Origin of the sequence: Pseudomonas sp. EA_65y_Pfl2_P74, from assembly GCF_963970575.1 — a bacterium.
In the GTDB taxonomy this organism is placed as follows: Bacteria; Pseudomonadota; Gammaproteobacteria; order Pseudomonadales; family Pseudomonadaceae; genus Aquipseudomonas; species Aquipseudomonas baetica_A.
Map to the genome: position 1 here is coordinate 1 of NZ_CAXAOQ010000038.1, position 57,671 is coordinate 57,671.

The 57,671-nt window shown below is 59.2% G+C and carries 53 protein-coding genes (1 of these 53 running past the window's edge); 34 read left to right on the forward strand and 19 right to left on the reverse strand.

What is annotated here, in order from left to right; genetic code table 11:
• Nucleotides 1–385 (reverse strand): Hcp family type VI secretion system effector (locus AACY18_RS24885; RefSeq protein WP_339466386.1); only part of this gene is annotated, 385 nt, incomplete at its 3' end.
• 470 nt (nt 386–855) lie between these two features.
• On the opposite strand from AACY18_RS24885, the gene AACY18_RS24890 reads away from it, so the two are divergent.
• A complete protein-coding gene (locus AACY18_RS24890; protein WP_339466389.1) occupies nt 856–1,923 on the forward strand; it encodes an ArsO family NAD(P)H-dependent flavin-containing monooxygenase in 1,068 nt (355 codons plus the stop codon).
• Nucleotides 1,924–1,951: 28 nt separating this feature from the next.
• Here the strand turns inward: AACY18_RS24890 and AACY18_RS24895 are convergent, their stop codons facing one another.
• Nucleotides 1,952–3,190, reverse strand: coding sequence for an MgtC/SapB family protein (locus AACY18_RS24895; protein ID WP_339466391.1), 1,239 nt, complete (start codon nt 3,188–3,190; stop codon nt 1,952–1,954).
• Nucleotides 3,191–3,580: 390 nt separating this feature from the next.
• On the opposite strand from AACY18_RS24895, the gene AACY18_RS24900 reads away from it, so the two are divergent.
• The 3 genes from AACY18_RS24900 (at nt 3,581) to AACY18_RS24910 (ending at nt 5,544) form a co-directional block, all read left to right on the forward strand.
• Nucleotides 3,581–3,790, forward strand: a complete 210-nt coding sequence (locus AACY18_RS24900) for a tautomerase family protein (RefSeq protein WP_339466394.1) — start codon at nt 3,581–3,583, stop codon at nt 3,788–3,790.
• A gap of 22 nt (nt 3,791–3,812) precedes the next feature.
• Complete coding sequence (locus AACY18_RS24905) at nt 3,813–4,523, forward strand: SDR family NAD(P)-dependent oxidoreductase (protein ID WP_339466396.1); 711 nt, start codon at nt 3,813–3,815, stop codon at nt 4,521–4,523.
• Between the two features lie 97 nt (nt 4,524–4,620).
• Nucleotides 4,621–5,544 carry a LysR family transcriptional regulator gene (locus AACY18_RS24910; RefSeq protein ID WP_339466398.1) on the forward strand — a complete coding sequence of 308 codons (924 nt, stop codon included), beginning with the start codon at nt 4,621–4,623 and terminating at the stop codon, nt 5,542–5,544.
• A 32-nt stretch (nt 5,545–5,576) separates the two neighbouring features.
• Here the strand turns inward: AACY18_RS24910 and AACY18_RS24915 are convergent, their stop codons facing one another.
• Both AACY18_RS24915 and AACY18_RS24920 read right to left on the reverse strand, forming a co-directional pair.
• Complete coding sequence (locus tag AACY18_RS24915) at nt 5,577–7,703, reverse strand: TonB-dependent siderophore receptor (RefSeq protein WP_339466399.1); 2,127 nt, start codon at nt 7,701–7,703, stop codon at nt 5,577–5,579.
• Between the two features lie 180 nt (nt 7,704–7,883).
• The gene (locus AACY18_RS24920; protein WP_339433763.1) at nt 7,884–8,468 is read right to left on the reverse strand and encodes a TetR/AcrR family transcriptional regulator; all 585 of its coding nucleotides are present in this window, start codon (nt 8,466–8,468) and stop codon (nt 7,884–7,886) included.
• Nucleotides 8,469–8,677: 209 nt separating this feature from the next.
• On the opposite strand from AACY18_RS24920, the gene AACY18_RS24925 reads away from it, so the two are divergent.
• The 9 genes from AACY18_RS24925 to AACY18_RS24965 all read left to right on the forward strand — a co-directional run bounded on the left by AACY18_RS24925 (nt 8,678) and on the right by AACY18_RS24965 (nt 17,337).
• Nucleotides 8,678–9,355 carry a type 1 glutamine amidotransferase domain-containing protein gene (locus tag AACY18_RS24925; protein WP_339433762.1) on the forward strand — a complete coding sequence of 226 codons (678 nt, stop codon included), beginning with the start codon at nt 8,678–8,680 and terminating at the stop codon, nt 9,353–9,355.
• A gap of 115 nt (nt 9,356–9,470) precedes the next feature.
• Complete coding sequence (locus AACY18_RS24930; RefSeq protein WP_339466400.1) at nt 9,471–10,595, forward strand: alkene reductase; 1,125 nt, start codon at nt 9,471–9,473, stop codon at nt 10,593–10,595.
• Nucleotides 10,596–10,781: 186 nt separating this feature from the next.
• Nucleotides 10,782–11,231, forward strand: a complete 450-nt coding sequence (locus tag AACY18_RS24935; RefSeq protein ID WP_339466401.1) for a thiol-disulfide oxidoreductase DCC family protein — start codon at nt 10,782–10,784, stop codon at nt 11,229–11,231.
• Complete coding sequence (gene folE / locus AACY18_RS24940; RefSeq protein WP_339466402.1) at nt 11,228–11,782, forward strand: GTP cyclohydrolase I FolE; 555 nt, start codon at nt 11,228–11,230, stop codon at nt 11,780–11,782. Before AACY18_RS24935 ends, folE begins: the two co-directional genes overlap by 4 nt.
• 125 nt (nt 11,783–11,907) lie before the next feature.
• A complete protein-coding gene (locus AACY18_RS24945; RefSeq protein ID WP_339433758.1) occupies nt 11,908–12,450 on the forward strand; it encodes a DUF3833 domain-containing protein in 543 nt (180 codons plus the stop codon).
• The gene (locus AACY18_RS24950; protein WP_339466404.1) at nt 12,447–13,157 is read left to right on the forward strand and encodes an SDR family NAD(P)-dependent oxidoreductase; all 711 of its coding nucleotides are present in this window, start codon (nt 12,447–12,449) and stop codon (nt 13,155–13,157) included. The genes AACY18_RS24945 and AACY18_RS24950 overlap by 4 nt, the downstream gene beginning before the upstream one ends.
• 14 nt (nt 13,158–13,171) lie before the next feature.
• Nucleotides 13,172–13,477 carry a DUF6482 family protein gene (locus AACY18_RS24955; RefSeq protein WP_339466406.1) on the forward strand — a complete coding sequence of 102 codons (306 nt, stop codon included), beginning with the start codon at nt 13,172–13,174 and terminating at the stop codon, nt 13,475–13,477.
• 25 nt (nt 13,478–13,502) lie between these two features.
• The gene (locus AACY18_RS24960; RefSeq protein ID WP_339466408.1) at nt 13,503–15,041 is read left to right on the forward strand and encodes a cryptochrome/photolyase family protein; all 1,539 of its coding nucleotides are present in this window, start codon (nt 13,503–13,505) and stop codon (nt 15,039–15,041) included.
• Between the two features lie 124 nt (nt 15,042–15,165).
• Nucleotides 15,166–17,337, forward strand: coding sequence for an ATP-binding protein (locus AACY18_RS24965; protein ID WP_339466410.1), 2,172 nt, complete (start codon nt 15,166–15,168; stop codon nt 17,335–17,337).
• A 95-nt stretch (nt 17,338–17,432) separates the two neighbouring features.
• On the opposite strand, the gene ycaC is transcribed toward AACY18_RS24965, so the two are convergent.
• On the reverse strand, nt 17,433–18,065 hold the full coding sequence (gene ycaC, locus AACY18_RS24970) for an isochorismate family cysteine hydrolase YcaC (RefSeq protein WP_339466411.1): 633 nt from the start codon (nt 18,063–18,065) through the stop codon (nt 17,433–17,435).
• A 390-nt stretch (nt 18,066–18,455) separates the two neighbouring features.
• On the opposite strand from ycaC, the gene AACY18_RS24975 reads away from it, so the two are divergent.
• From AACY18_RS24975 to katG, 6 genes are all read left to right on the forward strand, one after another.
• On the forward strand, nt 18,456–19,061 hold the full coding sequence (locus tag AACY18_RS24975; protein ID WP_339433753.1) for an SCO family protein: 606 nt from the start codon (nt 18,456–18,458) through the stop codon (nt 19,059–19,061).
• The gene (locus tag AACY18_RS24980) at nt 19,061–19,540 is read left to right on the forward strand and encodes a copper chaperone PCu(A)C (protein WP_339466413.1); all 480 of its coding nucleotides are present in this window, start codon (nt 19,061–19,063) and stop codon (nt 19,538–19,540) included. The genes AACY18_RS24975 and AACY18_RS24980 overlap by 1 nt, the downstream gene beginning before the upstream one ends.
• Nucleotides 19,541–19,689: 149 nt before the next feature.
• Nucleotides 19,690–20,064, forward strand: a complete 375-nt coding sequence (locus AACY18_RS24985) for a hypothetical protein (RefSeq protein ID WP_339466415.1) — start codon at nt 19,690–19,692, stop codon at nt 20,062–20,064.
• Nucleotides 20,061–20,255 (forward strand): helix-turn-helix transcriptional regulator, encoded by a 195-nt coding sequence (locus AACY18_RS24990; RefSeq protein WP_339466416.1) that lies wholly within the window; start codon nt 20,061–20,063, stop codon nt 20,253–20,255. The genes AACY18_RS24985 and AACY18_RS24990 overlap by 4 nt, the downstream gene beginning before the upstream one ends.
• A 337-nt stretch (nt 20,256–20,592) precedes the next feature.
• Complete coding sequence (locus AACY18_RS24995; protein WP_445261967.1) at nt 20,593–22,803, forward strand: LTA synthase family protein; 2,211 nt, start codon at nt 20,593–20,595, stop codon at nt 22,801–22,803.
• A 131-nt stretch (nt 22,804–22,934) separates the two neighbouring features.
• Nucleotides 22,935–25,205: a catalase/peroxidase HPI gene (gene katG, locus AACY18_RS25000; protein ID WP_339466419.1), complete on the forward strand. Its 2,271-nt coding sequence runs from the start codon at nt 22,935–22,937 to the stop codon at nt 25,203–25,205.
• A gap of 110 nt (nt 25,206–25,315) precedes the next feature.
• On the opposite strand, the gene pepN is transcribed toward katG, so the two are convergent.
• Genes pepN through AACY18_RS25030 form a run of 6 tightly spaced genes read right to left on the reverse strand, consistent with a single transcriptional unit; the run spans nt 25,316 to nt 31,832 of the window.
• Nucleotides 25,316–27,973 carry an aminopeptidase N gene (pepN, locus tag AACY18_RS25005; RefSeq protein ID WP_339466421.1) on the reverse strand — a complete coding sequence of 886 codons (2,658 nt, stop codon included), beginning with the start codon at nt 27,971–27,973 and terminating at the stop codon, nt 25,316–25,318.
• 10 nt (nt 27,974–27,983) lie between these two features.
• Complete coding sequence (locus AACY18_RS25010; protein ID WP_339433748.1) at nt 27,984–28,814, reverse strand: DUF2797 domain-containing protein; 831 nt, start codon at nt 28,812–28,814, stop codon at nt 27,984–27,986.
• Nucleotides 28,811–29,071, reverse strand: coding sequence for a YeaC family protein (locus AACY18_RS25015; RefSeq protein ID WP_339466422.1), 261 nt, complete (start codon nt 29,069–29,071; stop codon nt 28,811–28,813). The genes AACY18_RS25010 and AACY18_RS25015 overlap by 4 nt, the downstream gene beginning before the upstream one ends.
• Nucleotides 29,072–29,092: 21 nt before the next feature.
• Nucleotides 29,093–29,974: a rhomboid family intramembrane serine protease gene (locus AACY18_RS25020; RefSeq protein ID WP_339466424.1), complete on the reverse strand. Its 882-nt coding sequence runs from the start codon at nt 29,972–29,974 to the stop codon at nt 29,093–29,095.
• Entirely contained in the window at nt 29,971–30,945 is a 975-nt protein-coding gene (locus AACY18_RS25025; RefSeq protein WP_401159898.1) for a metallophosphoesterase, read from the reverse strand. The genes AACY18_RS25020 and AACY18_RS25025 overlap by 4 nt, the downstream gene beginning before the upstream one ends.
• On the reverse strand, nt 30,942–31,832 hold the full coding sequence (locus AACY18_RS25030; RefSeq protein ID WP_221733429.1) for an NAD(+) kinase: 891 nt from the start codon (nt 31,830–31,832) through the stop codon (nt 30,942–30,944). The genes AACY18_RS25025 and AACY18_RS25030 overlap by 4 nt, the downstream gene beginning before the upstream one ends.
• A 115-nt stretch (nt 31,833–31,947) precedes the next feature.
• Between AACY18_RS25030 and AACY18_RS25035 the strand changes: the two genes are divergently transcribed.
• A complete protein-coding gene (locus AACY18_RS25035; protein WP_339466425.1) occupies nt 31,948–32,898 on the forward strand; it encodes a DUF1853 family protein in 951 nt (316 codons plus the stop codon).
• A 61-nt stretch (nt 32,899–32,959) separates the two neighbouring features.
• On the opposite strand, the gene AACY18_RS25040 is transcribed toward AACY18_RS25035, so the two are convergent.
• Nucleotides 32,960–34,243 carry an arsenic transporter gene (locus AACY18_RS25040; RefSeq protein ID WP_339466426.1) on the reverse strand — a complete coding sequence of 428 codons (1,284 nt, stop codon included), beginning with the start codon at nt 34,241–34,243 and terminating at the stop codon, nt 32,960–32,962.
• Between the two features lie 161 nt (nt 34,244–34,404).
• On the reverse strand, nt 34,405–34,962 hold the full coding sequence (locus AACY18_RS25045) for an NADPH-dependent FMN reductase (RefSeq protein WP_339433743.1): 558 nt from the start codon (nt 34,960–34,962) through the stop codon (nt 34,405–34,407).
• Nucleotides 34,963–35,145: 183 nt separating this feature from the next.
• On the opposite strand from AACY18_RS25045, the gene AACY18_RS25050 reads away from it, so the two are divergent.
• Together AACY18_RS25050 and AACY18_RS25055 are read left to right on the forward strand one after the other, a co-directional pair.
• Nucleotides 35,146–35,382 carry a hypothetical protein gene (locus tag AACY18_RS25050; protein ID WP_221733433.1) on the forward strand — a complete coding sequence of 79 codons (237 nt, stop codon included), beginning with the start codon at nt 35,146–35,148 and terminating at the stop codon, nt 35,380–35,382.
• An 85-nt stretch (nt 35,383–35,467) separates the two neighbouring features.
• Nucleotides 35,468–36,361: a LysR family transcriptional regulator gene (locus AACY18_RS25055; RefSeq protein WP_339466427.1), complete on the forward strand. Its 894-nt coding sequence runs from the start codon at nt 35,468–35,470 to the stop codon at nt 36,359–36,361.
• On the opposite strand, the gene AACY18_RS25060 is transcribed toward AACY18_RS25055, so the two are convergent.
• The 5 genes from AACY18_RS25060 to AACY18_RS25080 all read right to left on the reverse strand — a co-directional run bounded on the left by AACY18_RS25060 (nt 36,327) and on the right by AACY18_RS25080 (nt 41,491).
• Nucleotides 36,327–36,941, reverse strand: coding sequence for a GNAT family N-acetyltransferase (locus tag AACY18_RS25060; protein ID WP_339433741.1), 615 nt, complete (start codon nt 36,939–36,941; stop codon nt 36,327–36,329). The genes AACY18_RS25055 and AACY18_RS25060 overlap by 35 nt on opposite strands.
• A 14-nt stretch (nt 36,942–36,955) precedes the next feature.
• Nucleotides 36,956–39,211: an Orn/Lys/Arg decarboxylase N-terminal domain-containing protein gene (locus AACY18_RS25065; RefSeq protein WP_339466429.1), complete on the reverse strand. Its 2,256-nt coding sequence runs from the start codon at nt 39,209–39,211 to the stop codon at nt 36,956–36,958.
• A gap of 116 nt (nt 39,212–39,327) precedes the next feature.
• The gene (gene dnaQ, locus AACY18_RS25070) at nt 39,328–40,086 is read right to left on the reverse strand and encodes a DNA polymerase III subunit epsilon (protein WP_339466430.1); all 759 of its coding nucleotides are present in this window, start codon (nt 40,084–40,086) and stop codon (nt 39,328–39,330) included.
• Between the two features lie 90 nt (nt 40,087–40,176).
• Nucleotides 40,177–40,638 (reverse strand): ribonuclease HI, encoded by a 462-nt coding sequence (rnhA, locus tag AACY18_RS25075; protein WP_339466431.1) that lies wholly within the window; start codon nt 40,636–40,638, stop codon nt 40,177–40,179.
• Between the two features lie 94 nt (nt 40,639–40,732).
• Nucleotides 40,733–41,491 carry a class I SAM-dependent methyltransferase gene (locus AACY18_RS25080; protein ID WP_339433737.1) on the reverse strand — a complete coding sequence of 253 codons (759 nt, stop codon included), beginning with the start codon at nt 41,489–41,491 and terminating at the stop codon, nt 40,733–40,735.
• Nucleotides 41,492–41,557: 66 nt separating this feature from the next.
• On the opposite strand from AACY18_RS25080, the gene gloB reads away from it, so the two are divergent.
• The 10 genes from gloB to AACY18_RS25130 all read left to right on the forward strand — a co-directional run bounded on the left by gloB (nt 41,558) and on the right by AACY18_RS25130 (nt 55,047).
• Complete coding sequence (gene gloB / locus AACY18_RS25085; RefSeq protein ID WP_339466433.1) at nt 41,558–42,325, forward strand: hydroxyacylglutathione hydrolase; 768 nt, start codon at nt 41,558–41,560, stop codon at nt 42,323–42,325.
• 99 nt (nt 42,326–42,424) lie between these two features.
• Nucleotides 42,425–43,888: a transglycosylase SLT domain-containing protein gene (locus AACY18_RS25090; protein WP_339466435.1), complete on the forward strand. Its 1,464-nt coding sequence runs from the start codon at nt 42,425–42,427 to the stop codon at nt 43,886–43,888.
• A 175-nt stretch (nt 43,889–44,063) separates the two neighbouring features.
• Nucleotides 44,064–45,896 (forward strand): extracellular solute-binding protein, encoded by a 1,833-nt coding sequence (locus AACY18_RS25095; RefSeq protein WP_339433734.1) that lies wholly within the window; start codon nt 44,064–44,066, stop codon nt 45,894–45,896.
• Nucleotides 45,893–47,734 carry an extracellular solute-binding protein gene (locus tag AACY18_RS25100; RefSeq protein ID WP_339433733.1) on the forward strand — a complete coding sequence of 614 codons (1,842 nt, stop codon included), beginning with the start codon at nt 45,893–45,895 and terminating at the stop codon, nt 47,732–47,734. Before AACY18_RS25095 ends, AACY18_RS25100 begins: the two co-directional genes overlap by 4 nt.
• A 4-nt stretch (nt 47,735–47,738) precedes the next feature.
• The gene (locus AACY18_RS25105) at nt 47,739–48,812 is read left to right on the forward strand and encodes a microcin C ABC transporter permease YejB (RefSeq protein WP_095190979.1); all 1,074 of its coding nucleotides are present in this window, start codon (nt 47,739–47,741) and stop codon (nt 48,810–48,812) included.
• A gap of 1 nt (nt 48,813) precedes the next feature.
• Nucleotides 48,814–49,833: an ABC transporter permease gene (locus AACY18_RS25110; RefSeq protein ID WP_339433732.1), complete on the forward strand. Its 1,020-nt coding sequence runs from the start codon at nt 48,814–48,816 to the stop codon at nt 49,831–49,833.
• 1 nt (nt 49,834) lies between these two features.
• Nucleotides 49,835–51,445 carry an ABC transporter ATP-binding protein gene (locus AACY18_RS25115; protein ID WP_339433731.1) on the forward strand — a complete coding sequence of 537 codons (1,611 nt, stop codon included), beginning with the start codon at nt 49,835–49,837 and terminating at the stop codon, nt 51,443–51,445.
• Nucleotides 51,446–51,464: 19 nt separating this feature from the next.
• Nucleotides 51,465–52,259: an enoyl-ACP reductase FabI gene (fabI, locus tag AACY18_RS25120; RefSeq protein ID WP_007910591.1), complete on the forward strand. Its 795-nt coding sequence runs from the start codon at nt 51,465–51,467 to the stop codon at nt 52,257–52,259.
• 242 nt (nt 52,260–52,501) lie between these two features.
• Nucleotides 52,502–53,878 (forward strand): cystathionine beta-synthase, encoded by a 1,377-nt coding sequence (locus tag AACY18_RS25125; protein ID WP_339433730.1) that lies wholly within the window; start codon nt 52,502–52,504, stop codon nt 53,876–53,878.
• Nucleotides 53,875–55,047, forward strand: coding sequence for a cystathionine gamma-synthase (locus AACY18_RS25130; protein ID WP_339433729.1), 1,173 nt, complete (start codon nt 53,875–53,877; stop codon nt 55,045–55,047). Before AACY18_RS25125 ends, AACY18_RS25130 begins: the two co-directional genes overlap by 4 nt.
• A gap of 403 nt (nt 55,048–55,450) precedes the next feature.
• Here the strand turns inward: AACY18_RS25130 and AACY18_RS25135 are convergent, their stop codons facing one another.
• Nucleotides 55,451–56,449, reverse strand: coding sequence for a bile acid:sodium symporter family protein (locus AACY18_RS25135; RefSeq protein WP_339466437.1), 999 nt, complete (start codon nt 56,447–56,449; stop codon nt 55,451–55,453).
• Between the two features lie 84 nt (nt 56,450–56,533).
• On the opposite strand from AACY18_RS25135, the gene AACY18_RS25140 reads away from it, so the two are divergent.
• Nucleotides 56,534–57,322, forward strand: coding sequence for an AraC family transcriptional regulator (locus tag AACY18_RS25140; protein ID WP_339466439.1), 789 nt, complete (start codon nt 56,534–56,536; stop codon nt 57,320–57,322).
• Between the two features lie 172 nt (nt 57,323–57,494).
• A protein-coding gene (locus AACY18_RS25145; protein WP_339466440.1) for a TerC family protein crosses the window boundary here: on the forward strand, nt 57,495–57,671 show its 5' portion. The gene runs 804 nt beyond the window's last position; only the first 177 of its 981 coding nucleotides appear in the window; its start codon is at nt 57,495–57,497; the stop codon falls past the right edge of the window.

The following is a 57,671-nucleotide window of genomic DNA, read 5'->3' on the forward strand; positions in this document are numbered from 1 at the left end:
TGTGCATTTTGTTGTTGATGGCGACGATGATCGCGTCTTCCAGTTTGGTGGTGTAGTAGTGCTCTTGAGTACCTTGAGCCGAAGTACGGAACCACTGGATAACGATTTCGCTCATGCGCTCGCCGGACGTCAGAGCGGCTTGCAGCAGAGGCGAAGCCTTGTCGTAGACCTTGGTGATTACAACTGGCTTGTGAACGCGCTGACCGGTTGGCTGACCGGATTGTGGGTCACGCGGGATGATCACGTCGTGGCTGAACGCCTGAACCATGACCTGGTCTTCGTGGCCTTCTTGATAGGTGTTGCCAACGGAGTCGGCAGTGAAGGCGCCGGCAGTGATCAGGCCTTGTTTTTCGCCGGTAACCGACATGTACGCTGGTGTTGCCATGGGATGCTCTCCTTGCGGATAAATTTAAGGTGCCCGGGAGGCGAAATCGCCCGGTGGGTGCCGAAGATATATCAAAGAGCGTGCCAGGTTTTGTTAAGTGCCCGTGAGCCGGGGGTTAAGCTGCACCTGATCGGGTTTTTGACTGTTTTTCGTGCGGATTTGAGGTCTGAAGTGCGCAACTTCTTGCGCAGTACTGCGCAAGAAGTTGCGCACTCGTCTGTACAGAACGGATTACGTGGGCTGTAGGGATGTGTCCACACGGTTATCCACATTTGAGTGCGCAAGAAGTTGCGCACTTCAATCATTCTGGATTTTCCGCTCAGTTGTCTCCCCCGCAGGAGTCACACCTCCTACTTACGACCATCGGCCTCGTTTTTGTCTCCGATGTGCGCATCCCTTGAGAAACGTCAACAACACCGCGATTCGGATGGGTTAACGTAGCCAGACTCTCGCCGACTTGAGGATTGCACATGCTTGCCAACCGCCCTGAAGTGGATGTCGCGATTATCGGCGGAGGCCAGTCCGCACTTGCCGTCGCTTACTTTCTGCGCCGAACCGGACGTTCCTTTGTCATCATCGACGCTGAAGACGCGCCGGGCGGCGCCTGGCGGCATGGCTGGGACTCGTTACGACTGTTTTCACCCTCGACCTGGAGTTCCATCGCTGGCTGGATGATGCCGCCGGTCACGGACGGTTATCCGAGCCGCGACCACGTACTGGATTATCTGCGCCAGTATGAGCAACGCTACCAATTCCCTACCGAACGCCCCTTTTGGGTAAACGCCGTTGAGCGCTGGGCCGATCGCCTCCACGTAAAGGCCCAGGGCCGCAGTTGGCTGGCGCGCGCGGTCGTCAGCGCAACGGGCACCTGGCGTCATCCCTACGTGCCACATTACCCCGGCAGTGAGACCTTTACCGGCCAACAACTGCATTCGGCTCACTACGTTGACGCCAAGCCATTCGCCGGAAAAAAAGTTCTGGTGGTGGGTGGTGGCAACTCCGGCGCACAGATCCTCGCGGAAGTGTCCCTGGTGGCCGACGCCACATGGATCACCCCGCAGCCCCCGCAATTTCTGGCTGATGACGTCGATGGACGGGTGCTGTTCGAGCGCGCCACAGAACGCTGGAAAGCCCAACTCGCGGGCATCGTCGTGGAGCAACCGGTGGGTGGCTTGGGTGACATTGTGATGGTGCCGCCAGTCGTAGAAGCCCGGGAGCGCGGCGTACTGCACGCGGTTCGACCTTTCCTGGGCTTCACCGAAACCGGCGTGACGTGGGCTGATGGCTCGCAAACACCGGTCGATGCGGTGATCTGGTGCACCGGTTTCCGCCCTGCCCTCGGCTATCTGGAGTCACTGGGCGTCTGTACCGCCGACGGGCGTGTGGCCGTCGAAGGCACGCGTTCGATCCAGGAGCCGCGCTTGTGGTTGGTGGGTTACGGAGACTGGACAGGCGCCGCATCCGCGACACTGATCGGTGTCACCCGTACGGCGCGCAGTACCGTTGAGGAGATTGAGGGATTTTTAATGGAGCAGTGAATCGCCCCGCTTACGACGCGAGGCGTTGTCATTGCAGCCAGACACCCGCCCACATCGCCAGCGTCAACCCTGCCTGGCCGGGAATCACATACGCGGCGAACCGTCGGCCGCCACTGACCCACGCCACCACACACTTGCTCACCGAGTTGCTACTGACAGCGATCAGCGCAGGGCCAGCAATGGCCTCAAGCGGCAACTGGCCGGATTCGGCCAACGCGGCGATTGATGCCGTTGAAGCGTGTGCGTCAGCGAAACCGGTAAACGTGGCCGTCAACATCACACCCACCTCACCAAAGAGGTTGAGCATGACCGACGACAACAAGGTGATGCCCGTCAGGGTCAACGTCACGACCAAGGCCAGCTTGAGGTTAAACGCACCTCCAACCTTGATCGGTTGGTTGGCGCGGGCGTCAGGCCTGGGAAACATCAGGCACACGCCGTACAACGCTGTGGCGGCGAAACCGCCTAACAGCGGCGCCCACATGTGACGTAACAGAGCGGTGTCGACCGCCGCCTGGATCAAACCGACCTGAACGACAGTGGCCAGATTGGACAAAATCGCGGCCGCCGCCAGGACTTTGATGTTTTGCAGCTCCTTGGTGACCAGGTGTCCCATGGAGGCGATGGTCACGGTGCTGGAAGCAAATCCGGAGGCGATGGCACTGACCGCGTAGCCGTAATGGGTGCCCAGGTTACGCACGGCTATATGACCCAAGGCCCCGACCGCCATCAGCATCACGGTCAGGGTACAAATGGTGCGCAGATTGATCGCGCCGTAGGGGCCGATGAAACGGTCCGGAGCCAAAGGCAGAACCACCAGTGCGACGACCAAAAGCACCAGACCATCGCGCATTTCTGCTTCGGTCAACTGGCTGTTGGCGAAGTAATGCAATTTCTGGCGGTACGTCAGCAGCCCCGCGATCACCACGCCTATGGCAATGGCCAGTTCCGGCGCGGTGCCACACAAGGCCCCCAATATCAACACCGCGAGCAACGCCACTTCACTGGTCACGCCCGGGTCGTCGCTCAGGCTGCGCCAGTACGCCACGGTGATCAGCAGAGCTAAACAGATCGCCACGATCCCTAGCAGCAGACCACCACCGACCTGCATCGCCACGTACCCCAGCAACGCCGTAATGGCGAACGTGCGCAAGCCGGCGAAGGCTCGGCTGGCCCCTTCGCCCTTGTGCCGTTCGCGCTCCAGACCGACGAGCATGCCGATCCCCAGCGCTGCCGCCGCACCGGTCATGCCAAGGGTTTCATTCATAGCGTCCCCGTCCGAGTGAGTATTGAGCCCTTTCAATCCGGTAGCACACCCCCGCGCGTCGTTTCGTTGCAGGGTGCAGCATTTCGCAGCGAACTATCGAGGGAATATGCCCATGTGCATTCGCCTGAGTTCAGCATGGACCCAAGACTGCGCCAGTGCGAAGGACGAAAGGTTGATGACGGTCAACCGTTGGGAGATGAAAGCGCAGTACCTCTTCGCGCAGCGATGGTACTGCCCGTTATCCACTTGTTTGCACGGATTGTTTCGATTCGATACATGGCATCACAAATAAAGTACCTGAAGTCGTATTTATCAATTTCCGGCAACTTCTTAAAGTCCTCGCCAACAGCAACCCTTCATGCCGAGGGGTCAGCGACGGGAGATAGCCAAATGCCTTTCATCAGCGTGCGCATTACTCGTGACGGCGTCACGAAGGAACAGAAGGCCCAAGTGATCAAGGAAATCACTCAAACGATGGAACGGGTTCTGAACAAGGATCCGAAACTCACGCACATCGTGATCGAGGAAGTTGAAACGGATAATTGGGGTTATGCGGGCATGACGACCACGCAGTACCGCAAACAGTTGTCGAGCAACTAACGTCTATCAATGAGGAATCATCATGACCATGTCCAATAAAGTAGCCGTGATCACTGGCGCATCCCAAGGCATTGGCGCAGGCCTGGTTAAAGCTTTTCGGGATAGCGGGTACCTGGTTGTCGCAACGTCCCGTTCAATCAAACCTTCGGCAGATCCGGATATTCTGACTGTCGCTGGCGATATTGCCGATCCTCACACCGCCGAGCGGGTTATCCACGAAGCCATCGCACGCTTTGGCCGGATCGATACGCTGGTCAACAATGCCGGCATCTTTGTTGCCAAACCGTTTACCGATTACAGCAAAGAAGATTACGCACAGGTCGTGGCCACCAACATGAGCGGCTTCTTTCACATCTCTCAACTGGCCATCGCGCAGATGGAGAAGCACGGCAGCGGACACATCGTCAGCGTCACCACCAGCCTGGTCGACCATGCTATCGACGGTGTACCGTCGGTGCTCGCGTCACTGACCAAGGGCGGCATCAACGCCGCAACCAAGTCGCTGGCCATCGAGTACGCCAAACGCGGCATTCGCGTCAACGCGGTTTCACCCGGCATCATCAAAACGCCCATGCATGGCGTGGAGACTCACGAAGCACTCGGCAAGCTGCATCCCATGGGCCAGATGGGTGAAATCGATGACATCGTTCAAGCGATTCTTTATCTGGACAGCGCGAACTTCGTCACAGGCGAGATCCTGCATGTCGACGGCGGCCAGAGCGCCGGCCATTGATCGATGCCCTGCTTCACCGCCGGTGTGTACCGGCGGTGTCGTTTCATGTGTTAAACATCAGGATGAAAATGTCACTTGATCTTCGGTGCAAGCACTTATGAAGCGACACTTTGATGATTTGCAGTTGGGCAGTATCGAACTGTTTTGCCTCGCCGCCGAGGCAGGCAGTTTCACGGCTGCCGCCCAACTCGCCGGGGTGACACCGGCAGCGGTGAGCCGATCGATTCTTCGTCTGGAGAAAAGACTGGGTTCCCGACTGTTTGCGAGAACGACGCGCAGCATTCGATTGACCGAGGCGGGAACAAAATTCTTCGAACAATGCCGTCAGGCTTTGACCCAACTGGTTGAAGCCCAACAAGAAGTCATGGGCGCGCAGACAACACCTTCAGGGCGTTTGCGCATCAGTCTTCCGACAACTTACGGGCATCACCGCATTCTGCCGCTGCTACCCGAATTTCGAGCGCTCTACCCAGAAGTCACCGTGGATATTCACTTGGGCAACCGCAATATCGACTTCGTCTCGGAAGGCTACGATTTGGCGATTCGAGTGCGGACACAAGCGGACTCGACCCTGGTTGCGCGCCTGCTCGAGGACGCGAAGCTGGTGGTGGTCGCCTCTCCCGGATACCTGCACAAGGCTGGTATACCCCAGACCCTGGCAGATCTGGATCAGCACGAGTGCATCCAGTTCGAACTGCCCAGTAGCGGGCGACGAATTTCCTGGCTGTTCCAGGAAAACGGCAAGGATCGCGAGATTTTCACTGCCGGTGGCTATTGCTGCTCCGACGATGTGCTCGGCGGCGTGACGCTGGCACGGCACGGTGCGGGACTCTTTCAGACCTACGCATTCATCGTCGAACAGCAACTGGCAGACGGCAGTCTCGTCGAGATCCTTCAGTCTTACAGTGGTTGCTCAAGGCCTTACACCTTGCTATACCCGCACGGTCGCCATGTACCGCGGCGCGTGCGGGCTTTCGTCGATTTTCTCCTGCTATATCGAGACAAGTGGGCGGGGCGTTAGAGAGCGGTCCACCGAGTCAGAACGACCACGCGCTACAAGGTATAGGCGATCCCGACTTGCACCGTTCGTGGCGCCCCCGGATAGGCGTAGACGTTGCCGAACGCGCCCTCTTCGTAATCGCGGTCAAACAGGTTCTTCACGTCGAGGTTGAGCCGCACCTTGTCATTGACTTTGTAGTAGCCGAGCAAATCGACAACGGTGTAGCTGTCCATCGAGAAAGCGGTGTTGGCGGTTTGTCCGGCGCGCTCATCGACGTACTTGAGCCCCGTTCCCAGACCCAGCCCTTTGAGGGCACCGTCCTGGAATTCATAAACGTTGAGCAGGCTGAAGCTGTTTTTCGGGATGTTCACCAGTCGTGTACCGGAACGAATCACGTTGTCCTTGGTCACCTCGGCATCAACATAGGCATATCCGCCGATGACACGCCATTCGGGGGTCAGGTTGCCGGCGACGTTCACGTCCAGGCCACGGCTACGCACTTGGCCGGCGGCCACACTGAACGTCGAGTCCACAGGGTCGGTGGTCAACACGTTGCGTTTCTCGATCTGATAGATCGCCGCATCGACGCTCAACTGCTGCTCCAGTGCCTCCCACTTCAACCCGATTTCATAGGACTTGCCTTTCTCCGGCTCAAAGCCACCACCCTGTCGACTGGCGCCGGTGTTGGGTTTGAACGAGCGCGCAGCGTCCGCGTAGACCGCAACGGTGTCGGTCAGGTCGTAGGTCAAACCGATGCGCGGCGTCACCGCGTTTTCACTGGCCTGCCAGCTTTTAGCGCCGGGCACATAGGTTTCGTAGTCGTGTTCGAAACGCTCGAAACGCGCCCCGGCCAGTACCTTGAGTCGTTCGGTCAGTGCCACTTGGTCCTGCACAAACGCGGCGTAGGTCTTGAGGTTTTCTTTGTCGTGGGTCGGGGTTCGGGTCAACGCCGGGCGCGGCTGGCCGTAGTCAGGATTGAAGATGTCGATCGCATAGGCACCCACTGCGCCACTGGAGCGCTGGATGATCGAATTGTAGTCGTAGTCTTCGTATTCGATGCCGGTCAGCAACGTGTGCTGCAAACCACCGGTGGTGAAGTGGCCGGTCAGGTTGAGCTGGGTGTCCTTGTCTGTCCACTCCAGCTTGCGGTAGTTGAAATTGCGCCCCAGGGTTCGACCGTCAGCTGCAATGCCATTGGCCTCGATCGCATTGCCCTGCAACGTACCCTCCAGCCACTGGAAGCCCCCGCCCAACGTCCAGTCGTCGTTGAGAATGTGTTCGAAACGCAGTTGCGCCATGTTGTTATCGTTGTGCAACTTGCCGGCGTCTTTTTCGCCAAAGAACGTGTCGCGCGACGCGGTGCCGATTTGCCTGGCGTAGCGCGTTACGCCACGATCCAGCGGATGATTGTTGCGCATGAAATCGCCTTCGAAAATCACCCGCGTCGCATCGGTCGCCTGCCAGGTGAGAACCGGCGTCACACCATAGCGCTCGGTTTCAACGTGATCACGGAACGTATCGCCACCCTCGCCTACCACATTGAGCCGATAGGCCAGTCGCCCCTCTTCATCCAGCGGACCGGAAGCGTCCAGCGTGCCGCGCTTCATGCCTTGGTCATTCAACTGGCTACCCAATGTGACCGTGGGCTCGGCGAGCGGCTGCTTGGAAACGACATTGAACGTACCGCCAGGATCGCCTCGGCCATACAGCATGGTTGCCGGCCCGCGAAGAACCTCCAGACGCTCGATAATGTTGGCATCCGGCATGTTCGGATAACCGCGATTGATCGGGAAACCATTGCGATAGAACTCACCGGTGGTAAAACCGCGCACCGTAAACGTGGTCAGACCCTGGCCACCAAAATTGTTCGCCCGCCCTACGCCGCCGGCGTAATCCAATGCGTCTTGCAGACGGGTGGCGCCGATGTCTTCAACGGCGTCCTTCGACACCACGCTGATGGATTGCGGTATGTCATGAATCGAGGTGTCGGTACGCGTGGCACTGGCGGAACGCGTTGCGCGATAACCCTGTACCGGGCCGTCTGCCCGCTCGTAATCTGCCGTGCCAACCACGTCGGTTGCCTCCAGCTCAAGCGCTGAAGCGCCGGAATTGGCTTGCTCAGCCCAGGAATAAGGGGACAACGCCTGCAGCACACAGATGGAAAGCAGAGTTCGACGCATGAGGAAAACCTTACGGATAGGCAAAAACGAAGGGCAAAACGGCCAGCAAACCGCGACGCATGGTATACCGGAAATTCTGCAATTGAAACGTATTCCCATTCGCTTATGCGCGTAATTTCACCTCGCCAAAAGCACACAACGTTCTAACGTTCTTCGCCAGCATCCCTCAGGTTGCCGATGTCAACTACCGAGCAACTGCCTGGTGGTCGCCATCGAGGTGTTCAACGATTGCCCCGTCCGTTGCAGTTTGTTCAGCAAACTGGCCCCCAACCACAGTTGATACAGCGTTTCCGCCAACTGACGCGCATCGCCCTCAGGCAGGCTCTGTTCGGCCTGGCCCTGCTCGATGCACAGGGTAATGCGCGCCACCACTTGCTCGGCGCCATCACGCAGCGTCAGGCGCATCGACTCGGACAGATCGGCAACCTCCGCACTGAGTTTTACCACCAGACACTCGTCGCCGTGCCCTTCGAGGGTGCAGCGATTCTGCCAGCCCTGCCAGTAATCCATCAGCCGTTCATAGGCACTCAGGCCCGGCAGTGTCAGGCGCCGCTCCATATCGGCCAGGTAGCCGACAAAGTAGTCCTCAAGCAGCGCCTGGCCGTAGAGTTCCTTGGATTTGAAGTAGTGATAGAACGAGCCCTTGGGCACGCCTGCGGTTTGCAGGATTTCGTTGAGGCCAACGCTGGTGAAGCCCTTCTCGGCCATCATCCGGTGGCCGGTATCGAGCAAATGCTGGCGGGTGTCGTCGTAGGTCGGTTTCATGGGGCGCAAATTACCAAACAATAGACCAGTCGTATATTTCACGGAGGCGAGAGTTTGCCATACCCGAGCGATAAAAACCCATGGTAAAAAAAACACTAGACGACTGGTCTAATTGAAACCTATGCTGTGCCCCGACAAACATCAACGGGTGTCCACAACGTGCGAATCCGTCGCGCTTCGATAACACCTGATCAACGCAAGGGTGCTTTATGAAAATCCTGATGGTTCTGACTTCCCACGATCAACTTGGCACTACTGGTAAGAAGACCGGCTTCTGGCTCGAAGAGTTCGCCGCGCCCTACTACGCCTTCAAAGATGCCGGCGCTCAGATCACCGTGGTTTCACCCGCTGGCGGCCAGCCGCCGCTTGATCCGAAAAGTGATGAGCCTGATGCACAAACGGCTGAAACCGAGCGTTTTCGCAATGACCCGGCCACTCAACAGGTTCTGGCCAACACCGGGCGCCTGGCCGATGTCAGCGCTGATGATTTCGATGCCGTGTTCTACCCAGGTGGCCACGGCCCGCTCTGGGATCTGGCCGAAGACAAACACTCGATCGCGTTGATCGAAGCCTTCGACCGCAGCAACAAACCCCATGGTTTTGTCTGCCACGCACCTGGCGTGCTGCGTCACGTCGTTGCCGCGGATGGCAAACCGCTGATCCAGAATCGCGAAGTGACCGGTTTCACCAATTCCGAAGAAGCCGCGGTCGGCCTGACGGATGTGGTGCCGTTCTTGATCGAAGACGAGTTTCAGCGTCTGGGCGGGCGCTACACCAAAGCCGCCGACTGGCAGGTGTATGTGGTGGCTGATGGGCAACTGGTCACCGGGCAGAATCCGGCCAGCTCCGCTGCTGTGGCCGAGAAACTGCTGAAAATGCTCGGCTGATTCTTTTACAGATCCGAACACCGTGTGCGTGATGCACGGTGTTTTTTTTCATTCACCCAATAGTCGACTGGTCTAATAAGCGATCGGATCGCACTCATTTATCAAGGTCACCTCCATGCACCACAGCAGTTTCTTCACGCCCGCCACACTGGGCCTTCACACCCTGAAAAACCGCATCGTCCTGCCACCGCTCACCCGCCAGCGCAGTACCCAACCGGGCAACGTAGCCAATGAATTGATGGCCGAGTATTACCAACAGCGTGCCGGGGCTGGTTTGCTCGTCACCGAAGGCACCCAGATCGAACCCCGTGGTCAGGGTTATGCCTGGACACCGGGTATCCATACCGCCGAGCAAATCGCCGGGTGGCGCAAAGTCACCGAAGCCGTGCATGCCCGTGACGGCGTGATTTTCGCCCAACTCTGGCACGTCGGTCGCGTTTCCCACATCGCGTTGCAGCCCAACGGTGATGCGCCGGTATCAGCCTCCGCCGTGGCCACTGACCGGGTCAGTGTGTTCATCGAAACCACGCCTGGCGCCGGCGAACTGGTGGCGCCGTCTACCCCGCGCGCCCTGACCACCGACGAAGTCCAGGAGCTCGTGCAGCTCTACATCCAGGCGGCGCGTAATGCGATGCAAGCCGGATTCGACGGTATCGAACTGCACTGCGCCAATGGTTATCTGGTCAACCAGTTCATCTCCGCCCATAGCAACCTGCGCACCGATCAGTACGGTGGTTCGCTGCACAACCGCCTGCGTTTTCTGCGTGAAGTGGTGTCCGGCGTCGCCGAGTGCATCGGCAAGGAAAAGGTTGGCGTGCGTTTCGCGCCATTGTTCACCACCACCGATGAAGCGCGGACTTACCTGGGCATGGTCGAGGAAGATCCACACACGACTTACATTGAGGCCATCAAGGTGCTGCAAGACGTGGGCATCGCTTATCTGTCCATCGCCGAAGCGGATTGGGACAATGCGCCAGCCATGCCAGAGACCTTTCGCCAGGCGGTGCGCGATACCTTCAGCGGCGCAATCATTTATGCCGGGCGTTACAACCCTGAGTCGGGTGCGAAATTGCTCGATTGCGGCCTGGCGGATTTTGTCGCCTTCGGCCGACCGTTCATGGCCAACCCGGACCTGCCTGCGCGAATCGCCAACGACTGGCCGTTGAATGCGTTGAACCCGGCCACGGTGTATGGCGGCAATGCCGAAGGGTATGTGGATTACCCGGCATACGTCGCCTGACGCAAGGATCTCGACAAAGTGCTCCCGCTCCTGCGGGAGTGCTGCGTTACGCCACCCAATCCGTCTCCCCCCCTCAGAGGCGACTGGATGTAACGTCTTCCCATCTTCACAAAAAGAACGACGCTCCATTGTCAGCTCGATTTTTTCGGCCTATCTTTGTAAAAAACCTATACAAGGCACGCCACAATGTACAACTCAGAGCCGTGGCCATTAACGCTTTACTTTGACGGTGAATGCCCACTCTGTGCGCGAGAAATCAAGCTGTTGCGCCAACATGCGGTCGAAACACGACTGCGCTTGGTTGACCTTAGTCATGAGGGCTTCGATCCGGGCGTTCTGGGTTTCACGCTTACGCAAATGCAATCCTCACTGCATGCAAGATTCGACGATGGATGCTGGGTAAAAGGCCTCGACGCCACGCTATGGAGCTGGCGAGCCGCAGGGCTTGGGATCTGGGTTGCACCCCTGAGCTGGCGTTTGACCCGTCCTTTGTTTGCCATTGCATATCGCCTGTTCTGCCACTTGCGCCCTCACTTGGCGTGGCTGCCTCACCCTGACGGCAGCCGGCGTTGTCACGACGGCCACAGCAGTTGTCGCACTCTTATCCAGCCGCAACGCCGCGAGAAATCCGAATGACTCAATCATTAGCCAGTCACTACCGTGAAATTCTTCTCGGCGTCGGTGAAAACCCCGACCGCGAAGGACTTCGAGACACGCCCAAGCGCGCAGCCAAAGCCATGCAGTTCCTGTGCGACGGCTACACGATGAATCTCGAAGAAATCATCAATGGCGCGTTGTTCGAGTCACAGAACGATGAAATGATCATCGTTCGCGACATTGAGCTCTACTCGTTGTGCGAACACCACATGCTGCCCTTCATCGGCAAGGCCCATGTGGCCTACATACCGACTGGCCGGGTCTTGGGGCTGTCGAAAGTGGCCCGAGTGGTCGACATGTTCGCGCGCCGCTTGCAGATCCAGGAAAACCTGACACGACAGATCGCCGACGCGATCCAGCAAATTACCGACGCGGCTGGTGTGGCCGTGGTCATTGAAGCCAGGCACATGTGCATGATGATGCGCGGTGTGGAAAAGCAGAATTCGGCCATGACGTCATCGGTCATGCTCGGTGCCTTTCGAAATTCCTCCAGTACACGCCAGGAGTTCCTTCAACTGATCAGCCGATGACAGTGACTTTGTTGTCGGTTTGTCGAATCAAATGCGCCGACAAACCTGTACACGCATAGGTATCTGTACAAGCCTTTTCAAAGGGGTGTTCTCCACCTTCACCCGTGTCTTCAGGGAGTAAAGCAATGGCCCGTTTTTTGGTTGTACTGGCATTGGTGTTAAGCGTCACGAGCTGCGGCAGCGTCGATGTCGGTCGCTATGCCGACCAGCAACCGGCCCTGAACCTGGAGCATTTCTTCAGCAAACCTGTCAAAGCCTGGGGCATGTTTCAAAAGCGCTCAGGCGAGGTTGTCAAACGCTTTGAGGTCAATATCCAGAGTCATCGCCAGGGTCATGACCTGATTCTCGACGAGCGTTTCGTCTACAGCGATGGCACTCGCGAGCGGCGCGTCTGGACCCTGACGCCAGAAGGTGCAGGCCATTGGCGCGGTCGCGCTGGCGATGTCGTGGGCGAGGCCAAAGGTGAAGTGGCCGGCAACGCATTACGTTGGCGCTATGTCCTGAGCCTCCCGGTCGATGGCTCCGTTCATGAAGTGAACATGGACGACTGGATGTACCAGATGGACGAGGACACGCTGATCAATCGCACCCGCATGTCCAAGTTCGGTGTCGAGATCGGCCAGGTGACATTGTTCTTCCGCCGCCAGTCCGGGGGAGAAAACCAATGAGTGATTCGCTCACCATGACCTCCCTGGGCGACGGCTACCGCGCCCTGGTGATCGGCGCCAGCGGCGCACTCGGCACAGCCTTCTGTGAGTGGCTCAAACACGACCCACGGTGTGCAAGTGTGCGGGAACTGGGGCGCAAGACCGATCCCGCACTTGACCTGGAACAGCCGCAGACAATCGCCAGCGCCGCCGCCGAACTGGCCAAAGAAGCGCCGTACCAGTTGATCGTGCATGCTGCGGGCCTGCTGCATCGCGACACCCTCAAACCGGAAAAAAGTTACAGCGCCATGGAAGACGCCGCGCTGCAGGCCGTGTTTCAAGTGAACACGCTGGGACCGGCGATGGTCTTGCGCCACTTTCTGCCACTGCTCGATTCCCAAGGGGCGATGGCAATGCTCTCGGCCAAGGTCGGCAGCATCGGCGATAACCGTTTGGGTGGCTGGTACGCCTACCGCGCCTCCAAGGCTGCGCTGAACATGCTGATCAAAACCGCTGCCATCGAACTGGCCCGCACCCACCCGCACAGCCGCTTGCTGAGTCTGCACCCAGGCACGGTGGTTTCGGCGTTGTCGCAACCTTTTCGCGGTGCATCGGCGGCCCGACCGGCCAGCGTCGCAACCCATGAACTATTGACCCTGATCGACCGCCTGACGCCGGCTGACAGCGGCCATTTCTTTGCCTACGACGGAGAACGCCTACCTTGGTAGGCAAGGAGTGATTCATGAATCTGCAAACCCTCACCGAGCACGCCGCCAACAGCGAAGTACGGGAACTGGAACTGCTGTCGCTCGAAGGTGGTTTCTATCTGGCACGCATCCGCATGGATCAAGGCCAATTCACCTTGCTGGACGATACCGCCAAACCCATGCGTCTACGTTCAATCACTCATCTGCGTGACTTGTTGCAAACCGTTCCGGCCTTTCCCTGCGTGTTGGTGCAGCAATGCGTGCACGACGAAATGTGCGGCCGGGACACAGGCCCTGTCGAGGAACTGCGCCTGCCTTTTTCGCTGACACCTCCTTTATGAACCGAACGCTGGTGGGCTGCCCCGAATGAACAAGGTCAATCGCCTGTGCCTGATCCTCGGCGATCAACTGTCGTTTGACCTGGCCTCATTGCAAGGGCTCGATCCCGAACGGGATGCGGTACTGATGGTCGAGGTGATGGAAGAAGCCAGCCATGTGCCTCATCATCCGCAGAAGATCGCGCTGATCTTCAGCGCCATGCGTCATTTCGCCCAGGCGCTGCAGGCCAGAGGCGTGCGTGTCGAGTACGTCACCCTTGATGCCCCGCACAACAGCGGATCGGTACCGGGGGAATTACGCCGCTGGCAGGACCTGCTACAAGCGGACGAACTGCACGTCACCGAATGCGGCGACTGGCGCCTCGAACAGTCTCTCAAGGAATGCGGCTCAGCCATTGACTGGCATGCCGACACGCGTTTTCTGTGCAGTCGCGCTGAGTTCAGCGCGTGGGCGGCCGGCAAAAAAAAGCTGCGCATGGAGTTTTTCTACCGCGAGATGCGCCGCAAGAGCGGTTTATTGATCAATGGCGACGGTACGCCGGTCGGTGGCGCGTGGAACTTTGACGCTGAAAACCGCAAAGCCTTGCCCAAAGGAGTGAAAGCGCCCTACCCGGCGCGGTTTTCCGGCGACGCCATCACTCGCGACGTGCTTGCACTGGTCAAAGAGCGCTTCAGCAGCCACTACGGCTCTCTGGACAATTTCAACTATCCGGTCACACATGCCGACGCCCAAGCCTTATGGGATTACTTTCTGGACTATGGTCTGGCCGGGTTCGGCGATTACCAGGATGCCATGGCCAGCGACGAACCCTTTGTGTTCCATGCGCGGATCAGCGCAGCGCTCAATATCGGTCTGTTGGATTTACGTCAACTGTGCAGCGACGTTGAGTCGGCTTACAGGTCTGGCCGCATCCCATTGAATGCAGCCGAGGGGTTCATTCGGCAATTGATCGGCTGGCGGGAATATGTGCGAGGGGTTTACTGGCTGAAGATGCCTGACTATGCCCAAGGTAATTCATTTGGTAACCACCGGGCCTTGCCGGCGTTCTACTGGACGGGCGAAACGCAGATGAACTGCGTGCGCCAGGCAATCGGTCAAAGCCTCGAACATGCCTATGCCCACCACATCCAGAGGCTCATGGTCACGGGCAATTTTGCCTTGCTCACTGGCATCGCGCCGAGCCAGATCTGCGAGTGGTACCTGGCGATCTACATGGACGCGTTCGACTGGGTGGAACTGCCCAATACCCTGGGCATGGTCATGCACGCTGACGGTGGATATCTCGGCTCCAAGCCTTACTGCGCGAGTGGCCAGTACATCAATCGAATGTCTGACTACTGTCGCGGTTGTGCCTACAAAGTCAGCGAAAGCACGGCTGACAACGCCTGCCCTTTCAATGCGCTGTACTGGCATTTCCTGATGCGCCACGGCGATCTTCTACGCGGTAATCAGCGCATGAGCATGATGTACAGAAACCTCGACCGCATGCCGCAAGACAAGCAACAAGCGCTTTGGCAGCGGGGGCAGAAACTGCTCGACACACTGGATCGTGGCGAGCCGCTATAAAACCCGGCGTCCTTCCCCGTGCGGGTGCAACTTAAACACCCGGTGACAGGTCAATGTGAGGATTCCCGGTGTACGTTTGAGCCGCGTTGAATGAACTCACACAAAAATCAAGAAGGCCCCCTTGGTGGAAACTCTGAAGCAACTTACTCGCGAGGCGCTTGAGACAGAGGTCATGCGTCTGCGCCTGCTTCTGGAGAGCAGCGCAGCAGCATCACCGGATATGGCCGCCCAGCTTGCCGCCAGCCGAGCGGCGCTTGCCAGTAGCGAGGCGCGTTTCAGCACCATCCTGGAAACCATCGAGGCCGCGTTCGCGATCGTCAAAGTCAAATTCGACGCTGACGATCGCCCCGTCGATTACTACTTCGTCGAGGCCAACCCTGCGTTCGAACGTCAATGCGGCGTCAACCTGCGGGGTAAATGGGTGACCGAGTTCGCCCCCAACCTGGAGAGTTTCTGGTTCGAGACTTACGGGCACGTGGCCAAGACCGGCGAGCCGGCCAACTTCGAAAACTACGCCAATACTTTTGAACGCTGGTTCGATGTTCGCGCCGTGCGTGTCGGCGATCCTGCCGATCGACAAATCGCGATTTTCTTCAGCGACGTCACCCAACGCCGAGACGCCGAAGAGCGCCTGCGGATCAGCGAGGCGGTCGCGCGTGAAAACGTCGAGCGCGTGCAACTGGCCCTCGCCGCCGGGGCCATTATTGGCACCTGGCATTGGGACTTGCCGACAGATTGCTTCACCATGGATGAGTCCTTTGCCAGGATTTTTGACCTTGATCCCGCGTTGGGCCGCACCGGTCTGAGCCTGGAGCAAGTCGTGATGACCGTACACCCCGATGACCGGGACGGGCTTACGGCCGCGATCAACGAAGCAATTGCCCGCGGCGGCGCCTACTCCCATCAGTATCGTGTGCGCCGCGCAGACGGAACATACAACTGGATCGAGGCCAACGGACGCGTCGAGTGCGCCGATGACGGCACCCCGCTGCGATTTCCCGGCGTACTCATCGATGTTGAGGAACGACGCAACGTCGAGGCCGAACGCGACCGGGCCAACGCCGCGTTGCGCGCGCTCAACGACACACTGGAACAACGCGTATCGACGCGCACAGCCGAACTCATGCAAACCGAGGAAAAACTGCGCCAGTCGCAGAAGATGGAAGCGGTCGGACAACTGACCGGGGGCTTGGCCCATGATTTCAACAACCTGCTGGCCGGCATCTCGGCGGCGTTGGAATTAATGGGAAAGCGCATCGCCCAAGGCCGTCTGAAAGACGTCGATAAGTACATGGTCACCGCCCAAGGCGCCACCAAACGTGCGGCGGCCCTGACCCATCGATTGCTGGCCTTCTCGCGACGCCAGACGCTTGATCCACGGCCGACGGATGTCAATTCCCTGATCCTCGGCATGACCGAGTTGATCCAGCGCACCGTCGGCCCCGCCATCCGCTTGAAGACTGTCGCGGCGCCCGAACTCTGGCCGACCCTGGTCGATGCCAGTCAACTGGAAAACGCACTGCTGAATCTGTGCATCAACGCCCGCGATGCGATGCCTGATGGCGGGCGTATCACGGTCGAGACGGCCAATCGCACAATGGACTCGGCGTCGGCCCGCGCGCAGGACATGCCCGAAGGCGAGTACTTGTCCCTGTGTGTCACTGATACCGGCACAGGCATGACGCCCGAGGTCATCGCCAAAGCCTTCGACCCGTTTTTTACCACCAAGCCTTTGGGCCAGGGCACCGGCCTGGGGCTGTCGATGATCTACGGATTCACCAAGCAATCCGGCGGTCAGGTGCGCGTACATTCACAAGAGGGCCAAGGCACCACGATGAGTCTCTACCTGCCAAGGTACTGTGGCGAAACGCGGGCAAATCAGGATGCCACGCGCAACGCGACAACGCCTCTTGCCAAGTCAGGCGGGACAATTCTGATTGTCGACGACGAACCCTCCGTGCGCATGTTGCTTTGCGACGTGCTGGGCGAACTCGGTTATAACCTGCTGGAAGCCGCCGACAGCGTCGAAGGACTCGAAGCATTACGCTCCACTGCGAAAATCGACTTGCTCATCACCGATGTCGGATTACCGGGTGGCATGAACGGACGACAGGTGGCCGATGCGGGCCGGGCAATGAGGCCTGAACTGAAAACCTTGTTCATCACCGGCTATGCCGAAAATGCCGTCATTGGCAACACTCAACTCGGGCCGGGAATGCAGGTGTTGACCAAGCCGTTTGCGATCGACACCCTCGTTTCGCGCGTCGTTAGCCTGATGTCGGCTAACGTTGAATGAAGCTGTCGCGAACATTCTTCTGAAGTGCCGCAATAATTTGTTGCGACGTAAAAAGCCTGCTTTTCAGGGCAGGCTTTTCGTGTGACGCGGCTCGCTTACTTCTGTTGAGCCGCCAGCGCCGCATAGCCATTCATCAAATTGCGGTAGTTCGGAATCCGCTGCGACAGCAAATGACCCAGGCCTTCAATGTCGTTGCGCCAGTCGCGGTGAAGCTCACAGGCCACCGAGAACCAGTTCATCATCTGCGCACCGGCCTGGGTCATGCGACTCCACGCGGCTTGTTGCACGGTGGTGTTGAACGTGCCGGACGCATCAGTCACCACGAACACATCAAACCCCTCCGCCAGCGCCGACAGGGTCGGAAACGCTACGCACACATCCGTCACGACACCGGCGATGATGATCTGTTTGCGACCGGTAGCTTTGATTGCTTTGACGAAGTCTTCGTTGTCCCAGGCGTTGATCTGCCCTGGACGAGCGATGTAAGGCGCATCAGGGAACATCTCTTTCAACTCCGGTACCAGCGGACCGTTCGGGCCTTGCTCGAAACTGGTGGTGAGGATGGTCGGCAACTGGAAGAACTTCGCCAGATCGGCCAGCGCCAGCACGTTGTTCTTGAACTCGTTCGGCGAGAAGTCCTGCACCAGAGAAATCAAACCGGTCTGGTGATCAACCAGTAGCACTACGGCGTCGTCTTTGTTGAGGCGGTTGTAGGTTGGAGTGTTCATCTGTGCATTCCTTTTTAGTTGTGGGGGTTCTTGTTGCGTTCAAGATGGGCACAGATTACTGACGCATCGTAGCGAGATAAATCGCCTGAAAAGCGTTTAACTGTCAACTCAGAAAGGACAATTGGCATTGGATAAAGGGCGGTGACTACAGAGCCAATCTATTCGAACTCCTGTCACGGACCCGTCCTCAGCGACGACCTCGCAACGTCAAATCTGCAGGAGGCTATCGCGCTATCTCTCGTCACTTTTTCTTACACCTTTTGTCACCCTGCGACACCCTGTCCGCCGATCCGCAGCCGGCGTCTGCCTTCAGTTTGGTATGATGCGCCGCTTTTACGGTTAACCCCCCGCCAGTCCTGCCGACTGACGGGCTGCAAAAGGCGGTATTAGATGACGGCTTTGTTGACTCGCCGCAAGGTGCTTGCGGGAATGGGCGTGCTCGGGCTTGGCCTGCTCGCCGGCTGCGACACCCGCGGCCAATTGTCGTACAAGTACGGCAAGGATCTGAGTAACAAGATCATGGGACGCACCTTCAAACTGAAGAACACCGACGGCGAAACCATGACCCTGTCGAGCTTTCGCGGCCTGATGCCAATGGTGTTCTTCGGTTTCACCCAATGCCCGGCAGTCTGCCCGACGACCTTGGCCCGTGCGGCAAAAATCAAAAAACTCATGGGCCGGGACGGCGATCGCTTGCAGGTGATCTTCATCAGCCTCGACCCCGAGCGCGACACGCCAGAGATTCTCGATGCCTACATGAAGGCCTTCGACCCGACCTTCGTCGCGCTGTACGGCACGCTTGAAGAAACCAAGGCCACGGCCAAGGAATTCGACGTGTTCTTCGAGAAGGTGCCGGCCGGCGACACCTACACCATCTCGCACACCGCCACCAGTTATGTCTACGACTCGCGCGGCGAACTGCGCCTGGGACTGTCCACCTCACTTTCGGCAGAAGAATGCACGGAAGATTTGCTAACTGTTATGGAGGTTTGCTGATGCACCCCGTTCTGAACAACATCAAACGCACCGTTTTCGCCCTTTCGTTGATGGGTCTGGCGTTTCAGGTCTCGGCGCAGACCAAGGTCGACGACGCCTGGGTACGTGCGACCGTGCCAACCCAGACCGCCAGTGGCGCGTTCATGACCCTCACCGCCGACAGCGACAGCAAGCTGCTCAGCGTCGCAACGCCCGTGGCCAACGACGTGCAGATCCACGAAATGACCATGAAGAACGACGTCATGAGCATGGGCCCGGTGAAGTTCGTCGAGCTGCCGGCCGGCAAAGCCGTCAAGCTTGATCCGAACGGCTACCACGTAATGCTGATGGGCCTGAACGGCCAGCTCAAAGAAGGCGAAAGCGTGCCGCTGACCCTGACCGTTGAGAACGCCAAGGGCGAGAAAGAAACCATCGAGGTTAAAGCGCCGGTACGCGCGCTGACCAACATGGAAGGTCACGATCACAGCAAGATGCATTGATCTGACTTTACGGCAATAAAAAACGGGGCGGCATGATAGACGATCATGCCGCCCATTTTTTTGCGGATGTAAAGTTTATGGAAAGCGTGCTTTACACCAAAGAATTCATCAGAGAGGATGTAAAGGGTCTTTTACACAGGAAGTGAAGCATGAAGAGTTTTAATCGCGAAATGGCCGCTGCGATGGCGCTGTACATATTGGTATTGCTGACATCGCAATTTGCCTTGCTGTATTTCGCCGACGCCAGCTTTTGGCTGCGTACCGTCATCACCCTGTTGCCCATTATTCCGGTCGGTCTGTTCTGCTGGACTATCGTGCGTGACATGCGCCGTCTCGACGAAATGTACCTGCGCATCCAGTTCGAAGCCCTGGGCTTTTCTTTCGCCGCCTCAGCCCTGCTGACCTTTACCTACGGCTTTCTGGAGACCGTCGGTGCACCGCACATCCCTTGGTTGTGGGTCTGGCCGGTGATGGGCCTGATGTGGATGATCGGTTTGCGCTTCGCCAAGCGTCGCTACCAATGAAAAACCGCCTCAAGCAATTACGCGCCCAGCGCAAATGGTCCCAAGTCGATCTGGCGGAGCGCCTGAACGTGTCGCGTCAGACGATCAACGCCATCGAGAATGAACGCTACGACCCGAGCCTGCCGCTGGCGTTTCAGATTGCCCGGGCGTTCGAGATGACGATTGAAAGCATCTTTGATGATGAAGCTTGAGCCGATAACTCGCACAGAAGACAGGCACTCTGCAGGACGGCGTGGCAACCACCACGCCGAAGTGGTCGTGTGAATCGCAGCGTTTAACACATGCTGTCATGCCGGTTCTAAGGCGCACTAAATAAGATGAAACAATAAATCTGCTGCCGAGATACTGCATCAACATCGCCGATTGCCAGCCAACACCAACGTCAGCTAGAGCTTATGGCGTTTCGCGTAACCCCAAACGGCTCCGAAAACCAATCAACTGCACGTTTAAAACAACGATCAGACCGCCCACCCTTGCTATCATCACCCACACTTTTTTTACGATTTGATGACTGGAAGGTCTTTTTTTGTGAGCGCTCTTTTGAACGGGTTTCGACACCCACACGCCCGCCTCTTTTCCCTGATCGTTCTGGTGCTGATCGTGCCAGTGTGCCTGCGCGCGGCACTCGGCTGGTCGACTCCGCTGGGTTATTTGTCGGATCTGGCGATCGGCAGTTCGTTGGTGATTTTGTTGCATCGTCGCGCGTGGTGGCTGGCATTGCCGCTGCTGCTGTTCTGGGGCTTGCTCGCGGTGGCGACCGCCGAACTGGTCAGTGCCGTCGGTCGCCTGCCCAATCCTTCCGATCTGCATTACCTGTTCGATCCGCAGTTTGTCGAGAACTCCAGTGGCGCAGGACTGGCGCATCCGGCGGTGGGCATTTCGTTGCTGCTGGCACTGTTGCTTTGGCTGCTGGCGCAGTTTGCCGCACGCGGCATTGTCCGTCCTGCCCTGCCCCGTGCGTTCTGGAGTGTGCCGCTGGTGCTGTTCGCTGTGCACTGGGGCGCACAGAACCTGTGGCCGAGCGAGGCCGATCCTTGGCGTTTGTACAGCCTTTCGCACCATTTGCTAGCCACTGAGGTCGCCGATGTGCAGATCCGGGCCGAGCAATGGCTGGACGGCGATGTTGTGGAAACCACACCGGTCATGACCGGACTCACCGACGTCGACCTCAACGGGCAGAAACTGCTGAATGCACCGGGTCGGGCACGCAACGTGCTGATCATCACCCTGGAAGGCATTCCCGGCGCTTACATCCGCGCCAACCGCGAGGCCATTGGCAGCCATTATCAGGAAGACCTGATGCCCAATCTCAGTCGCTGGGCCGAGCGCGGCATGAACACACCTGACTACGTTGTGCACACACACCAGACCATTCGCGGTCTGTACGCCATGCTCTGCGGCGATTACGACAAGCTCAACAACGGCACGCCCAAAGGCGTGGAAATGCTCACCCTGAACGAGCGCAATCAGGCTTGTCTGCCGGCGCAACTGCGCGCGCACGGTTTCAGCACCCACTATCTGCAAGGCGCCGGCCTGCGTTTCATGGCCAAAGACAAGATCATGCCGCACATCGGTTTCGATGCGACCCATGGCCTGGAGTGGTTCACCAACGCCAACTATGTGGAATTTCCGTGGGGCAAGGATGACAAGGCATTCTTCGAGGGCGCGCTGAGTTATGTCGGCCAACTGGAAAAGCAAAAAAAGCCGTGGATGCTGACATTGCTGACCGTAGGCACGCACCAGCCCTACTCCGCACCGGAAGAATATCGGGAGCGCTACGAAACGCCGAAGCAGGCGGCGGTCGGTTATCTCGACGATGCACTGGAGCAGTTCCTCAGTGGCCTCGAACGCCAGGGCGTGTTGAAAGACACGCTGGTGGTGATCACCTCCGATGAGTCCCACGGCATTGATGGCGTGCGCCTGGCTTCGTCATGGGGTTTCAATCTGACGTTGGCACCCGAGCAGGAGCAACTCCCGCGCCTCAAGGCCGGGGTGTATGGCCATGTTGATTTGAGCACCTCGATCCTCGACTACTTCGCCCTGCCAGTACCTCACTCATTGAGCGGCCGTTCGCTGTTTCGCGATTACGATTCCGGTCGTGAAATGATGTCGTTCACCAACGGCAAGCTGCGCTATCACGATGGCCACGGTATGTTCTCCGAATGTGACATGCCGCGCCGCTGCCGCTATTACGAAAGCGCCGGTTTCATAGCCGACAGTGCCACGTTCAAGGGCACCTACAGTGGCCATCGCGCCCGACAGATCGCGGCGCGCGCCGATGCGCTGGACCTGTCCCTGCTGCGCACGCCGCTCAATCACCGCTATCAGTTCGGCAGCACCAACGTCATCGCGCTGCAGGCACAGATCAATAATGACTGGGCCGACAATCTGATCGGCGCGCAATACCTGGAAATGCCCAAGGGCTCGTACACCCGCGTACGCATGACTGTGCGTTCGCTTGATCCGCACCAGGTCGCGTACATTCAGCTCAAAGCCAAGGAATTCGAAAAAGAGGTGCAGATCGGGTTGCCGCCAGAAATGGTCGCCACGGCGGATCAGCCGCTGGAGATGGATTTCAGCTTCGATAATCCGCAAGACCGCAAGGCTTTCTCCTTCCATTTGCTGGGTTATGGATCGGGCGCTGTTGAAGTCACGGATTTCAGTGTGATCACCGAGCTGCCAGGGCAAGAGGATCTGCTGGATGAAGTGCCGGAGGATGAGGCCGCACAGTCGAGTTGACACCGCGTTAAGAGGTTCTGCCTATCAGCGTCCAATAGTCGGGCTATTAGCCGACTCGTCAAGTCGGGTCTAGCCTTACAAGTCCGAAGTCGGCACGAGCCGGCCGTAGACGACCTGATAAGGACCCGAACATGGCAACTGAATCGAAATGCCCGTTCAACCACGCCGCTGGTAGTGGTACGACGAACCGTGACTGGTGGCCGAATCAACTCAACCTGAAGATCCTGAGTCAGCACTCGCCCAAGTCCGACCCACTGGGCAAGGACTTCGACTACGCCAAAGCCTTCAAGAGCCTGGACTTCCAGGCGCTGAAACAAGACCTCAATGCGTTGATGACCGACTCCCAGGACTGGTGGCCGGCGGACTTCGGCCACTATGGCCCGCTCTTCATCCGCATGGCCTGGCACAGCGCCGGCACCTATCGCACCGCGGATGGCCGCGGTGGTGCCGGATCGGGCCAGCAGCGTTTCGCCCCGCTCAACAGTTGGCCGGATAACGTCAGCCTCGACAAGGCCCGCCGCCTGCTTTGGCCGATCAAACAGAAATATGGCCGCAACATTTCCTGGGCCGACCTGATTGTCCTCACCGGTAACGTCGCGCTTGAATCCATGGGCTTCAAGACTTTCGGTTTCTCCGGTGGCCGCCCTGATGTGTGGGAACCGGACGAAGACGTGTACTGGGGTTCGGAAAATGAATGGCTGGGCGGTGATAGCCGTTATGGCAAGGACAAGGCCGCCATGCAGGAACCCGGTGACGGCACGCTGGTAGCCGAACCGGATCTGCACGGCAAAGAAGAGAGCCGCACGGATCAGGGCGAGCGCACTCTGGAAAACCCGCTTGCAGCGGTGCAGATGGGCCTGATCTACGTCAACCCGGAAGGTCCTGAAGGCAACCCTGACCCCGTGGCCTCGGCCCACGACATTCGCGAAACCTTCGCCCGCATGGCCATGAACGATGAAGAAACCGTGGCCCTGATTGCCGGCGGTCACGCCTTCGGCAAAACCCACGGTGCCGGCCCTGCCGATAATGTCGGCCCGGAACCGGAAGCCGCCGGACTAGAAGAACAAGGCCTCGGTTGGCGCAACGCGTTCGGCACCGGCAAGGGTGGCGATACCATCACCAGCGGCCTGGAAGTGACCTGGACCACCACGCCGACAAAGTGGAGCAACAACTACCTGGAAAACCTGTTCGGCTTCGAGTGGGAACTGACCAAGAGCCCGGCCGGGGCGCATCAGTGGATTCCGAAAAACGGCGCGGGTGCAGGCACCGTTCCCCATGCCCATGACCCGAGCAAAAAACTCTCGCCAACCATGCTCACCTCTGATCTGGCGTTGCGCTTCGACCCGGCTTACGAGCAGATCTCCCGGCGTTTTCTGGCCAATCCCGATCAATTGGCCGACGCCTTCGCCCGCGCCTGGTACAAACTGATCCACCGCGACATGGGTCCCCTCTCTCGCTATCTCGGCCCGGAACTGCCCAACGAAGAACTGCTGTGGCAAGACCCGATTCCCGATGCCACTCACCCACTGATCGATGAAAACGACGCTGGCGCATTGAAGAGCAAAGTGCTGGCATCCGGTCTGTCGGTGTCGCAACTGGTCTCGACGGCCTGGGCTGCCGCTTCGACGTTCCGTGGCTCGGACAAGCGCGGCGGCGCCAACGGTGGCCGTCTGCGCCTGGAGCCGCAGAAGTCCTGGCACGCCAACCAGCCGGAACAACTGGCCAGCGTGCTGAAAACCCTTGAGGGCATTCAGAACGCGTTCAATGGTGGTGCATCGGGCAAGAAAGTCTCGCTGGCAGACCTGATCGTGCTGGCCGGCAATGCCGGGGTCGAGCAAGCGGCGAAAAATGCCGGGCACTCCGTCACCGTCCCATTCACACCGGGGCGTACGGACGCCTCGCAAGAGCAAACCGATGTGGATTCATTCGGTTTTCTCGAACCAATCGCCGATGGCTTCCGCAACTACAGCAAAGGCAAATACACGGTGTCGGCCGAGGCGCTGCTGATCGACAAGGCACAACTGCTCACCCTCACCGCGCCGGAAATGACCGTGCTGCTGGGTGGGTTGCGGGTGTTGAACACTAACGTCGGGGGAAGCCGTCATGGCGTGTTCACCCACCAGACCGAAGCGTTGACCAACGACTTCTTCACCCACCTGCTGGACATGGGCGTTGAGTGGAAACCAACGTCAAAAGCGGCGGACGAGTTCGAGGGCCGCGACCGTAAAACCGGCAGCGTGAAATGGACGGCGACGCGGGTTGATCTGGTGTTCGGCTCCAACGCAATATTGCGGGCGCTGGCGGAGGTGTATGCCAGTTCGGATGCGAAGGAACAGTTCGTCAAAGACTTTGTCGCCGCCTGGACAAAGGTGATGAACCTCGACCGGTTTGATCTGAAGTAACGCAAAAACTATGGGAGCGGGCTTGCTCGCGAAAGAGGTATGTCAGGCGACAACTCTGTGCCTGACACACCCTCTTCGCGAGCAAGCCCGCTGCCACATTTAGATCCGCGTTAAGCCAGGCTTTTGCTGACCACCTCATAGACGTCGCTGGACAACTGACCTGAAGCCACAATCCGCTCCAGTTCGGTTTTCATCAGCGCCTGCCGCGCGCTGTCGTATTTGCGCCAGCGCGTCAGTGGCGCCAATTGCCGCGAGGCGATCTGCGGGTTGAAGCCGTTCAGTTCGATCACAAGATCCGCCAGGAAGCGATAACCCGAGCCATCCGCCGCGTGGAAGTTGATCAGGTTCTGTCCGGCAAACGCGCCGACCAGCGCACGCACCTTGTTCGGGTTTTTTATGTTGAACGCTGGGTGCTGCATCAACGCCTTCACGCGCTCCAGACCGCCCGGCAACGCGCTGCCGGCCTGCACACTGAACCACTGATCCATGACCAACGGATTGTCCTTGAAGTGCTCGGCGAAACTCGCCAGCGCCACGGCTTTCTGTTCTTCGAACGGCGAGTTGACCAACACTGCCAGCGCCGTCAGGCGCTCGGTCATGTTATCGGCTGTTTCGAACTGTTCCAGCGCCGCCGCGAGTACTTCCGGCTTGCCGCTGAGCATCAGGTACGACAGCGCGATGTTCTGCAACGCACGACGGGCGAAATGCTCGGCCTCGGCCACATACGAGGTGTTCTTCGATAGGTCGCGGTTGGCCTGATAACGTAGCCACAGCGCTTCGAACAGGTTGTCCGCCAGTTGTTTGCGGGCAAATTCGCGCGCGATATGGATAGCTTCGACATCCGCTATTTCGCTGATTTCGGTGAGATACGCCTCACCCGGCAGCGAGAGCATTTCCGCGACCATCGCCTGATCCAGCGATTCGTCGCAGAGCACTGTGCGCAGCGCGGCAATCAAGCGCGGGTCAAGCACCAGGCTTTCGCCCTTCTGCTGTTGAGTGATCAGCTCTTGCAGCACCTGCACCGACAGTTGCTGGCCGGCATCCCAGCGGTTGAAGCCGTCGCTGTCGTGCTGCATCAGGAACATCAGTTGATCGCGGCTGTACGGGAAGCTCAGTTTCACCGGCGCCGAGAAACCACGCAGCAGTGACGGCAACGGCTGTTCGCTGATGTCGATGAAAGTGAAGGTCTGCTCGGCTTCGGTCACGGAAATGACGCGAGTGGAGCCTTGGGCAGCGGCTTCACCAGCCAGCCGCAGGGCAATCGCGTTGCCCTTGCTGTCGAGCAGGCCCAGCTCCACGGGAATCAGGAACGGCAGTTTTTCCACCTTGTCCGGTGTTTCCGGGCAGCTCTGCCGGAACGTCAGGCTGTAGGTTTTCGCGGCGGCGTCGTAAGACTCGCTCACCGCCAGACGCGGTGTGCCGGCCTGGCTGTACCAGCGCTTGAACTGGGTCAGGTCGACGCCATTGGCATCTTCCATGGCTTTGATGAAGTCGTCGCAAGTCACGGCCTGGCCGTCGTGGCGTTCGAAGTACAGATCGCTGCCCTTACGGAAGCCTTCGGCGCCGAGCAAGGTGTGGATCATGCCGACCACTTCCGAGCCCTTTTCGTACACGGTCAAGGTGTAGAAGTTGGAAATTTCGATGAAGCTGTCCGGACGCACCGCGTGGGCCATCGGGCCGGCATCCTCGGCGAACTGATGGGTACGCAGGTACGCCACGTCCTGTATGCGCTTGACCGTGGCGGAGTTCATGTCGGCGGAGAAACCGGAATCACGGAACACGGTGAAGCCTTCCTTGAGCGACAGCTGGAACCAGTCGCGGCAGGTCACGCGGTTGCCCGACCAGTTGTGGAAGTATTCGTGCGCGACAATCGCCTCGACCCGCTGGTGCGCGGCGTCGGTGGCGGTTTCGGCGCGGGCCAGTACGGCGCTGGAGTTGAAGATGTTGAGGCCTTTGTTCTCCATCGCGCCCATGTTGAAGTCGTTCACGGCGACGATCATGAAGATGTCCAGATCGTACTCGCGACCGTAAACCTCTTCGTCCCAGCGCATCGACTTCTTCAGGCTGTTCATCGCGTGCTGGCACTTGTCGATGTTTTCCGGCTCGACGTAAATGCGCAGCGCCACATTGCGCTCGGTCATGGTGGTGAACGTGTCTTCAACGCACCACAAGTCACCGGCCACCAGCGCGAACAGGTACGCCGGCTTCATGAACGGGTCTTCCCAGGTCGCCCAATGCCGGCCGTCTTCGCCCGGGCCGGAAGCAATCGGATTGCCGTTGGACAGCAGCACCGGATAGCTGTGCTGTTCGGCGACCACCGTGGTGGTGAACTTGCTCATCACGTCCGGGCGGTCGAGGTAATAGGTGATCTTGCGGAAACCTTCGGCCTCGCACTGGGTGCAGAACATCGTGCCGGACTTGTACAGGCCTTCCAGCGCGGTGTTGGTTTCCGGATGGATCTTGACGCTGGTGTCGAGCGTGAAGGTTTCGCTGGTCGGTTGCAGGGTCAGTTCGTTTTCACTGAGCTGATAATCCGCAGCGCTCAGTTCCTGATCGGCCAAGGTCACCGACAGCAATTCCAGTTGCTGGCCATCGAGCACCAGCGGCGGCAGGCCCGGGCCACGCGCCGGATTGCGGCGCATCACCAATTGCGCGTGGACCAGGCTGTGATCCTCGAACAACTCGAAGGTCAGGTGTGTTTCGTCGATCAGGTACTCGGGCGCCTGATAGTCCTTCAGGTAAATCATCTTCGGTTGTTCGGTGCGCATGCTGGAGTCCTTACTGATGCACGGCGAGCTGATAAGCCGTGTACTTACGAATGTTGATCACGCCGGTGTCGAAGATCAGGTACTGGCCCTTGATCCCCAGCAGCGTGCCTTCGGCAATCGGGTTCTTGTCCAGGTTGAAGCTGACGATTTTGGCCGGGTATTGCACGACCGGATAGCGGATTTCCAGCGGTTCGACATCGGGAATCGTCTGAATGGCCTGTAGGCCGAATCGCTCCTGCAAGCCTTGCAGGCCCTCGGCGCAGGTGTCGAGCAACTGATCACGCACCTGTGCCAGATCCACGGCGACGGCATCGCCCTTGAGCAGTGCACGCCAATTGGTCTTGTCAGCCACTTGGCTACGCAACAGATCTTCGACGAAGCCCGATTGCTGCCGCGTGGCGACGCGGATGATCGGCAACGCCTGACTGGCCCCCTGATCGAGCCAGCGCGTCGGCAATTGGGTAGCACGAGTGATGCCAACCTTGATCCCCGACGAATTGGCCAGGTAAACCACATGGTCCGTCATGCAGAACTGCTCGCCCCACGCCGGATCCCGGCAGGTGCCGGCGTCATAGTGGCAGCGCTCCGGGCTCATGATGCAGATATCGCACTGCGCCAGCTTGGTCATGCACGGATAGCAGTAGCCCTGACTGAAACTGGTTTTAGTCTTGCGCCCGCAATGGGTGCAATGGATCGCCCCCAGGTATTCAAGACGCACCGTGGTGCCGATCATGGGATTGACCGGCACCTCGACGTCATCCAGACGAAACGCGTATTGCACGTTCGGCCCGTCCAGGCGCGCCGACATTTTGCTGATTGCACCGCGGCCAATCTCGATCAATGGATGGCATCCGACTTGAACAGAATATTCGGCACTTCGATCGACTTCGACGCACATTCCTGCGGGCCCATGTAACCGGTGCGCTGTTCTTCAGGCAGGTTCTGGATTTCCCAGGCGATCATGGCCTGCAAGGACAATTCGCGCTGTTCGGCGGTGAGTTTGCCACCGTCGGACCACTTACCGATTTCCACGGCCAGTTTCAGGCTCTCGTAGATGTCCGGGGTGATGTTTTTGATCATGTCGTTAAAAGAGGACATCAGGGTCTCCGTGCTCTTTATTCACTGAAAATTTGAGGCGGCCAGTTTACGGCGGTTATACAAACCGCCCAACAAACCGGTGAAGCATCCGATGAGTAACCCGCCGACGTGGGCGGCGTTGGCGATTTCGCCGAAGCCGATCATCGAGATCAGCCCGGACATGCACACCAGCAACCACACCAGCATCATCACCAGCACGCCACGCGGCAGACGATAGGCCGGGTTCGGCGCCAGCAACTGGAAGATCCAGCAATGGCCCAGCAACCCGTAGAGCACACCGGACAGACCGCCGAACAGGCTCGGGCCGCTCCAGGCAAACTGCGCGTAGTTCGACACCAGGCTGAACAGCAGCGTCAGGCCGAGCAGATTGATGCTGCCCTGGCGCGACTCGATGCGCCGCCCCAGTTCCCAGTACCACATGCCGTTCATGGCCAGGTGGAGAATGCCGAAGTGAATCAGCATTGGCGTAAACAAGCGCCACCACTGCCCCGCCGCCAAGCTATCAGCCAGCGGCGTGAAATGGATGTAATCGCCGACCACCCGAAAATCGAGAAAGGTGAGCCAGCGCAAGGTCTGCAGGTTTTCGCCCAGGTAAGTCAGGCCGCCCACAATCAGGCACAGCAGCAGGATAAACCCCGTGGCTTTGGCATATTTCAACTGTTCGACGAAGCTTGGACGCTTGAGTGTCTGGGCCACGGGAATGTCCAGTTGCTGATCTGGATCGCCGGCCGGGAAGCGTTCGTAAAGCGAGCGCACGTCTTCGCTGATTTCCGCAGGCGCCCACAGCACTTGCTCGCCCGCCTCTTCGCTGACTCGATGTGGCACTTGCATCCGTTGCAGCAACTGGACAAAACCACTCAAATCCACCGCCAGTGGCAAACGCAATACCGCTATCGCACTCATTGCAGCACCTCCGGCCGCTCGACATCGACCCAGACGAATTTAGCCGGATCGAGGCGGGTTTCCTGATCCAGACGATAGGCGACGAGTTTGCCGTAGAGCACCGCGCTGTAATCCAGACACGCGAGGTTGGGGCGGATCGGCGCCGGTTTGCCGCTGCGCCAGTAGTGGCCGACGAACAGCAACGGCTCGTCGACGCCATAGCGCAGCAGGGAGTTTTTTTCGGTAGAGGTCAGCGGCGTCCGTGCCACCGGTTCCGGCAGCGCATCAGGCTGGAAGACGATGTCGCCGTAGGTTTTCGGATCGTCTTCCCAGAACTTGGTGCGGAAGAACGAACGCACCAGACCGTCGCCACTGGTCATGGTCTGGCCCCCGGGCAGGCGCATGTCGGTGCCACGCAGGAGGCGGTCGAACACCGTGCAGGCAAAGCTGCCGGGCACCGCCGAAGCCTGGAGGAAATGCTCATCGATACGCGCATCGGGAAACAGGCCGCGCAACGGTTCGATCAGGCCGGCGTCCCAGCAGGCATGCACGACACGGAAACGCCCGGCGTCCACCACCAGCGGCAGTTCATAGAACCACTGCTGAAAGTCGTGCCAGTCGCCGGGATGATCTTCGAACTGAGTCAGGGTTTCATGAAGCAAACGCGCATGACGCGGCGTGTGCTCACGCACGAACTGCTTGCCGCTGCCCGGAGGCGCCGGGGTGCTCCAGCCCAGCGCATTGAATTCGTGGTTGCCCATGATGCACAACGCCTGACCGGCCTCGACCATGTCATGAACGATGTGCAGCGCCTCGCGAATCCGCGGGCCACGGTCGATGATGTCGCCGACGAACACGGCCATGCGCGATGGATGCCGCCAGACCCCGCCCTGCTTGTGATAACCGAGTCGGTCAAGCAAGTGTTCCAGGGTCAGGGCGCATCCGTGCACGTCACCAATCAGGTCATAACTGCGCGCGGGATCGAGCATCAGTCGCCTCCACCACCCAGCTTGCTGCCCCAGCCGAGCTTGGTGCGGCAGACTTCGTAGTAGTTGTGGTCGAGCGGGTGAATCAGTCGCAGCTTCTGCGCTTTCTTGCTGACGGTGATGGTGTCGCCCGGCGCGCAGGTGAAGTGGTTCTGCCCATCGCAGGAGACCTGCGGGTAGATCTGCATGTTTTTCGACACGACGATTTTCAGCTCACTGTTGCCATCGACCACAATTGGCCTGCTCGACAACATATGGGGGTACATCGGCACGATCACAATGGCATCGAGTTTGGGATGCATGATCGGTCCGCCGGCAGACAGCGCATAGGCGGTAGAACCGGTGGGCGTGGCGACGATCAGGCCGTCAGCCTTCTGGCTGCAGACGAACTGGCCGTCGATGTACAGCTCGAACTCGATCATCCGCGTCGACTTGCCAGGGTGCAACACCACGTCGTTCAGCGCATCGCCCTGGCCGATGGCTTCGGCATGGCGGCGGACTTCGGCTTGCAGCAAAAAGCGGTTTTCCACCAGGTAATGGCCGTCGAGCACCTTGGCGACTTCGACTTCCAGCTCATCGGGGCGAATGTCGGTGAGGAACCCGAGGCTGCCACGGTTGATCCCGAGCACCGGAATGTTGTGCCGCGCCAGCGCCCGGGCAGCGCCGAGCAGGCTGCCGTCGCCGCCGACGACGATGACCATGTCGCAGACTTCGCCGAGCATCTTGCGCGACGAAGTTTGCAGGCCGTGGCCGGGCAGAACTTCAGCAATGGTGTCTTCGAGGATCACATGCAGGTGACGATCGAGCAGAAACCGTTTCAGTCGGCGGACGGTATCCAGCACCTGGGAACTGCCCAGGCGACCGATGATGCCGATATTGCGAAATTGCTCCATGGGACCTCTGCGGACAATCGAAAACGCGAAAAGCACGATTATGGGCGAAAGCCTGCGATAGACAAAATCCTTTCAGCCTCAAGGGTGTGCCCGTGTTTAAGGCTATGCTCGCAAGATGATCCTATTTCCTGACTTGCTCCAGTTGCCCCACCAGTTACGCCATCCCGAAGTGCGCGATCTGGCGTGGGTGATCCTCGCCCCGCCGATGCTGGCCACAACGCCATGGCCGCAGCGTCATCCGCTGGCCGGCAGCGATTGGGTCGCCGATCCCGGGCGCCTGGAACACTGGCTGCGTCAGCTCGACCGTGACAGTTACGGATTGCTGCACTGGCTGTCCCAGGCACGCACGCGGCGGTTGGGCCTTTATTACGAGCGGTTGTGGCAGTTTGCTGTGCAACATGCACCGGGTATCGAACTGATCGCCGCCAACCTGCCGATTCGCCGGGGTGGCCATACCCTCGGCGAACTGGACATGTTGCTGCGTGACCGCGACGGCGTGCATCACCTGGAGCTGGCAATCAAGCTCTACCTCGGCCCGCAAAACGGCGATGGTCATGATCCGGCGCAATGGCTGGGGCCCGGTTGCCATGATCGACTGGATCGCAAGCTGGCGCATCTGGCCGAGCATCAACTGCCGATTTCCACGCGCCCGGAAAGTCGCGAAGTCCTGGCAGCGCTGGATATCGAGGTGTTCAGTGCGCAGCTGTGGCTCGGTGGTTATCTGTTGTATCCGTGGCCGGGGCAAGCGCAATCGCCGCGGGGTGCCCACCCACAACATTTGCGCGGCAGTTGGTTGCATCAGAAGGATTGGCCGGCGTTCGTCGCGCAACGCCCGGCCGGACGCTGGCAACCCCTGCCCCGCCATGCCTGGCTGGCACCGGCGCACTACCCGGTGGAACAGACCTGGAAGGAAGAACACTTGCAAATGTGGCTGGAGGGTTTGGAACCGCTAGCCCCGGCGCAGTTAATGGTGCGGCTGATTGAGAATGCGCGCGGGGAATGGGAGGAAGCGGAGCGGTTGTTTCTGGTCTCGGATCTTTGGCCGAATGTGCCTGGCCAAGCCTGAAAATTTGCAGTGCCTGTTCGCCACCCATCGCTGGCAAACCAGCGATGGGTGCCGACTCGGTCTAAAGGGATAACCGCACAGCCAAAGCCGCCAACGTCACCAATAAAACCGGTGCCGTCAGCACAATCCCCACCTTGAAGTAATACCCCCAGCCAATCCTGATCCCCTTGCGTTCCAGCACGTGCAGCCACAGCAACGTCGCCAGACTGCCAATCGGCGTGATCTTCGGCCCCAGATCACTGCCGATCACGTTGGCATAGATCATCGCCTCCTTGACCACCCCGCTCGCCTGACTGGCATCAATCGAGAGCAGCCCGATCAAAACGGTCGGCAGATTGTTCATGATCGAGGACAACAACGCGGTCAGCACACCGGTGCCCATTGCCGCACCCCATACGCCATGACCGCCGAAAACATCCAGCCAACCCGCCAGATACCCGGTCAACCCGGCATTGCGCAGGCCGTAGACAACCAGATACATGCCTAGCGAGAAAATCACGATCTGCCACGGTGCTTCTTTCAGCACCTTGCGCGTTGAAATCTTGTGACCACGGGCGGCGATACCCAGTAACAGCGCGGCGCAGACCGCCGATATCGCGCTGATCGGGATGCCCAGTTGTTCGAGGAAGAAGCAGCCGATCAACAGGATCACCAACACCCCCCAACCGGCGTAGAACGTCGCTTTGTCGTGAACCGCAGTGTGCGGCAGTTCAAGCTGTTCGGGGGCGTACGCCTTGGGAATGTCACGACGGAAAAACCACAGCAACATCGCCAGCGTCGCGGCGACGCTGACAACGTTCACCGGCACCATGACCGCCGCATAGCGATTGAAGCCGATATTGAAAAAGTCTGCCGAAACGATGTTGACCAGATTCGACACCACCAGCGGCAGGCTCGCGGTATCGGCAATGAACCCGGCACCCATGACGAACGCAAGGGTGGCCGCCGGAGAAAAGCGCAGCGCCAGCAACATCGAAATCACAATCGGCGTGAGGATCAGTGCGGCACCGTCATTGGCAAACAATGCCGACACCAGCGCACCGAGCAACACCATAAAGGCAAACAGCTTGCGCCCGCTGCCCCGCCCCCATCGCGCCACATGCAGCGCGGCCCAGGCAAAAAACCCGGCCTCATCGAGTAACAGGCTGATGATGATCAGCGCGACGAAAGTGCCGGTGGCGTTCCAGATGATTTGCCATACCAGGGGGATGTCGCTCAGATGCACCACGCCGAAGATCAGCGCCAGCACGGCGCCCAACGTCGCACTCCAGCCGACGCCAAGACCTTTGGGTTGCCAGATGACAAGGGTGATGGTCAGCAGGAAAATCAGTGACGCAGCGAGCATTCTCGACAGCCTTCAACAATCAAATGGTTAGGGATCCACATGTGGGAGCGGGCTTGCTCGCGAAGGCCGCAGGTCAGACAAAAAGTTGCTATCTGACACTACGCTTTCGCGAGCAAGCCCGCTCCCACAGTTTCCGGTGTACATCCGGAGAAACGATTAACTCATTTCTTGTGTTGTGCCACAAAGAGCCCGTACGCATCGATGAACTTCTGCAGAAACGGTTTCACCGTCTCACTCAGCTTGCCCGCCTCATCAAACGCCGCCCCCGCACCGCCCAGATAGGCCTCTGGCTGCTGCATGCAGGGCACGTCGAGAAACACAAACGACTGACGCAGATGCTGGTTCGCGCCGAAACCGCCGATCGCACCTGGCGAAACACTGATCACCGCGCCCGGCTTGCCGCCCCAGACGCTCTTGCCGTAAGGCCGCGAGCCAACGTCGATCGCATTTTTCAACGGTGCAGGCACCGAGCGGTTGTACTCCGGCGTCACAAACAGCACCGCGTCGGATGAACCCACCTTTTGTCGAAAAGTGCTGTAGGCTGCCGGCGGTGAATCACCGTCAATGTCTTCGTTATAGAGTGGCAGATCGCCGATTTCGACAATCTCAAGCTTGAGGTTAGCCGGAGCCAGCTCGGCCAGTGCAAGGGCGACTTTACGGTTGATCGACGCTTTGCGAAGACTACCGACCACTACGGCGACGTTGTAGACATTGCTCATGGAAGACTCTCGATTGTCAGTGGAAGAAGCCAGTAGTTATAGATGATTCGATGACAGTTTCACCAGCGGACTCGGGAAATACCCGCGTGCTGATTATTTTTCTCCTGTAGGAAAACTTACAGGCCTTGATGACGGTCTACCAAGCCGCAAATCAAGCGTTTTATCTCCAGAGGTTCTAAGCAGATGGCAGCAGTACTGGTCGGTCAGTTCCATGCAAGAGATGCGGAAGGCCGCGTTTATTCGGTGCATGAGTTCCAGGAATCCACTCCGTCAGCGGACGGTTTTACCGGCTCGGAGCCTGTCACCACATACAAACTGGCCATTGGCGATCGCGTCAACAAGGTCAGTGACAACGAGTTTTTGCTGGTTCAATCGGGTGTCACCCTGACTCGCGAACCTGAACCAACCGTCGCTTCATAACTGACTGTTATGAGCAGAAGTCATATGCGCAGACTTGGGGTAGGATTCAGCCACTGACCCCACCTGCTGAACATGGACTTCACGCATGCGTTTACGTCATATCGAAGTGATTCAGGCGCTTTTGCAGGCCGGTCATATGGGCACTGCCGCCGAATGGTTGCAGTTGCCGCTGGCCGAGGTCGAAGAGCGTTTGCGCGAGGCCGAGAGTCATTTGGGGTTCATGCTGTTCGCCAGCGTTCGCGGGCGCCTGCAACCGACGCCCGAGGCTCGGGCGTTGCAGGTGGAAATCGCTCACGTCTATGAAGCGCTGGAACCTGTGCAACGCCTGGCCAGCAGCCTCAAACAATACCTCGCCCCGCCGGTGCGCATCATCGGCACCCCTGCGCTGGCCCAGCAATTATTGCCACAAAGCCTCGCCTCACTGCGTCGACGCCTGCCGGATGCACCTTGCAGCCTGTTGAGTGCCCCGACCCGGGACATCGTCCGCAGCCTTTTGCTGCGTGAATGTGATCTGGGTTTGAGCCTGCACGATCCCGACCATCCCGACATTCATTGCCAGCCATTGGCCCAAGGCAAGCTGCAATTGCTTGCGCCTCATGGCTGGCTGCAACCGAAGCAGAAGTACATTTCCCTGCAGGACATGGCGGGACAGGCGATGATCGGCCTCGAACGTGAGGATCCGCTGAGCCCGGCACTGGAAAACAAACTCCAGGCCTTACGCCCGGCGCCGAGCATCCAGACCCGCGTGCAAACCCATCAAATGATGCGCAGCATGGTCGAGGCCGGCGAAGGTCTGGCCATTGTCGATCCGTTCACCGCATTGGGCGCACGCTCCGCCGGGCTTGATACCTGCCCGCTATCGCCCGCCATAACGATCAGCCTCTACGCCTTGACCTTCAAGCACGCCGCGCCGTCATCGGCGATCCAGACCTTACTGGCCATCGTCACGGAACAAGCCGAGGCGATGCTGACGAGCTAACTGAATTTTCCAGCGGATTATCGAACAGTCGATACCAGAACAGCGCCACCTCGGCGGTGTTCGGGTCGATGCCGCGATAGCGTAACTGGTCGACACCACCGATCACATACCCACAGCGCTCATAAAGCCGACAAGCACCGAGGTTATTGTTCTGGGTTTCCAGCATGATCCCCGGCAGCTTCTTTTTGCGACTCCAGAATTGCGCCACATCCAGCAACGCCTTCGCTACACCGTGGCGACGGGCCGGCGCGTGCACCGCCAACTCATCGATATGGGCAAAGCCATTCCAGTTGGTGCTGATGACCAGATGGCCGACCGGTTCGTCGTCGAGGTATGCCATGAAAATCGCGCTGTCCGCCGCATCGCGGTAGCTGCTGAACTCCTCCGGATCAATGCCGTAACACTTGCGGTAAGGGACAATCGTCGTCATCGACCACTGCTCCACCGGCTTGCCGATCACCGCGGCGCCATACGCTGCGACCTCAAAGCTGAAGTCGCTGCCCCAGATATAAGCTGCAAAGCCTTCATCGGCGACACGCACCGACAGCCCTGGGTATTTCGGATTCATGACCGGTTGCATACTGGGAAAAGTCCTCATTCCTTGACGCAATCGACGGTGTAGTGCCGTCCATTGCCTTGGTCTTCATGTTGCAGTCCATGCACATCGGCGACAAAACCGGGAAAGCTGCTATCGAACGTGCGGGCAAATTTCAGGTAATCGATGATCGAGCGAGTCGACTCGCTAAAACGCTCGCCGGGCATGATCAACGGGATTCCCGGTGGATACGGTACCAGCATCACCGCAGCAATCCGCCCTTCCAGCTCGTCGATCGGTACGGCCTCGACTTCACCGCGCACCAGATGATCATAGGCATGGGCAGGCTTCATGGCGATTTGCGGCATTACGGTGTACATGCGCTTGAGGTGTTTGGCAGTGGCATTGCTGCGATAGCAGGCATGCAATTGATCGCACAAGTCACGCAGGCCCATACCGCGATAGCGTGCGGTGTCCTCCTGTGCAACGCACGGCAGGCACGTTGCCAGACCGACATTAGCGTCGTAACTGCGCTTGAACTCCAGCAACTCGGTGATCAGCGTGCTCCATTTGCCTTTGGTGATGCCCATGGAGAACAGCACCAGAAACGAGTACAGACCGGTCTTCTCCACCACCAGCCCGCGCTCCCAGAGGAACTTGCTGACCACGGCGGCCGGAATCCCCCTCTCGCTCAACGCGCCACCGGCATTCAACCCCGGCATCACCAACGTGACCTTGATCGGGTCAAGCAGTACATAGTCGTCGCTGACCTCGCCGAAACCGTGCCAGTCAGCATCCGGTTGCAGCAACCAGTCTTCGGTTTGCACACGGTCGATGCCCTCGACACCTGGCGGCTGCCAGATCGAGAACCACCAGTCATCAGCAGCGATGTGCTGACGCAGATTGGCCAGCGCCCGACGGAAACTCAGCGCTTCGTCGAAGGTTTCCTGCAACAGCGAGCGCCCGGCCGGGCCTTCCATCATGGCCGACGCCACGTCGAGCGAGGCAATGATGCTGTACTGCGGCGAAGTGGAGATGTGCATCATGAACGCTTCGTTGAAGCGGTCGCGATCCAGTTGCCGCGCACCGCCGTCCTGCACATGAATCATCGAAGCCTGACTGAACGCAGCGAGCAGCTTATGGGTGGAGTGGGTGGTGAACACCAATGGGCTGTCGGCGCTACGCGAAGTGGCCATGCCGTAACGTCCGGCGAAGAATTCGTGAAACGCTGCATAGGCGTACCACGCCTCGTCGAAATGCAGCACTTCGACGCTGTTGCCAAGGCTTTGCTTGATCAATTCGGCGTTGTAACAGAGGCCGTCGTAGGTCGAATTGGTCACCACTGCCAGTTTGACTTTCGGCGCACGACCCTGGGTCAGCGGGCTGGCGTCGATCTTCGCCTGAATCGATTCGCGACTGAACTCGCTCAGCGGAATCGGACCGATGATCCCCAGTTCGTTGCGCTCCGGACACAGGTACAACGGGATCGCGCCGGTCATGATGATCGCGTGCAGCACCGACTTGTGGCAGTTGCGATCCACCAGCACCAGATCGTCGCGCGCCACCATCGAATGCCAGACAATCTTGTTGGCCGTCGAGGTGCCATTGATCACGAAAAAGGTGTGATCAGCGCCGAAATTACGTGCTGCACGCTCTTCCGCTTCAGCGAGCGGCCCCGTGTGATCAAGCAATGAACCGAGCTCTGGCACCGAAACCGACAAATCCGAACGCAGGGTATTTTCGCCAAAGAACTGGTGAAACGCCTGCCCTACCGGACTCTTGTGATACGCCACGCCGCCGCCATGACCGGGGGTGTGCCAGGAATAATTGGAATCGGCGGTGTGCTGCACCAGCGCCTTGAAAAACGGCGGTAGCAAACCGTCGAGATACTTGCGCGCCGCCCGTGCGACTTGTCGGGCCAGGAACGGCACCGTGTCTTCAAACAGGTAAAGGATGCCGCGCAATTGATTGAGTTCGGCCATGGCATCGGCCGGGGCGTTTTCCAGCGTGACCTGTTCACCCAGGGCAAAGATCGGCAGGTCCGGCGCGCGCACCCGGGCCAGGCCGATCAGTTCGGCCATGTTCTGCAACAGATGTGAATTGGTGCTGGCGTCTTCGGCGGCGATCAGCATGCACGCCAGACCATGATGAGTCGATGCCACCAGGCGCCCTTCGGCATAGTCGGTGGCCGAAACGATATTGAAACCTTCCTGTTCCAATTCCCGGGCGATACCGCGAATACGCTCGCCGGCGACCGTATCGGCCTTGATGTCGCGATGGACGATCAACACCGGAAACTTCAAATCTTTGTACATGAGGCTCAGTGTCCTGAGGCGGCGGATTTGAATCCACCCATGCACTCAGGGTAGAGGGTTGCAGCGAAAGTGGCGAGGGTGGCCACTTGTCAGTACTTCCACGAGGCGATGATCTTTCAGCCCTGTGCGTCCGCTTCTGCGATTTGCGTCCAAAGCGCCGGGCCACCGGCCGACTTGGCGATGATCTCCAGGCGTACCTGGTGTGCCGCCAGCTCATCTTCCGTCGCACGAATGATTCGTGCCGGCTGACGATCGGCCGGCAGCCGACGGATTTCCGTGGCGGAGTTGTCCGCGCCATCACCCGTACCATTACCGTCGGAAGCATTGCCGGCCAGCGACAGGCTGGTCTGGCCACCGGTCATGGTCAGGTAAACGTCGGCGAGAATCTCCGAGTCGAGCAAGGCGCCGTGCAGTTCACGGCCGGAGTTGTCGACGCCATAACGTTTGCACAACGCATCGAGGCTGTTGCGCTGCCCCGGGTGACGCTCCCGGGCCATCATCAGGGTATCGAGGATCGAACAATGCTGCGTGATGTCGGCACGATCCTGCTGACCCATCAAGGCAAATTCGTTGTTGATGAAGCCAACGTCGAACGCCGCGTTATGGATGATCAGTTGTGCGCCTTTGATGAACTCGAAGAACTCATCAGCGACTTCGGCAAACCGCGGTTTGCCCGCCAGAAATTCATTGGTGATGCCGTGGACGCCGATGGCGCCTTCGTCACTCTCGCGATCCGGTTGCAGGTAAACGTGGAAGTGCCGGCCCGTCAGGCGCCGACCGATCAGTTCGACACAACCGATTTCGATAATCCGGTGACCATCGGTCACCGGCATGCCGGTGGTTTCGGTATCGAGTACAACGGATCTGGTGGCCATCAGTGTTCAGCTCTCAACGGGGGCAATCGTGCAAAAGCGGCGATGTTAACACGCTCACCAAGGTGTTTCAGGTACACCGTTTCGGTGGAATCAGGTCTGCTTGTAGCCGCGCACGTCGTCTACACCACGGTTGGCCAACTGGTCAGCCCGTTCGTTGCCGTGATGGCCGATGTGCCCACGCACCCACTTCCAGGTGACATTGTGGCGATTGACTTGTTCATCCAGCTCTTTCCACAGATCGGCGTTCTTTACCGGCTCTTTCGCAGCGGTTTTCCAGCCGCGCTTTTTCCAGTTGGCCATCCACTCGTTGATGCCCTTCATCACGTATTGCGAGTCGGTCACCAGCAGCACTTCGCACGGACGCTTCAATGCTTCGAGGCCACGGATGGCACCAAGCAGCTCCATGCGGTTGTTGGTGGTATTGGCTTCGCCGCCCCACAGTTCCTTTTCGACGCCCTTGCATACCAGCAACGCGCCCCAGCCGCCCGGTCCGGGGTTGCCCTTGCAGGCGCCGTCAGTGAAAAGTTCTACGCTATCGACGCTTTCGCTCATGCCAATCTATCCAGAAAAAAATGCGTGGCCCCACCCATCGTGGATCGATGATGGCCGCGGCCGGAGCGAGTCCGGCCACTTAGAAAAAGAAGGTTTACGGTTCGATACGGCGACGATTGACCTTGGCCATCGGCAGCGGAATCAGCTTGCCCATCGGTTCGCGACGTTGCTGGCGCACCGGTCGCAGACCGACCACAATCTTGCGCGCCACCAATAAGTAGAAGCCGCCGCCCGACAGCTGCCAGTCACCGGCCTTGCGTTCCCAACCCGCCAGACGGGCCTGCCACTTGGGCGACGCGAGCGGCGGACGATAGCACCCGAAGCGGCGTTTCTCCAGCGCAAAGCCGAGCAGATTGAGCCAGTCGGCAACCCGTGAGGGCGAGATGCAGCGAGCCTGGCGCAAGGCGTCATGGGCGAATACGTGACGCAAACCCCAAGAGCTCCAGGGATTGATGCCGATGATCAGCAGATGCCCGCCGGGGCGCACGCTGCTCGCCGCTTCACGCAACAGGCCGTGGGGCGACAGACAGAAATCCAGCCCATGCTGCATCACCACCACGTCGGCGGCATGCTCGCTCAGCGGCCAGGCTTGCTCTTCGCAGACGATCTCGACACCGGGCAATGGCGCACCAAGACGGACGTTGCGCTGCACCTGCGGTGCCGAGGGCGGATTGTCGGCGGACGGGCCGTAATGCACCAGGTAGCCCCCAAAAAAGCGACCCAACTCGTCTTCGAGCATGCGCCGCTCTTCATCCAGCAGAAATTGCCCGATCGGGCTCGACAACCATTCACGGGCGGCGCTGATCAACGCCAGCCAGTCCGGATCAGCCTGAGCGAACGCTTTATCGGTCATGTCATTCTCCAACGCGCCAGGAACCACTAAGATGCGCCAATGTTTTCCGCTTGGCGAATTCCGACGATGATACAGATCAGTGCCCTGCCCGCCTTCACCGACAACTACATCTGGTTGTTACAGGATCACCGTACCCAGCGTTGTGCCGTGGTCGATCCGGGCGATGCCGCGCCGGTCCAGGCGTGGCTTGCTGCCCATCCGGGCTGGGTGTTGAGCGACATTCTGATCACCCACCATCACCACGACCACGTCGGCGGCGTCGAGCGCTTGAAGAACGCCTGCGGCGCAACCGTTTACGGCCCGGCCAGCGAAAACATTCCAGCGCGGGATGTGGCGCTCAATGACAACGACACCGTCAACGTGCTCGGCTGGGACTTCGATGTCTACGCGGTGCCCGGTCACACACTGGGACACATTGCCTATTACCACCACGGTTTGCTGTTCTGCGGCGACACCCTGTTCGCCGCTGGTTGCGGCCGGTTGTTCGAAGGCACGCCGCAGCAGATGCACCACTCGCTGAGCCGCCTCGCCGCTTTACCGGAAGATACGCTGGTCTATTGCACGCATGAATACACACTGAGCAATCTCAAGTTCGCCGCAGCGGTCGAGCCGAGCAACCCGGACATCGCCGCTCGTCTGGAAAAAGTCATTCAGCATCGGCAGAACAACGTCATGACCCTGCCTTCGACCCTGGCCCTTGAAAAACTCACGAATCCCTTTTTGCGCACCGGAGAAAGATTGGTTACACAAAAAGTGGACGAACGGGAAGGCGCTCAAAACCGGGCGCCGAGTGAGGTTTTTGCGGCTCTGCGGGCCTGGAAAGATAAGTTCTAAGTACCTCACCGCTTGGTACAAAAATTCTGAAAGGTTGACCTCAGGGGGTGTGCTTTCTAGAATCGCCCGACATTTTTGCCCGGAACTTACTTCCAGCCAATGTCGTCATCAATACGTAAGTCCGTCAATTCAGACGCATTGACCCGCTTGGCGCAAGCCATCGCGGTGGCTGTGTCCGCCACGCTGGCGGGCTGCTCCAGCCATGCACCGCAGACTGAAGCGACCCATACGCCGAACATCGCTGCGCGAGCCAAACAGAAGCCGATCTGGCTGACCGAAAAGGCCAGCCAACAGGCGCCTCAGGATGTCTGGGAGCGCATGCGCGAAGGCTTCCAGTTGCAGGATGGCCTGGGCGTGAACCCGCGCATCGAGCAGCAGCGCCTGTGGTTCGCCAGCAATCCCTCTTTCCTCGAAAATGCCGGCGAACGCGGCAGCCTCTACATTCACTACATCGTCGAACGCCTCGAAGAACGCAACATGCCGCTGGAACTGGCCTTGCTGCCAGTGATCGAGAGCGCCTACAACCCGATGGCCTACTCTCGGTCCAATGCGGTGGGCCTCTGGCAATTCATCCCCTCCACCGGGCGTTACTTCAACCTGCGTCAAACCCGCTTCTACGATGGCCGTCGAGACATCACCGCCTCGACCACGGCGGCGCTGGATTATCTGACCCGCCTGCACGACATGTTCAACGGTGACTGGTTGTTGGCCCTCGCGGCCTACAACGCCGGTGAAGGCACGGTCAGCCGCGCGATCGAGCGCAACGAGAAACTCGGCCTGCCAACGGATTACTGGAACCTGCCATTGCCAGCGGAAACCCAGGCGTACGTGCCAAAGCTTCTCGCACTGTCGCAAGTGGTGCTGACGCCGGAAGCCTACGGTGTGAACCTCAACCCGATCGCCAACGAACCCTATTTCCAGGTCGTCGAAATCAACCACCGCATGGACCTGTCCAAGGTCGCTGCCGTTGCCAACATCGACGAAGACGAACTGTTCCAGCTCAACCCGGCCTTCAAGCAGCGCACCACCATCGACGGTCCTCAGCATCTGCTGGTGCCTACGTCCAAGGCGCAACTGCTGACCGCCAGCCTGCAGACCATGCGACCTGAAGAGCTGATGAGTCCTCGTTCGTTGAAGCCGGTATTCGACGGTGCCGACCCTGGCGAAGTGGCCCAGCTCAAGCGCGCCTATCGCGTGAAGCGTGGAGACAACCTCGGTTCCATTGCCAAGGCCAACAAGGTCCAGGTGAAGGACCTGCAACGCTGGAACAAACTGACCGGCCATAACCTCAAGATCGGCCAGACCCTGGTCATGCGGGACACCACCAGGCGCAGCCCTTCGCGCAGCAGTGGCCGGGTCAACACCGTTGTCGCCGCCAACAGCAAGACCAAAGGCAAAAACGCCAGCAAGCAGCGGACCCAGTACAAGGTCAAGCAAGGCGACTCGCTGTACAGAGTGGCCAAGCGTTTCAACGTTGAGATGCAGCACCTCAAGCGCTGGAATCCGGGCACTGGCAAGGCCTTGAAGCCTGGGCAGATGCTCACGGTTTATCAGCCGCATTGATTTGATATCAAAAGATCGCAGCCTTCGTCAGCGCCTGCATTGACCCCGACAGGCGCTGACGAAGGCTGCGATCTTTTTTTGTATTAACACAGCATTAAGCCGCTATCTTTTTCCTGTCCATACAAGCTGTTACTGTACGGCCCACAAAGCCCCAGCCGCCTGGATCGGATCTGACTTGAAGCGTCCCCTCCTCCTGCTCCTGATCAGCCTGGCCTTGAGCTCACCCGCAAGCGCGACGATTACCGAAAGTCACGGTTATGCGCAATTCGGCACGCTCAAGTACCCGGCCAGATTTACCCACTTTGACTGGGTCAACCCGCAAGCGCCCAAGGGCGGTACGTTGCGGGTGATGGCGTTCGGCACCTTCGATACGGTCAATCCATACACATTCAAAGGCACCAGCCCGGTCACTACCGCGAATTTTCTCCAATACGGCATCAACGAGCTGAATGAGCCGTTGATGGTCGGTACTGGCCAATACTCGCCGTCCGGTGATGAGCCGGCGTCCAGCTATGGACTGATCGCACAATCGGTGGAGTACAGCGAAGATCGCAGCTGGGTGGTATTCAATCTACGCCCGCAAGCGCGTTTCCACGACGGTACGCCGATCACTGCCTACGACGTGGCGTTCTCCTACCGCTTGTTGCTCAAAGAAGGCCATCCGCTGTATCGCACGGCCCTTCAGGAGGTGTTGCGGGTCGACATCCTCAACTCGCAGCGCATTCGTTTCGTGCTCAAACGCTCCGGCAACCCGCTATTGATTTTGCGCCTCGGTGAATTGCCGGTGCTGGCGCAACATTACTGGAAAGACCGCGACTTCAAGGCCACCACCTTCGAACCACCTCTGGGCAGCGGGCCATACCGCATCACCTCGGTGACGCCGGGTCGGCAGTTGATTTTCGAGCGGGTCAAGGATTACTGGGGCAAGGACCTGGCGGTCAATCGCGGCAAATACAACTTCGATCGCATGGAGGTCGAGTTCTACCGCGACAGCGACGTGGCGTTCGAGGCCTTCAAGGCCGGTGAATTCGACATCTACATCGAGCATCAGGCGAAGAACTGGGCCAACGGCTACAACTTCCCCGCGGTGCGCCGCGGCGACGTGATCAAGGCGCAGATCCCGCATCAGATCCCGACCCAGAGCCAGGGCCTGTTCATGAACACCCGGCGCACGACGTTCGCCGACGTCAAAACCCGCGAGGCCCTGGGCTTGATGTTCGACTTCGAATGGACCAACCGCGCCTTGTTCAGCGACGCTTATAAACGCACGGCCAGCTACTACCCCAACAGCGAATTCACCGCCAGCGGCCTGCCGATCGGGCATGAATGGCTGATGCTCAAGCCCTACAAGGATCAACTGCCGGCCAAACTGTTCACCGAGCCGTTCACGCTGCCGCGGACCGACGGGCGTGGTATTCCTCGAGAAACCATGCGTAAAGCCCTGGCACTGCTCGCCGAGGCTGGCTGGAAGCTCAATGGCCAGCGTTTGCAGAACGCCGCCGGGCAGCCACTGAGCTTCGAGCTGTTGCTGGTTAACCCGAATCTGGAACGCATCCTCCAGCCGTACATCGAAAACCTCAACAGCATCGGCATCGACGCCCGCCTGCGCACCGTGGATCGCGCCCAGTACAAACAACGTCTGGATCAGTTCGATTTCGACATGATCCTGATGACGCTCAACCAGACCCTCAGCCCGGGCCTTGAGCAATGGCAGTATTTCCACTCCAGTCAGGCCGGGGTCAAGGGCAGCAAGAATTACGCCGGCATCGCCAACCCGGTGGTCGATCACCTGCTTGAACAATTGCTCGCCGCACGCACCCGCGATGAACAAATCGCCGCCGGCAAGGCACTCGACCGTGTGCTGCTGTGGCAGCACTACAGCATTCCCAACTGGTACCTCAATTATCACCGTTTGGCCTACCGTAGCCGGTTGGCCTTCGTCACCACGCCGCCCTACACCCTGGGCCTGAGCGCGTGGTGGCTGAAATCTTCGGAGAAAGATCAATGAAACCTTTCCGCGCCCTGATCGTGCAGGCCAGCGGCTTGTTGTTTGCCGGGCTGGCCTGCGCTGCGCCGCAACACGCACTGACCCTGTACAACGAGCCGCCCAAATACCCGGCCAATTTCAAGCATTTCGACTATGTGAACCCCGACGCGCCCAAGGGCGGGATCTTCCGTCAGGCCGGATTCGGCAGCTTCGACAGCCTCAACCCGTTCATCAGCAAAGGTGTGCCGGCCGATGACATCGGCCAGATCTACGACACCCTGACCAAGCACAGCCTCGATGAGCCGTTCACCGAGTACGGGCTGATCGCCGGCAAGATCGAAAAGGCTCCGGACAACAGTTGGGTGCGTTTCTACCTGCGCCCCGAAGCACACTTCAGTGATGGCCACCCGGTGCGCGCCGACGACGTGGTGTTCAGTTTCCAGACCTTGACCAAGGAAGGTTCACCGCTGTTTCGTGGCTACTACAAAGACGTTGCCGAAGTCATTGCCGAGAACCCGCTCAAAGTCCTGTTCAAGTTCAAGGACACCAACAACCGTGAATTGCCGTTGATCCTCGGCCAGTTGCCGGTGCTGCCAAAACACTGGTGGGCCGGTCGCGACTTCACCAAGGGCAATCTGGAAATCCCGCTGGGCAGCGGCCCCTACAAAGTGGCCGAAGTGAACGCTGGCCGTTCCGTGCGTTATGAACGGGACAAGAACTACTGGGGCAAGGACCTGCCAGTCAATCGTGGTTTCTACAACTTCGACTCGATGACCACCGACTACTACCGCGACAACACCGTCGCACTGCAAGCGCTGAAGGCTGGCCAGTTCGATTACTGGCTGGAAATGACCGCGAAGAATTGGGCCAACGCCTACAACGTCCCCGCCGTCATCGAAGGCCGATTGATCAAGGAGCAGATCCCCAACGGCAACCCGACCGGCATGCAAGGCTTCGTCTACAACCTGCGTCGTCCGGTATTCCAGGATATACGGGTACGTCGTGCATTGAGCCTTTTGCTCGATTTCGAATGGACCAACAAGCAATTGTTTAACAGCGCCTACGTGCGCACACGCAGTTATTTCGAGAACTCGGAAATGGCCGCCACCGGCCTGCCCGACGCCGAAGAACGGGCCATTCTTGATCCATTGCGTAGCAAGCTGCCGGCCCAGGTGTTCAGCGAAGCCTTCGAAAACCCCAAGACTGACGCCAGCGGCATGATTCGCGCTCAGCAACGCGAGGCCTATCAACTGCTGCAAGAAGCGGGCTGGAAGGTCGTGGACGACAAAATGGTCGATGCCACCGGAAAACCGGTGGTGATCGAGTTTCTGCTGGCCCAGACCGAATTCGAACGGGTGCTGCTGCCGTTCAAGCGCAATCTCGCCGACCTGGGCATTGATCTGGTGATCCGTCGCGTCGACGTTTCGCAGTACATCACCCGTGTGCGTTCGCGCGACTTCGACATGATCGTCGGCAGCTTCCCACAGTCCAATTCGCCAGGTAACGAACAGCGCGAATTCTGGATGAGCGCCGCCGCCGACCGGCCCAGCAGCCGCAACACCATGGGCTTGAAGGATCCGATCGTCGATCAACTGGTCGAGAGCCTGATCAATGCCGATTCGCGCAAAAGCCTGGTCGCACACGCCCGTGCGCTGGATCGCGTGTTGCAGTGGGGCTACTACGTGATCCCCAACTGGCACATCAAGACCTGGCGCGTGGCGTACTGGAACCACATCGGTCACCCGAAAGTTTCCCCCAAGTACGACATCGGCATTAATACCTGGTGGGTCAAGCCGGAAACGAAGCCAGCCGTAGAAATCGAAACCCAACTGCAAGCCGACCCTGCGGGCACGGAGTAATCAGATGCTGGCGTATATTTTTCGGCGACTGCTGCTGATCATTCCCACCCTGTTCGGCATTTTGCTGATCAACTTCGTGATCATCCAGGCCGCGCCCGGTGGGCCGGTGGAGCAGATGATCGCCAAGCTCGAAGGCTTCGAAGGCGCCACCAGCCGCATTGCCGGCGGTGGCGCCGAAGTGTCGGTGGCGGGCTCCTCCTATCGCGGCGCGCAAGGCCTGGACCCGGCGCTGATCAAAGAAATCGAGCACATGTACGGGTTCGATAAATCGGCGCCGGAACGGCTATGGATCATGGTCAAGAACTACGCGTCGCTGGACTTCGGCGACAGTTTTTTCCGCGATGCCAAGGTCATCGACCTGATCAAGGAAAAGATGCCGGTGTCGATCTCCCTGGGGCTGTGGAGCACGTTGATCATGTACCTGGTGTCAATCCCGCTGGGGATCGCCAAGGCCACACGACACGGCAGCCATTTCGACGTCTGGACCAGTTCGGCAATCATCGTCGGCTACGCGATCCCCGCGTTCCTCTTTGCGATTCTGTTGATCGTGGTGTTTGCCGGCGGCAGTTATCTGGACTGGTTTCCGCTCAGGGGGCTGACCTCGAACAACTTTGATGAGCTGAGCCTGGGCGGCAAGATCCTCGATTATTTCTGGCACCTGGCATTGCCGGTGACCGCGCTGGTCATCGGTAACTTCGCGACCATGACCCTGCTGACCAAAAACAGCTTCCTGGACGAGATCAACAAGCAATACGTGGTCACCGCCAAGGCCAAGGGCCTGACCCGCCATCGCGTGCTTTACGGCCATGTGTTCCGTAACGCCATGCTGCTGGTGATTGCCGGTTTCCCGTCGGCGTTCATCGGCATCTTCTTTACCGGCTCGTTGTTGGTGGAAGTGATTTTTTCCCTCGATGGCCTGGGCCTGATGAGTTTTGAAGCGGCGATCAACCGCGATTACCCGGTGGTGTTCGGCACCCTGTTCATCTTCACCCTGCTGGGGCTGGTGGTGAAACTGATCGGCGACCTCACCTACACCCTGGTCGATCCGCGCATCGACTTCGAAAGCCGGGAGCATTGAGATGAACCTGTCCCCTCTCAACCGCCGCCGCTTCGAATTGTTCAAGGCCAACAAACGTGGCTGGTGGTCGCTGTGGCTGTTTCTGATCCTGTTCGGGTTGAGCCTGGGCGCCGAGCTGATCGCCAACGACAAACCGCTGGTGGTGCATTACGACAACAGTTGGTATTTCCCGGCAATCAAGCGCTACCCGGAAACCACCTTCGGCGGCGAATTTCCGCTGGAAGCCAACTACAAGAGCCCGTACATCCGCAAACTGCTCGAAGCCAAAAAGGCTTGGGTGCTGTGGGCGCCGATTCCGTACAGCTATCAAAGCATCAACTACGACCTGAAAGTCCCGGCCCCGGCCCCACCGTCGGCGGACAACCTGCTGGGCACTGACGATCAGGGCCGCGATGTGCTGGCGCGGGTGATTTACGGCTTCCGTATCTCGGTGCTGTTTGCCCTGACGTTGACCGTACTCAGCTCGATCATCGGCGTACTTGCCGGGGCCCTGCAGGGCTTCTACGGCGGCTGGGTCGATTTGGCCGGCCAGCGTTTTCTGGAAATCTGGTCGGGTTTACCGGTGCTGTATTTACTGATCATTCTCGCCAGCTTCGTCCAGCCCAATTTCTGGTGGTTGCTGGGGATCATGTTGCTGTTTTCATGGATGAGTCTGGTCGACGTGGTACGTGCCGAGTTCCTCCGTGGCCGCAACCTCGAGTACGTGCGCGCAGCCAGGGCACTGGGCATGCAGAACGGCGCGATCATGTTCCGCCACATCCTGCCCAACGCCATGGTCTCGACCATGACTTTCATGCCGTTCATCCTCACCGGCGCCATCGGCACCCTCACCGCGCTGGACTTCCTGGGTTTCGGCTTGCCGGCCGGCAGTCCGTCGCTGGGTGAACTGGTCGCTCAGGGCAAATCCAACCTGCAAGCGCCGTGGCTGGGCATCAGTGCCTTCGCCGTGTTGGCGCTGATGCTGAGTTTGCTGGTGTTTATCGGCGAGTCCGCTCGCGATGCCTTCGACCCGAGGAAGTGAAATGAGTCAGGACAATCTGATCGAAGTGCGCGACCTCGCCGTCGAATTCGGTTTCGGTGAGCGCGTACACCGGGTCGTCGAAGGTGTGAGTTTCGACATCAAGCGCGGCGAAACCCTGGCCTTGGTCGGCGAATCCGGCTCGGGCAAATCGGTGACAGCGCATTCGATTCTGCGCTTGCTGCCCTACCCGATGGCCCGCCATCCGGCCGGCAGCATCAATTACTCCGGGAAAAGTCTGCTGAGCCTGAGCGAAAAGGCCCTGCGTCACATCCGCGGGAACCGCATCGCGATGATCTTTCAGGAGCCGATGACGTCGCTCAACCCACTGCATTCGATTGAGAAGCAGATCAACGAGGTGCTGGGCATCCACAAGGGCCTGACCGGCAAAGTCGCGACCCAGCGCACGCTGCAATTGCTGGAGATGGTTGGCATCCCCGAGCCCCACAAGCGCCTCAAGGCCCTGCCCCACGAATTATCCGGTGGCCAGCGCCAGCGGGTGATGATCGCCATGGCCCTGGCCAATGAGCCGGAACTGCTGATCGCGGACGAACCGACCACCGCCCTGGACGTGACCGTTCAGCTGAAAATCCTCGATTTGCTCAAGGAGCTTCAGGCGCGATTGGGCATGTCGCTGCTACTGATCAGTCACGATTTGAACCTTGTGCGAAGAATTGCGCATCGCGTATGTGTCATGCAGCGCGGTTGCATCGTCGAACAGGCATCGTGCGAAGAGCTGTTCCGTTCGCCGCAGCACCCGTACACTCGGGAATTGCTCGGCGCAGAGCCCAGCGGAGGCCCGGCGACCAATGAAATCGGGGCGCCGCTGCTTGAAGTCGAGAACCTGAAAGTCTGGTTTCCGATCAAGAAAGGCTTGCTCAAGCGCACGGTGGATTACGTCAAGGCAGTCGATGGTATCCATTTCAGCTTGCCTCAGGGGCAGACGCTGGGGATTGTTGGCGAAAGCGGATCAGGTAAATCCACGCTGGGTCTGGCGATTTTGCGGCTGATCGGCAGCAAAGGCGCGATCCGCTTTGAAGGCAAGCAGCTAGACTGCCTGACGCAGAACGAGATTCGTCCGTTGCGTCGGGAGATGCAGGTGGTGTTTCAGGACCCGTTTGGCAGCCTGAGCCCACGAATGTGCGTGAGCGACATCGTTGGCGAAGGCCTGCGGATTCACAAGATGGGCACCGCCGCCGAGCAGGAAGCGGCGATTATTGCGGCATTGAAGGAGGTAGGTCTGGATCCGGAAACCCGGCACCGCTACCCCCACGAATTTTCCGGTGGGCAACGGCAGAGAATCGCCATTGCCCGGGCTTTGGTGCTCAAACCGGCGCTGATCCTTTTGGACGAGCCGACGTCGGCGCTCGACCGGACGGTGCAGCGGCAAGTGGTGGAGCTCTTGCGTTCACTGCAAGCCAAGTACAACCTGACGTATTTGTTCATCAGCCATGATCTGGCTGTCGTCAAAGCGCTGAGCCACCAGTTGATGGTGGTCAAGCATGGCCAAGTGGTCGAACAGGGGGACGCGCAAAGTATCTTTGCCGCCCCTCAACATCCGTATACACAGCAGTTGCTGGAAGCCGCTTTTTTGGCACCAGCCACTGCGCAATAACCTGAAAGAGGAGCAACACATGGGTTTTCTCGCCGGTAAGCGCGTACTGATCGTCGGTGTCGCCAGCAAGCTGTCCATCGCATCCGGCATCGCTGCCGCCATGCATCGCGAGGGCGCTGAGCTTGCCTTCACTTATCAGAACGACAAACTCAAAGGTCGTGTCGAAGAATTCGCCCAAGGCTGGGGTTCGAGCCCTGAGCTGTGCTTCCCGTGCGACGTGGCCAGCGATGAAGAAATCGCCAAGGTCTTCGAAGCATTGAGCAAGAAGTGGGACGGCCTGGACTGCATCGTCCACTCCGTTGGTTTCGCCCCGGGCGATCAACTGGACGGCGACTTCACCGAAGCCACCACCCGTGACGGTTTCCGCATCGCTCACGACATCAGCGCCTACAGCTTCGTGGCCCTGGCCAAAGCTGGCCGCGAAATGATGAAAGGCCGCAACGGCAGCCTGCTGACCCTGTCGTACCTGGGCGCAGAGCGCACCATGCCGAACTACAACGTGATGGGCATGGCCAAGGCTTCGCTGGAAGCGGGCGTGCGTTATCTGGCCGGTTCCCTGGGCCCGGACGGCACCCGCGTCAACTGCGTATCGGCTGGTCCGATCCGCACCCTGGCCGCTTCCGGCATCAAGAACTTCCGCAAGATGCTGGCCGCCAACGAAGCGCAAACCCCACTGCGTCGCAACGTCACCATCGACGAAGTCGGCAACGCCGGCGCCTTCCTGTGCTCCGATCTGGCGTCGGGCATCAGCGGTGAAATCATGTACGTGGACGGCGGTTTCAACACCACCGCCATGGGCAACATCGAAGAGTGATCTTCGGTTAGCCGATAAAAAACGCCAATTCAGATGGCGTGAAAACCTGGCAATCGGCTAAGTGCTCAAAAAAATGCTCCGTATCGAAAGATGCGGAGCATTTTTCGTTATGGCCTGAGCCCGGTCAGCACTTTCCCGATGAGACTGTTCAAAGGTTGCGGGCAAGTCTGTCCGGGCCTATGTTGCAAACGAGGCTTTTCCTCGCGAACGGAACGCGATCCATCACCAACAAGAGGTGAAGAATGTCAAAGGAATCCCGCCCCGCCGTCCTTGGGCTGATAGGAAATACACCGCTGGTACAAGTCACCCGCTTCAATACCGGGCCATGCACGCTGTTTCTCAAACTTGAATCACAAAACCCCGGCGGCTCGATCAAGGATCGCATCGGCCTGGCGATGATCGACACCGCCGAACGTGATGGTCGCCTGCAACCCGGCGGCACGATTGTCGAAGCCACGGCCGGCAATACCGGGCTGGGCCTCGCACTGGTCGGCCGCGCCAAGGGTTATCGCGTGGTGCTGGTGGTGCCAGACAAAATGTCCACCGAGAAAGTCCTGCACTTGAAAGCCATGGGTGCCGAGGTGCACATCACCCGCTCGGATGTCGGCAAGGGTCATCCCGAGTATTACCAGGACGTCGCGGCGCGGTTGGCGAAAGACATTCCCGGCGCGTTTTTCGCCGATCAGTTCAACAACCCGGCCAACCCGCTGGCCCATGAGTGCAGCACCGCGCCGGAGATCTGGGCGCAGACCGAGCATGATCTGGATGCGATTGTGGTCGGCGTCGGTTCGGCCGGCACGCTGACCGGACTGACCCGTTTCTTCAAACGCGTGCAACCGGATCTGGAGATGGTTCTGGCCGATCCGGTGGGCTCGGTGATGGCTCAATACAGCCGCGACGGCACGCTGCCCAAACCCGGTTCCTGGGCGGTTGAAGGCATTGGCGAAGACTTCATTCCGTCGATCACCGACCTCTCCAGCGTCCGCCACGCCTACTCGATCAGCGATGAAGAAAGCTTCGATCACGCCCGCCAATTGCTGCGCGCCGAGGGCATACTCGGCGGCTCGTCGACGGGTACCCTGCTCGCAGCGGCCTTGCGTTATTGCCGCGAACAGACCGAACCGAAACGCGTGGTGAGTTTCGTCTGCGATACCGGCACGCGCTATTTGTCCAAAGTCTACAACGATCAGTGGATGACCGATCAGGGCCTGTTGCAGCGCAAGGGCTACGGCGACTTGCGCGATCTGATCGCACGGCGTTTCGAGGACGGCCGGGTGATCAGCGTCGGCCCCGGCGACACGTTGCTGACCGCGTTCCAGCGCATGCGCCTGGCGGATGTCTCGCAGTTGCCGGTACTGGTTGAAGGCAAGGAACTGGTCGGCGTGATCGACGAATCGGACATCCTGCTGGCCGTTCACGAAGATGCCGCTCGCTTCAGCCAATCGGTCTCCAGCGTGATGACCGACAAACTGCAAACCCTCGCCCCCGGTGCGCCCCTCGCTGAGCTGGAATCAGTGCTCAGCCGCGGCCTCGTGGCAATCATCGCCGATGCTTCAGGCTTTCATGGCCTGATCACCCGCACCGACATGCTTAACCAATTACGGAGATCCCTCGCATGAGTCAGCACGACAAGAATGCCCAAGGTTTCGCGACCCGGGTGATCCATGCCGGGCAGGAACCGGACCCGACCACCGGCGCGCTGATGCCGCCGATCTATGCCAACTCCACTTACCTGCAAGACAGCCCCGGCGTGCACAAGGGTTTTGACTACGGCCGCTCGCACAACCCGACGCGCTTTGCGCTGGAACGCTGCGTGGCGGATCTGGAGGGTGGCACCCGTGCATTTGCGTTCGCTTCCGGGCTGGCGACGATCTCCACGGTACTGGAATTGCTCGACGCGGGTTCACACGTCATTTCCGGCAACGACCTGTACGGCGGCACCTTCCGGCTGTTCGACAAGGTGCGTCAACGCAGCGCCGGGCATCGTTTCAGCTACGTCGATCTGACCGACCTCTCAGCGTTCGAAGCGGCGCTGCAGGAGGACACGCGTATGGTCATGGTCGAAACACCGACCAACCCATTGCTGAGCCTGTCGGATCTGGCCGCCATTGCCCGCCTCTGCCGGGCCCGCGGGATCATCACGGTTGCCGACAACACCTTCGCCAGCCCGTATATCCAGCGGCCGCTGGAGCTGGGTTTCGACATTGTGCTGCACTCGACCACCAAGTACCTGAACGGTCACTCCGATGTGATCGGCGGCATCGCGGTCGTCGGGCAGAACGCCGAACTGGCCGAGCGTTTGGGCTTTTTGCAGAATGCGGTCGGCGCGATCGCCGGGCCGTTCGATGCGTTTCTCACGTTGCGCGGGGTGAAAACCCTGGCGCTGCGCATGGAGCGTCATTGCAGCAATGCGCTGGATCTGGCGCAGTGGCTGGAGCATCAGCCGCAGGTCAAGCGTGTTTATTACCCGGGCCTGCCATCCCACCCGCAGCACGAACTGGCCAAGCGACAGATGCGCGGCTTCGGCGGGATGATCGCCGTGGACTTGAACAGCGATCTGGCCGGTGCGCGGCGTTTTCTGGAAACCGTGAAGATCTTCGCCCTGGCCGAAAGCCTCGGCGGCGTCGAAAGCCTCATCGAGCATCCGGCGATCATGACCCACGCCACCATTCCACCTGAAACCCGCGCAAAACTGGGCATTGGTGATGGGCTGGTGCGTTTGTCCGTCGGTGTCGAAGACATCGAGGACTTGCGCGCCGATCTGGCCCAAGCACTGACGAAAATCTAGTCCGGCAAGCACGACAAAGCCCGCACGATGCGGGCTTTGGTATTCGAGTAGGCGGCCAGTGCTGGTCTCTGGCTTACAAGGTTTATCAGGCTTCTCACAGTACCGGACCAAATTGAAAAGGTACGGTCTCGGCTGCTTCACACGGCGTAAGGGCTGGATCTCAGCGCGGAGATCTTTCTAACCGTGTACCCTTCGGAACGCGCCCCACGTCCCCTTGCTATCCGCTTGCGCATCAGTCTGCGTCTTCGCCTACATCTTTGAGCCTAGCAAAGCGACGCGAGCACGGATGAGTGTTTTTAGACTGATTGGTTCTTGCGGCTGCCTGCAAGGAAGCGAACGCTCTATCTTCAAACATCATCCTCACGGAGTGCGGCGCCCAGAAAATCAGGGCGTTCGGTTTTGATCACGGATCCACCTGCGCCATCAATTCCGGCACCGACTCCGGCCGTTTCGCATAGCGCTGCGCCAACACCGCGCAGACCATCAGTTGAATCTGATGGAACAGCATCAGCGGCAGGATCAGCACGCCGATGGTGCTCCCGGCAAACAACACCTGCGCCATCGGCACGCCGGTGGCCAGGCTCTTTTTCGAGCCGCAGAACAAAATGGTGATGCGGTCTTCCTGGCTGAAGCCAAACGCCTTGCCCAGCAGCGTCGACGCCACCAGTACCAGCGCCAGCAAGATGCAGCACACCACCACCAGCCCCAGCAGATCGGCGATTGGGATCTGATGCCAGATACCTTCGTTGACGGCTTCACTGAACGCGCCATAAACCACCAGCAGAATCGAGCCTTGATCGACAAATTTCAGCCAGTTTTTGTTGCGCCCCACCCACGCACCAATCCAGCGCCGTGCGACCTGCCCGGCAATGAAGGGCAGCAGCAGTTGCACACTGATTTTCAGGATCGCATCGAGGGTCGAACCGCCGTCGCCCTGCACGTCAAGCAACAACGTCACCAGTAACGGCGTGAGGAAAATCCCGAACAGGCTGGACGCCGCTGCGCTGCAAATCGCCGCTGGAATATTGCCCCGCGCCAGCGAAGTGAAGGCAATGGCCGACTGCACCGTGGCTGGCAAGGCGCACAGGTAAAGCATGCCCATGTACAGCTGATCACCGATCAACGGCGACAGCAGCGGTTTCAGCGCCAGACCCAATAGCGGGAAAAGAACAAACGTCAGGCCGAACACCAGCAAATGCAGGCGCCAGTGACCCGCACCGGCAATGATCGACTCGCGGGAAAGTTTGGCGCCGTGGAGGAAAAACAGTAGCGCGATGGCAATGTTGGTCAGCCAGCCAAAACCGACCGCGACCTGGCCGCTGGCGGGCAGAAAACTGGCCAGCAACACAACGCCAATCAGCGTCAGGGTGAAGTTGTCGGGCAAAAATCGTGGGCGCGTCATGGTGTGTTCATCCGGGGGTTGCCAGTGCGTGCCGACGACTCTAACGTGACAGGCCATTACCGACTAACGCCGAAGAGCCCGCAGATGCCGCCTAAAGGACACACAAAGAGCATCCGACGCAGCATTCCCGGGCTGCCCAGCCTGCCGCGCCCACTGTACGGGCGCGCCGAATCGCTGCCCAATCGTGCGCTGACCCGTCGCCACAGCCACCCTTGGGTGCAACTGTCTTACGCCATTCAGGGCGTGCTCGAAGTACAGACCAGCGCCGGACGTTTCGTTGCGCCGCCGGAGCGCGCCGTGTGGATTCCGGCCGGCGTGCCGCACCGGGTATTCAGCTCACCGCACACCGAGATGCGCAGCCTGTACATCGATTGCAGTGTCGCCGGTTGGGCGGTTGGGCATTGCCATGTGCTGGGCGTCAGCGATTTGCTCAGGGAGCTGATCCGCGCGTTCAGCCGGGTGCCTGTGGAATACGACCAGAACGGCGCCCATGGACGCTTGGCGCAAGTGATCCTCGATCAATTGGCCGAGGCACCCCAGATTGATCTGATGCTGCCGCTGCCTCAGGACGCACGTTTGCGGCAGATCTACCAGAGCCTGGAGCAGCATCCGGAACAGCAAACCACACTAAGCCACTGGAGCGAGAAATTCGGCGTCACCGAAAAGACCCTGACACGCCTGTTCCTGCGCGATACCGGCCTGACCTTTCGTGCCTGGCGCCAGCGCTTACGCCTGCTCGGCGCCCTGACGCCATTGGAGAAAGGTGAACGCGTTACCGACGTCGCGCTGGCCTGTGGCTACGATTCGACCTCGGCGTTTATCGCGGCGTTTCGCCAACAGTTCGGCGAAACGCCAGGGGAGTTTTTTCGTTAATCAGCGAACCGCCAGCGACTCCAGAAGATCGCCGCTGCGACCCGACACTTCGTTTTTTACGAACTCTCCCCCAGAAATAAACGATTTTTCTTTGGCGCAAACTCGTCGCTAGCATGGCCTCGTCTGACCCTCACTCAAACAAAGCTCGTACAACAAAGACAGGGAGCGCGACATGCCTGCCACGAACATCAATATCGGCGAACCCTGGATGTGGGGCGCCTTCATCGTCTTCGTACTCGCCATGCTGGCACTGGATTTGTTTGTGTTCCGGGGGCGCAAGGCGCATCGCGTCTCGGTGCGCGAAGCCTTGTCCTGGGTCATTGCCTGGTGCTTGTTGGCATTGAGTTTC

Coding starts and splice junctions, on each gene's coding strand:
- katG (WP_339466419.1), top strand. CDS start 22,935: ATGGCAACTGAATCGAAATGCCCGTTCAACCACGCCGCTGGTAGTGGT.
- AACY18_RS24945 (WP_339433758.1), top strand. CDS start 11,908: ATGGCCCGTTTTTTGGTTGTACTGGCATTGGTGTTAAGCGTCACGAGC.
- AACY18_RS24985 (WP_339466415.1), top strand. CDS start 19,690: ATGAAGAGTTTTAATCGCGAAATGGCCGCTGCGATGGCGCTGTACATA.
- AACY18_RS25060 (WP_339433741.1), bottom strand. CDS start 36,941: ATGCAACCGGTCATGAATCCGAAATACCCAGGGCTGTCGGTGCGTGTC.
- dnaQ (WP_339466430.1), bottom strand. CDS start 40,086: ATGGCCACCAGATCCGTTGTACTCGATACCGAAACCACCGGCATGCCG.
- AACY18_RS25090 (WP_339466435.1), top strand. CDS start 42,425: ATGTCGTCATCAATACGTAAGTCCGTCAATTCAGACGCATTGACCCGC.
- AACY18_RS24975 (WP_339433753.1), top strand. CDS start 18,456: ATGACGGCTTTGTTGACTCGCCGCAAGGTGCTTGCGGGAATGGGCGTG.
- AACY18_RS24915 (WP_339466399.1), bottom strand. CDS start 7,703: ATGCGTCGAACTCTGCTTTCCATCTGTGTGCTGCAGGCGTTGTCCCCT.
- AACY18_RS24935 (WP_339466401.1), top strand. CDS start 10,782: ATGTACAACTCAGAGCCGTGGCCATTAACGCTTTACTTTGACGGTGAA.
- AACY18_RS24900 (WP_339466394.1), top strand. CDS start 3,581: ATGCCTTTCATCAGCGTGCGCATTACTCGTGACGGCGTCACGAAGGAA.
- AACY18_RS25045 (WP_339433743.1), bottom strand. CDS start 34,962: ATGAGCAATGTCTACAACGTCGCCGTAGTGGTCGGTAGTCTTCGCAAA.
- AACY18_RS25125 (WP_339433730.1), top strand. CDS start 52,502: ATGTCAAAGGAATCCCGCCCCGCCGTCCTTGGGCTGATAGGAAATACA.
- AACY18_RS25110 (WP_339433732.1), top strand. CDS start 48,814: ATGAACCTGTCCCCTCTCAACCGCCGCCGCTTCGAATTGTTCAAGGCC.
- AACY18_RS25050 (WP_221733433.1), top strand. CDS start 35,146: ATGGCAGCAGTACTGGTCGGTCAGTTCCATGCAAGAGATGCGGAAGGC.
- AACY18_RS24930 (WP_339466400.1), top strand. CDS start 9,471: ATGCACCACAGCAGTTTCTTCACGCCCGCCACACTGGGCCTTCACACC.
- AACY18_RS25015 (WP_339466422.1), bottom strand. CDS start 29,071: ATGTCCTCTTTTAACGACATGATCAAAAACATCACCCCGGACATCTAC.
- AACY18_RS24895 (WP_339466391.1), bottom strand. CDS start 3,190: ATGAATGAAACCCTTGGCATGACCGGTGCGGCGGCAGCGCTGGGGATC.
- AACY18_RS25030 (WP_221733429.1), bottom strand. CDS start 31,832: ATGGAGCAATTTCGCAATATCGGCATCATCGGTCGCCTGGGCAGTTCC.
- folE (WP_339466402.1), top strand. CDS start 11,228: ATGACTCAATCATTAGCCAGTCACTACCGTGAAATTCTTCTCGGCGTC.
- AACY18_RS25135 (WP_339466437.1), bottom strand. CDS start 56,449: ATGACGCGCCCACGATTTTTGCCCGACAACTTCACCCTGACGCTGATT.
- AACY18_RS25100 (WP_339433733.1), top strand. CDS start 45,893: ATGAAACCTTTCCGCGCCCTGATCGTGCAGGCCAGCGGCTTGTTGTTT.
- AACY18_RS24960 (WP_339466408.1), top strand. CDS start 13,503: ATGAACAAGGTCAATCGCCTGTGCCTGATCCTCGGCGATCAACTGTCG.
- fabI (WP_007910591.1), top strand. CDS start 51,465: ATGGGTTTTCTCGCCGGTAAGCGCGTACTGATCGTCGGTGTCGCCAGC.
- AACY18_RS25020 (WP_339466424.1), bottom strand. CDS start 29,974: ATGAGTGCGATAGCGGTATTGCGTTTGCCACTGGCGGTGGATTTGAGT.
- AACY18_RS24905 (WP_339466396.1), top strand. CDS start 3,813: ATGACCATGTCCAATAAAGTAGCCGTGATCACTGGCGCATCCCAAGGC.
- AACY18_RS25035 (WP_339466425.1), top strand. CDS start 31,948: ATGATCCTATTTCCTGACTTGCTCCAGTTGCCCCACCAGTTACGCCAT.
- AACY18_RS25065 (WP_339466429.1), bottom strand. CDS start 39,211: ATGTACAAAGATTTGAAGTTTCCGGTGTTGATCGTCCATCGCGACATC.
- AACY18_RS24925 (WP_339433762.1), top strand. CDS start 8,678: ATGAAAATCCTGATGGTTCTGACTTCCCACGATCAACTTGGCACTACT.
- AACY18_RS24990 (WP_339466416.1), top strand. CDS start 20,061: ATGAAAAACCGCCTCAAGCAATTACGCGCCCAGCGCAAATGGTCCCAA.
- rnhA (WP_339466431.1), bottom strand. CDS start 40,638: ATGAGCGAAAGCGTCGATAGCGTAGAACTTTTCACTGACGGCGCCTGC.
- AACY18_RS25080 (WP_339433737.1), bottom strand. CDS start 41,491: ATGACCGATAAAGCGTTCGCTCAGGCTGATCCGGACTGGCTGGCGTTG.
- ycaC (WP_339466411.1), bottom strand. CDS start 18,065: ATGAACACTCCAACCTACAACCGCCTCAACAAAGACGACGCCGTAGTG.
- AACY18_RS25040 (WP_339466426.1), bottom strand. CDS start 34,243: ATGCTCGCTGCGTCACTGATTTTCCTGCTGACCATCACCCTTGTCATC.
- AACY18_RS24910 (WP_339466398.1), top strand. CDS start 4,621: ATGAAGCGACACTTTGATGATTTGCAGTTGGGCAGTATCGAACTGTTT.
- AACY18_RS24980 (WP_339466413.1), top strand. CDS start 19,061: ATGCACCCCGTTCTGAACAACATCAAACGCACCGTTTTCGCCCTTTCG.
- AACY18_RS24955 (WP_339466406.1), top strand. CDS start 13,172: ATGAATCTGCAAACCCTCACCGAGCACGCCGCCAACAGCGAAGTACGG.
- AACY18_RS25130 (WP_339433729.1), top strand. CDS start 53,875: ATGAGTCAGCACGACAAGAATGCCCAAGGTTTCGCGACCCGGGTGATC.
- AACY18_RS25115 (WP_339433731.1), top strand. CDS start 49,835: ATGAGTCAGGACAATCTGATCGAAGTGCGCGACCTCGCCGTCGAATTC.
- gloB (WP_339466433.1), top strand. CDS start 41,558: ATGATACAGATCAGTGCCCTGCCCGCCTTCACCGACAACTACATCTGG.
- pepN (WP_339466421.1), bottom strand. CDS start 27,973: ATGCGCACCGAACAACCGAAGATGATTTACCTGAAGGACTATCAGGCG.
- AACY18_RS24950 (WP_339466404.1), top strand. CDS start 12,447: ATGAGTGATTCGCTCACCATGACCTCCCTGGGCGACGGCTACCGCGCC.
- AACY18_RS25105 (WP_095190979.1), top strand. CDS start 47,739: ATGCTGGCGTATATTTTTCGGCGACTGCTGCTGATCATTCCCACCCTG.
- AACY18_RS24920 (WP_339433763.1), bottom strand. CDS start 8,468: ATGAAACCGACCTACGACGACACCCGCCAGCATTTGCTCGATACCGGC.
- AACY18_RS24890 (WP_339466389.1), top strand. CDS start 856: ATGCTTGCCAACCGCCCTGAAGTGGATGTCGCGATTATCGGCGGAGGC.
- AACY18_RS25140 (WP_339466439.1), top strand. CDS start 56,534: ATGCCGCCTAAAGGACACACAAAGAGCATCCGACGCAGCATTCCCGGG.
- AACY18_RS25055 (WP_339466427.1), top strand. CDS start 35,468: ATGCGTTTACGTCATATCGAAGTGATTCAGGCGCTTTTGCAGGCCGGT.